General features: G+C 69.6%; 51 protein-coding genes, 1 tRNA gene and 2 pseudogenes (2 of these 54 only partly in view). 30 read left to right on the top strand and 24 right to left on the bottom strand.

The genetic code is table 11. From position 1 onward, the window contains the following. The 3 genes from ACYCO6_RS10215 to ACYCO6_RS10205 form a co-directional block, all read left to right on the top strand. On the top strand, positions 1–986 hold the 3' portion of the coding sequence (locus ACYCO6_RS10215; protein ID WP_459771662.1) for a hemolysin family protein. The gene continues 148 nt to the left of window position 1, outside the view; the window shows 986 of its 1,134 coding nt (coding positions 149–1,134); the start codon falls outside the window, past its left edge; its stop codon occupies positions 984–986. Between the two features lie 64 nt (positions 987–1,050). Continuing rightward, entirely contained in the window at positions 1,051–2,670 is a 1,620-nt protein-coding gene (gene lnt, locus ACYCO6_RS10210) for an apolipoprotein N-acyltransferase (RefSeq protein ID WP_459773505.1), read from the top strand. Beyond that, the gene (locus ACYCO6_RS10205; RefSeq protein ID WP_459771661.1) at positions 2,667–3,911 is read left to right on the top strand and encodes an MFS transporter; all 1,245 of its coding nucleotides are present in this window, start codon (positions 2,667–2,669) and stop codon (positions 3,909–3,911) included. The genes lnt and ACYCO6_RS10205 overlap by 4 nt, the downstream gene beginning before the upstream one ends. On the opposite strand, the gene ACYCO6_RS10200 is transcribed toward ACYCO6_RS10205, so the two are convergent. Both ACYCO6_RS10200 and ACYCO6_RS10195 read right to left on the bottom strand, forming a co-directional pair. Continuing rightward, on the bottom strand, positions 3,863–4,339 hold the full coding sequence (locus ACYCO6_RS10200; RefSeq protein WP_459771660.1) for a cupin domain-containing protein: 477 nt from the start codon (positions 4,337–4,339) through the stop codon (positions 3,863–3,865). The genes ACYCO6_RS10205 and ACYCO6_RS10200 overlap by 49 nt on opposite strands. A gap of 89 nt (positions 4,340–4,428) precedes the next feature. Further along, complete coding sequence (locus ACYCO6_RS10195) at positions 4,429–6,015, bottom strand: catalase (protein WP_459771659.1); 1,587 nt, start codon at positions 6,013–6,015, stop codon at positions 4,429–4,431. A 136-nt stretch (positions 6,016–6,151) separates the two neighbouring features. On the opposite strand from ACYCO6_RS10195, the gene ACYCO6_RS10190 reads away from it, so the two are divergent. From ACYCO6_RS10190 to ilvA, 4 genes are all read left to right on the top strand, one after another. Further along, positions 6,152–7,087: a LysR substrate-binding domain-containing protein gene (locus tag ACYCO6_RS10190; protein WP_459771658.1), complete on the top strand. Its 936-nt coding sequence runs from the start codon at positions 6,152–6,154 to the stop codon at positions 7,085–7,087. Positions 7,088–7,231: 144 nt separating this feature from the next. Beyond that, positions 7,232–8,290 carry an AbrB family transcriptional regulator gene (locus tag ACYCO6_RS10185; RefSeq protein ID WP_459773503.1) on the top strand — a complete coding sequence of 353 codons (1,059 nt, stop codon included), beginning with the start codon at positions 7,232–7,234 and terminating at the stop codon, positions 8,288–8,290. Next, positions 8,287–8,634, top strand: a complete 348-nt coding sequence (locus ACYCO6_RS10180) for a diacylglycerol kinase (RefSeq protein WP_459771657.1) — start codon at positions 8,287–8,289, stop codon at positions 8,632–8,634. Before ACYCO6_RS10185 ends, ACYCO6_RS10180 begins: the two co-directional genes overlap by 4 nt. An 88-nt stretch (positions 8,635–8,722) precedes the next feature. Next, the gene (ilvA, locus tag ACYCO6_RS10175) at positions 8,723–10,252 is read left to right on the top strand and encodes a threonine ammonia-lyase, biosynthetic (protein ID WP_459771656.1); all 1,530 of its coding nucleotides are present in this window, start codon (positions 8,723–8,725) and stop codon (positions 10,250–10,252) included. A gap of 13 nt (positions 10,253–10,265) precedes the next feature. Here ilvA and ACYCO6_RS10170 read toward each other — a convergent pair whose 3' ends face one another. The 3 genes from ACYCO6_RS10170 to ACYCO6_RS10160 all read right to left on the bottom strand — a co-directional run bounded on the left by ACYCO6_RS10170 (position 10,266) and on the right by ACYCO6_RS10160 (position 13,359). Continuing rightward, positions 10,266–10,925, bottom strand: coding sequence for an MgtC/SapB family protein (locus ACYCO6_RS10170; protein WP_459771655.1), 660 nt, complete (start codon positions 10,923–10,925; stop codon positions 10,266–10,268). An 83-nt stretch (positions 10,926–11,008) separates the two neighbouring features. Beyond that, positions 11,009–11,947 (bottom strand): EcsC family protein, encoded by a 939-nt coding sequence (locus ACYCO6_RS10165; RefSeq protein WP_459771654.1) that lies wholly within the window; start codon positions 11,945–11,947, stop codon positions 11,009–11,011. Between the two features lie 26 nt (positions 11,948–11,973). Continuing rightward, on the bottom strand, positions 11,974–13,359 hold the full coding sequence (locus tag ACYCO6_RS10160) for an AmpG family muropeptide MFS transporter (RefSeq protein WP_459771653.1): 1,386 nt from the start codon (positions 13,357–13,359) through the stop codon (positions 11,974–11,976). Positions 13,360–13,564: 205 nt separating this feature from the next. Here ACYCO6_RS10160 and ACYCO6_RS10155 point away from each other — a divergent pair, with 205 nt between their 5' ends. Next, on the top strand, positions 13,565–14,641 hold the full coding sequence (locus tag ACYCO6_RS10155; protein WP_459771652.1) for a histidine kinase dimerization/phosphoacceptor domain -containing protein: 1,077 nt from the start codon (positions 13,565–13,567) through the stop codon (positions 14,639–14,641). Positions 14,642–14,709: 68 nt separating this feature from the next. Continuing rightward, positions 14,710–15,147: a response regulator gene (locus ACYCO6_RS10150; RefSeq protein ID WP_459771651.1), complete on the top strand. Its 438-nt coding sequence runs from the start codon at positions 14,710–14,712 to the stop codon at positions 15,145–15,147. Between the two features lie 117 nt (positions 15,148–15,264). Here ACYCO6_RS10150 and mutS read toward each other — a convergent pair whose 3' ends face one another. The 4 genes from mutS to ACYCO6_RS10130 all read right to left on the bottom strand — a co-directional run bounded on the left by mutS (position 15,265) and on the right by ACYCO6_RS10130 (position 21,237). Further along, a complete protein-coding gene (gene mutS / locus ACYCO6_RS10145; protein ID WP_459771650.1) occupies positions 15,265–17,979 on the bottom strand; it encodes a DNA mismatch repair protein MutS in 2,715 nt (904 codons plus the stop codon). 338 nt (positions 17,980–18,317) lie between these two features. Next, positions 18,318–19,175, bottom strand: a complete 858-nt coding sequence (locus tag ACYCO6_RS10140; protein ID WP_459771649.1) for an alpha/beta fold hydrolase — start codon at positions 19,173–19,175, stop codon at positions 18,318–18,320. 59 nt (positions 19,176–19,234) lie between these two features. Next, positions 19,235–19,402, bottom strand: a complete 168-nt coding sequence (locus ACYCO6_RS10135) for a hypothetical protein (RefSeq protein WP_459771648.1) — start codon at positions 19,400–19,402, stop codon at positions 19,235–19,237. Positions 19,403–19,503: 101 nt separating this feature from the next. Next, complete coding sequence (locus ACYCO6_RS10130; protein ID WP_459771647.1) at positions 19,504–21,237, bottom strand: patatin-like phospholipase family protein; 1,734 nt, start codon at positions 21,235–21,237, stop codon at positions 19,504–19,506. Positions 21,238–21,435: 198 nt separating this feature from the next. Here ACYCO6_RS10130 and ACYCO6_RS10125 point away from each other — a divergent pair, with 198 nt between their 5' ends. From ACYCO6_RS10125 to mmsB, 4 genes and pseudogenes are all read left to right on the top strand, one after another. Further along, positions 21,436–22,188 carry an SDR family oxidoreductase gene (locus ACYCO6_RS10125; RefSeq protein WP_459771646.1) on the top strand — a complete coding sequence of 251 codons (753 nt, stop codon included), beginning with the start codon at positions 21,436–21,438 and terminating at the stop codon, positions 22,186–22,188. A gap of 902 nt (positions 22,189–23,090) precedes the next feature. Further along, positions 23,091–24,164 (top strand): multiple monosaccharide ABC transporter substrate-binding protein, encoded by a 1,074-nt coding sequence (chvE, locus tag ACYCO6_RS10120; RefSeq protein ID WP_459771645.1) that lies wholly within the window; start codon positions 23,091–23,093, stop codon positions 24,162–24,164. 99 nt (positions 24,165–24,263) lie between these two features. Then, positions 24,264–25,798 (top strand): annotated as a pseudogene (gene mmsA / locus ACYCO6_RS10115) (multiple monosaccharide ABC transporter ATP-binding protein). A 23-nt stretch (positions 25,799–25,821) separates the two neighbouring features. Then, on the top strand, positions 25,822–27,024 hold the full coding sequence (gene mmsB / locus ACYCO6_RS10110) for a multiple monosaccharide ABC transporter permease (protein WP_459771644.1): 1,203 nt from the start codon (positions 25,822–25,824) through the stop codon (positions 27,022–27,024). Positions 27,025–27,077: 53 nt separating this feature from the next. Here mmsB and ACYCO6_RS10105 read toward each other — a convergent pair whose 3' ends face one another. Then, positions 27,078–27,377 (bottom strand): hypothetical protein, encoded by a 300-nt coding sequence (locus tag ACYCO6_RS10105; protein ID WP_459771643.1) that lies wholly within the window; start codon positions 27,375–27,377, stop codon positions 27,078–27,080. Positions 27,378–27,522: 145 nt separating this feature from the next. After that, on the bottom strand, positions 27,523–28,494 hold the full coding sequence (locus ACYCO6_RS10100; RefSeq protein ID WP_459771642.1) for a polyprenyl synthetase family protein: 972 nt from the start codon (positions 28,492–28,494) through the stop codon (positions 27,523–27,525). Between the two features lie 18 nt (positions 28,495–28,512). On the opposite strand from ACYCO6_RS10100, the gene mtgA reads away from it, so the two are divergent. Together mtgA and ACYCO6_RS10090 are read left to right on the top strand one after the other, a co-directional pair. Further along, complete coding sequence (gene mtgA, locus ACYCO6_RS10095) at positions 28,513–29,301, top strand: monofunctional biosynthetic peptidoglycan transglycosylase (RefSeq protein WP_459773501.1); 789 nt, start codon at positions 28,513–28,515, stop codon at positions 29,299–29,301. A gap of 61 nt (positions 29,302–29,362) precedes the next feature. After that, positions 29,363–30,013 (top strand): hypothetical protein, encoded by a 651-nt coding sequence (locus ACYCO6_RS10090; protein ID WP_459771641.1) that lies wholly within the window; start codon positions 29,363–29,365, stop codon positions 30,011–30,013. A 19-nt stretch (positions 30,014–30,032) separates the two neighbouring features. On the opposite strand, the gene ACYCO6_RS10085 is transcribed toward ACYCO6_RS10090, so the two are convergent. Further along, on the bottom strand, positions 30,033–31,271 hold the full coding sequence (locus tag ACYCO6_RS10085; protein ID WP_459771640.1) for an argininosuccinate synthase: 1,239 nt from the start codon (positions 31,269–31,271) through the stop codon (positions 30,033–30,035). 201 nt (positions 31,272–31,472) lie between these two features. Between ACYCO6_RS10085 and ACYCO6_RS10080 the strand changes: the two genes are divergently transcribed. The 7 genes from ACYCO6_RS10080 to ACYCO6_RS10050 all read left to right on the top strand — a co-directional run bounded on the left by ACYCO6_RS10080 (position 31,473) and on the right by ACYCO6_RS10050 (position 38,336). Further along, positions 31,473–32,099 (top strand): DsbA family protein, encoded by a 627-nt coding sequence (locus ACYCO6_RS10080; protein ID WP_459771639.1) that lies wholly within the window; start codon positions 31,473–31,475, stop codon positions 32,097–32,099. A gap of 107 nt (positions 32,100–32,206) precedes the next feature. Beyond that, entirely contained in the window at positions 32,207–32,893 is a 687-nt protein-coding gene (locus ACYCO6_RS10075) for a DsbA family protein (protein WP_459771638.1), read from the top strand. 216 nt (positions 32,894–33,109) lie between these two features. Next, positions 33,110–33,682: a F0F1 ATP synthase subunit delta gene (locus ACYCO6_RS10070; RefSeq protein ID WP_459773499.1), complete on the top strand. Its 573-nt coding sequence runs from the start codon at positions 33,110–33,112 to the stop codon at positions 33,680–33,682. A gap of 54 nt (positions 33,683–33,736) precedes the next feature. Then, the gene (gene atpA, locus ACYCO6_RS10065; protein WP_459771637.1) at positions 33,737–35,266 is read left to right on the top strand and encodes a F0F1 ATP synthase subunit alpha; all 1,530 of its coding nucleotides are present in this window, start codon (positions 33,737–33,739) and stop codon (positions 35,264–35,266) included. A gap of 139 nt (positions 35,267–35,405) precedes the next feature. After that, positions 35,406–36,296, top strand: coding sequence for a F0F1 ATP synthase subunit gamma (locus ACYCO6_RS10060; protein WP_459771636.1), 891 nt, complete (start codon positions 35,406–35,408; stop codon positions 36,294–36,296). Between the two features lie 42 nt (positions 36,297–36,338). Continuing rightward, the gene (gene atpD, locus ACYCO6_RS10055; protein ID WP_459771634.1) at positions 36,339–37,793 is read left to right on the top strand and encodes a F0F1 ATP synthase subunit beta; all 1,455 of its coding nucleotides are present in this window, start codon (positions 36,339–36,341) and stop codon (positions 37,791–37,793) included. Positions 37,794–37,934: 141 nt separating this feature from the next. Further along, a complete protein-coding gene (locus ACYCO6_RS10050) occupies positions 37,935–38,336 on the top strand; it encodes a F0F1 ATP synthase subunit epsilon (RefSeq protein ID WP_459771632.1) in 402 nt (133 codons plus the stop codon). Position 38,337: 1 nt separating this feature from the next. Here the strand turns inward: ACYCO6_RS10050 and ACYCO6_RS10045 are convergent, their stop codons facing one another. The 7 genes from ACYCO6_RS10045 to hrpB form a co-directional block, all read right to left on the bottom strand. Further along, positions 38,338–39,582 carry a CCA tRNA nucleotidyltransferase gene (locus tag ACYCO6_RS10045; protein WP_459771630.1) on the bottom strand — a complete coding sequence of 415 codons (1,245 nt, stop codon included), beginning with the start codon at positions 39,580–39,582 and terminating at the stop codon, positions 38,338–38,340. Then, entirely contained in the window at positions 39,579–39,836 is a 258-nt protein-coding gene (locus tag ACYCO6_RS10040) for a DUF6111 family protein (RefSeq protein ID WP_459771628.1), read from the bottom strand. Before ACYCO6_RS10040 ends, ACYCO6_RS10045 begins: the two co-directional genes overlap by 4 nt. Before the next feature lie 13 nt (positions 39,837–39,849). Beyond that, positions 39,850–40,521 carry a CoA pyrophosphatase gene (locus ACYCO6_RS10035; RefSeq protein ID WP_459771626.1) on the bottom strand — a complete coding sequence of 224 codons (672 nt, stop codon included), beginning with the start codon at positions 40,519–40,521 and terminating at the stop codon, positions 39,850–39,852. Next, a complete protein-coding gene (locus ACYCO6_RS10030; RefSeq protein ID WP_459771624.1) occupies positions 40,518–41,102 on the bottom strand; it encodes a DUF1285 domain-containing protein in 585 nt (194 codons plus the stop codon). Before ACYCO6_RS10030 ends, ACYCO6_RS10035 begins: the two co-directional genes overlap by 4 nt. A gap of 98 nt (positions 41,103–41,200) precedes the next feature. After that, entirely contained in the window at positions 41,201–42,421 is a 1,221-nt protein-coding gene (locus ACYCO6_RS10025) for an SMP-30/gluconolactonase/LRE family protein (protein ID WP_459771622.1), read from the bottom strand. A 75-nt stretch (positions 42,422–42,496) separates the two neighbouring features. After that, entirely contained in the window at positions 42,497–42,922 is a 426-nt protein-coding gene (locus ACYCO6_RS10020; RefSeq protein ID WP_459771620.1) for a PaaI family thioesterase, read from the bottom strand. Between the two features lie 47 nt (positions 42,923–42,969). Then, positions 42,970–45,423 (bottom strand): ATP-dependent helicase HrpB, encoded by a 2,454-nt coding sequence (gene hrpB, locus ACYCO6_RS10015; protein ID WP_459771618.1) that lies wholly within the window; start codon positions 45,421–45,423, stop codon positions 42,970–42,972. Between the two features lie 162 nt (positions 45,424–45,585). Between hrpB and ACYCO6_RS10010 the strand changes: the two genes are divergently transcribed. The 5 genes and pseudogenes from ACYCO6_RS10010 to ACYCO6_RS09990 all read left to right on the top strand — a co-directional run bounded on the left by ACYCO6_RS10010 (position 45,586) and on the right by ACYCO6_RS09990 (position 48,438). Then, positions 45,586–46,215, top strand: a complete 630-nt coding sequence (locus tag ACYCO6_RS10010; RefSeq protein WP_459771616.1) for a carboxymuconolactone decarboxylase family protein — start codon at positions 45,586–45,588, stop codon at positions 46,213–46,215. Positions 46,216–46,365: 150 nt separating this feature from the next. Next, on the top strand, positions 46,366–46,599 hold the full coding sequence (locus ACYCO6_RS10005) for a hypothetical protein (protein ID WP_459773498.1): 234 nt from the start codon (positions 46,366–46,368) through the stop codon (positions 46,597–46,599). Between the two features lie 107 nt (positions 46,600–46,706). Continuing rightward, positions 46,707–47,084: a hypothetical protein gene (locus ACYCO6_RS10000; protein WP_459771614.1), complete on the top strand. Its 378-nt coding sequence runs from the start codon at positions 46,707–46,709 to the stop codon at positions 47,082–47,084. Positions 47,085–47,198: 114 nt separating this feature from the next. Continuing rightward, positions 47,199–47,519 (top strand): annotated as a pseudogene (locus ACYCO6_RS09995) (hypothetical protein); the annotation flags it as partial. A 220-nt stretch (positions 47,520–47,739) separates the two neighbouring features. Continuing rightward, positions 47,740–48,438: a YoaK family protein gene (locus ACYCO6_RS09990; protein ID WP_459771612.1), complete on the top strand. Its 699-nt coding sequence runs from the start codon at positions 47,740–47,742 to the stop codon at positions 48,436–48,438. On the opposite strand, the gene ACYCO6_RS09985 is transcribed toward ACYCO6_RS09990, so the two are convergent. After that, positions 48,428–48,676, bottom strand: a complete 249-nt coding sequence (locus ACYCO6_RS09985) for a flagellar protein (protein WP_459771609.1) — start codon at positions 48,674–48,676, stop codon at positions 48,428–48,430. The two genes, ACYCO6_RS09990 and ACYCO6_RS09985, sit on opposite strands and share 11 nt — an antisense overlap. A gap of 276 nt (positions 48,677–48,952) precedes the next feature. On the opposite strand from ACYCO6_RS09985, the gene ACYCO6_RS09980 reads away from it, so the two are divergent. Then, positions 48,953–49,636: a PAS domain-containing protein gene (locus tag ACYCO6_RS09980; RefSeq protein ID WP_459771608.1), complete on the top strand. Its 684-nt coding sequence runs from the start codon at positions 48,953–48,955 to the stop codon at positions 49,634–49,636. A gap of 93 nt (positions 49,637–49,729) precedes the next feature. On the opposite strand, the gene ACYCO6_RS09975 is transcribed toward ACYCO6_RS09980, so the two are convergent. Next, entirely contained in the window at positions 49,730–51,178 is a 1,449-nt protein-coding gene (locus ACYCO6_RS09975; protein ID WP_459771605.1) for a methyl-accepting chemotaxis protein, read from the bottom strand. Between ACYCO6_RS09975 and ACYCO6_RS09970 the strand changes: the two genes are divergently transcribed. Further along, positions 51,167–51,520: a hypothetical protein gene (locus tag ACYCO6_RS09970; protein ID WP_459771603.1), complete on the top strand. Its 354-nt coding sequence runs from the start codon at positions 51,167–51,169 to the stop codon at positions 51,518–51,520. The two genes, ACYCO6_RS09975 and ACYCO6_RS09970, sit on opposite strands and share 12 nt — an antisense overlap. A 268-nt stretch (positions 51,521–51,788) precedes the next feature. Further along, positions 51,789–54,254, top strand: a complete 2,466-nt coding sequence (locus ACYCO6_RS09965; protein ID WP_459771601.1) for a sensor domain-containing phosphodiesterase — start codon at positions 51,789–51,791, stop codon at positions 54,252–54,254. Positions 54,255–54,303: 49 nt separating this feature from the next. Here the strand turns inward: ACYCO6_RS09965 and ACYCO6_RS09960 are convergent. The 3 genes from ACYCO6_RS09960 to ACYCO6_RS09950 all read right to left on the bottom strand — a co-directional run. After that, positions 54,304–54,390, bottom strand: a tRNA-Leu gene (locus ACYCO6_RS09960). A 34-nt stretch (positions 54,391–54,424) separates the two neighbouring features. Next, a complete protein-coding gene (locus ACYCO6_RS09955) occupies positions 54,425–55,618 on the bottom strand; it encodes an FAD-dependent monooxygenase (RefSeq protein ID WP_459771598.1) in 1,194 nt (397 codons plus the stop codon). A 13-nt stretch (positions 55,619–55,631) separates the two neighbouring features. Beyond that, on the bottom strand, positions 55,632–55,834 hold the 3' portion of the coding sequence (locus ACYCO6_RS09950; RefSeq protein WP_459771596.1) for a zinc-finger domain-containing protein. Its footprint extends 55 nt past the window's final position; only the last 203 of its 258 coding nucleotides appear in the window; the start codon falls outside the window, past its right edge; the stop codon is at positions 55,632–55,634.

Raw genomic sequence — 55,834 nt, 5'->3', positions numbered from 1 at the left:
CGCTGGCCGAGCCGGATGCCGGTGAGAGCGGTCTCACACCGCTCGAGCGCGTGATGCTCAAGAACGTCCTCGGCCTGCACAAGGTGCGGGTCGACGACGTTATGGTCCCCCGGGCCGACATCGTCGCCGTGTCCAACGACACGAGCCTCGGCGATCTGCTGAAGCTGTTCCGCACGGCGGGCCATTCCCGCCTGCCGGTTTACGGCGAAACCCTCGACGATCCCCGCGGCATGGTCCACATCCGCGACCTCGTCGATCACATCGCCGCGAAGGCCGAGCCGGCCCGCCGCAGCTCCCCCGTTGCAGTCAAGCCCGCGGCGCCCGCCGTCGACGGTGAGGCGGAGGCCTCCGCCGCCCCGCGGGTGCGTCGCCCGGCCGCTCGCGTCCCGCGTGGACTGGACCTCGGCAAGGTGGATCTCACCACGACGCTGGCGGCCGCGCGAATCCAGCGGCCCGTCCTGTTCGTGCCGCCCTCCATGCCGGCGATCGACCTGCTCGTGCGGATGCAGGCGACCCGTACCCACATGGCGCTGGTCATCGACGAGTATGGCGGCACCGACGGGCTGATCTCCATCGAGGATCTGATCGAGGTGGTGGTCGGCGATATCGAGGACGAGCACGACGTTGCCGAGGACAAGCACGTCCAGCGGGTCGACGGCGAGGGCGAGGTCTTCGTGGCCGACGCACGCACGCCCCTGGCCGAGGTCTCCGAGGCGACCGGCGTCGATCTGGCTGCCGCGGTCGGCGAGATGGCCGAGGAGATCGACACGCTGGGCGGCATGATCGTGACGCTGGCCGGGCGCGTGCCTTCCCGCGGCGAGCTGATCGCCGGCCCAGGCGACCTCGAATTCGAGGTTCTCGACGCCGATCCACGCCGCCTGAAGCGGCTGCGCTTCCACAAGGGCGCGGCGCGGATCGGCGCGGTCGTCCCGCTCGCTCTGCCCCCTCCCCCCAACCCGCCGGTCGCCGAGACGCCACGCCCGTGACGGTCCCGGCGTGACGAACTTGGTCCAGGGTTACGCCCGGGAAGCCGCGGCGCCGGGCACACCGATGCGCGGCCCGTCGCCCGGTGTCGTGCTGACGATCGCCCGCTTGGCGGGTTGGCGCCGGCTCGGGCTGGCTTGGCTCGCGGGCGCGGTGGGCGCGCTGGCGATGCCTCCCTACGGCGCCCTGCCGGCCCTGGCCGTTTCTCTGACGGCCGCGGTCTGGCTCCTCGACGGTGCGGCGGCGGGCCGGACGACGCTGAGGCGGCTCTGGCCCTGTTTCCTCGTCGGCTGGGCCTGGGGCTTCGGCTATCTCACCGCCGGCCTCTGGTGGCTCGGACAGGCCTTCCTGGTGGAGGCCGACGAATTCCTCTGGGCGCTGCCGCTGGGGGTGATCGGCCTGCCTTTCGCCCTCGGCCTGTTCTACGGTGCGGGCTTCAGTGCCGCGGGCCTCCTGTGGGGGCGCAGTCCCGCGCGGATCGCCGCCCTCGCCTTCGGAGTCGGCGCCGCCGAGTGGCTGCGCGGCCACCTGTTTACGGGCTTCCCCTGGAACACCCTCGGGATGGCGCTGGCGCAGAACCTCTGGCTGATGCAGGGCGCCGCGGTGATCGGCCTCTACGGACTCACCGTGCTGGCGGTTCTCATCTGCGCCGCCCCCGCGACGCTCGCCACCGGCCCCCATCCGCGCGCCCGGTTCGGTCCGAGCGCCGCCGCCGTCATCGTGCTGATCGGCATGGCGTTCTTCGGATCCGAGCGCCTCGGCTCCTCGGATCCGGTGGTGACCGGCGTGCGCCTGCGCCTCGTCCAGCCGAACCTGCCGCAGGACGCCAAGTTCAGGCCCGAGAACCGCGCCGACATCGTCGACCGCTATATCGAGCTGAGCCAGCGCCCCGTGGCGGCCGGCGCACCCGAGCCGACCCACATCGTCTGGCCGGAATCCGCCTTCCCGTTCCTGATCCAGCGCGATCCCGACGCCCTGGCCAAGGTGGCGGCCGGTCTGAAGCCCGGCCAGCACCTGATCACCGGTGCGGCCCGCGCCGAGGAGCCGCTGCCCGGCGAGCGCCTGCGGTTCTTCAACGCCATCATGGTGATCGGGCCCGACGGCAGGATCACCGACACCTACGACAAGGTCCACCTCGTCCCGTTCGGCGAGTACCTGCCGGCGCCGCTGGACGCCGCCCTGCGGGCGCTGGGCCTGCGCCAGTTCGTAGCGATTCCGGGCGGGTTCTCCGCCGGCACCCTCGCCGCGCAGCGGATCCTGGCGGTCCCCGGCCTGCCCCCCGTGGCGGCGACGATCTGTTACGAGGCGATCTTCCCGCACGCCATCCTGCCCGCCGGCCATGCCGCACCGTCGCCGCAGCCGCCCGGGCTGATCCTGAACGTGACCAACGATGCGTGGTTCGGCGACACCCCGGGCCCGCGTCAGCACCTCGCCCAGGCGCGGCTGCGGGCCGTCGAGGATGGTCTTCCGCTGGTCCGCGACGCCAATACCGGGATCTCGGCGGTGATCGACCCGCACGGGCGCATCGTCGCCCGCACGCCGCTGGACCAGGAGACCTGGCTCGATGCCGACCTGCCCGAACGCATCGTGGGCGGCACGCTGTACGGTCGCTTCGGCGACGCGGCCTTCGCGCTGATGCTCGCCGCCTGCCTCGGAGCCGCCGTGATCGCCGGGCCCCGGCGATGAAGCCTGACCGCACCGCTCAGAGCCGGGTTCTCCTCGGGCTCGCGCTGATGCTGGTCGCGTTCAACCTGCGCCCGGCGCTCAGCACGGTCGGCCCGCTGCTGGCAACCATCCGCGACGGCACCGGCCTCGGCGCGGGCGGGGCCGCCGTTCTCACCACCCTGCCGGTCCTCTGCCTGGGGATCGCCTGCTCGCTGGCGGCGCCGCTGATCCGGCGGATCGGGCCCGACCTCGCAGTTCTCGCCGGCTCCACGATTCTGGCGGCGGGCCTGACGCTGCGCGGTCTTGGCGGCCTCGTGCCACTCTTTGCCGGGACGGCGCTCGCCGCCATCGGCATCGGGCTCGACAACGTCCTCCTGCCCGCCCTGGTCAAGCGCGACTTCGCCGGCAGCAGCGGCCTGATGACCGGCCTCTACACCATGACCCTTTGCCTCGGAGCCGCCGCGGGCGCCGGGGCCGCGGTTCCGGTGGAGCACGCCCTCGGGGGCGGATGGCCCTCGGCCCTGGCGATCTGGTCACTGCCGGCGCTGGCTGCCGCTTTCGTGTGGATCCCGTTCGCCCGCAGGACGGCTTCGACCGCTGCGCCCTCCGCCGGGCGGCTGCTGCGCACCCCGCTGGCTTGGTGGGTCACCGGCTTCATGGGCCTGCAATCGTCGCTCGCCTACATCCTGTTCGGCTGGCTGCCGCTGCTGCTGCAGGGACGCGGCCTCACGCCGCTGAATGCCGGCCTCTACGCCTCGCTGGCGACGCTGGTTCAGGCGCCCGGAGCGCTCTTGGTCGCCATGCTGGCCGCCCGGGCGCGTGATCAGCGGGCCTGGATCGTCGCGATCCCGGGGCTGACCGCGGCCGCCTTCCTGGTCCTGGCCTTCGGGGCGGATTCCCTGCGCATCCCCGCCGCCTGCGTGCTGGGCTTCGGCATCGGCGGCTGCTTCGGGCTGGGGCTCACACTGATCGTGCTTCGCGCGGCCGATGCGGCCAGCGCCGCCGGCCTCTCGGCCATGGCGCAGGGTATCGGCTACACGGGTGCCTGCCTGGGGCCTCTGGCTTTCGGCCTCGCCCATGAGGCGACGGGCGGATGGGGGATGCCCGGTGCCCTGTTTGTGAGCATCGCGACTGTGGCAATCCTGATCGGTCTCGCCGCCGGCCGTGACCGCAAGGTCAGCGCAGCCGAGCCGGAGCCGCGGAGCGCGCCGGCTCAGCCGCTGACGGTGCTCCAGCCCGCGAGCCCGGCAAGCGGCTCCTGATCGTGGCGCGCCATCAGGTCGGTCATCGCGACCTGATCCGAGAGGCGGCCTTCTGCGGCGAGCCGTGCCAAGCCCTCGAAGAAGCCTTCGCGACCGAGGGCCGGCGCGAAGCTCAGCGTGAAGCGCACCGGCCGGTCGCCCAGATTGGCGAAGGCATGCGCGATGCCGGGTGGGATCAGTGCGAAATCGCCGGGGCCGAGGTCGTGGTCGGTCCCGTCAACGTGAAGCGAGAGCCGGCCGGACTCGATCGCGAACGTCTCGGTCAGTCGGGCGTGGCGGTGCAGCCCGGCGCCGGGCGTCCGCGGATCCATGTCGACCCGGTAGATGCCGAGGGCATCGGCTGTCTCGTCGCTGCGCGCGAGATAGGTCACACGCATGCCGCCGATCACGGCGTCCGGGCTGAGACCATGGTGGACGAGAGCCGTCATCGCCTTCCTCGCAGCAGGCCCAACGAAGAGCCCCGCGCGGCTCAGTGACCACGCGGGGCGCATCCTTCCGATCAAGGAGGCCGAGCGGATTACTCCGCGGCGACCTTGTGGGCCTGCGAGCCGTCCGCGAAGGTCTCGGGCTTCAGGCGCTTGCCCGGGGCGGCGCGGCCCGGCAGCGGAGGCAGCGCCTTGGCCTTCTCCAGATCAATCCCCGCACCCTCGGCGACGCGGCGGCCGTAATCCTCGTCGGCATGCCAGAAGTGCCAGACCATCCGCAGCTGGATCGGCTCAGGGCACTGCTTCATGTCGGCCACGAGGTTGGCAATCAGGTCCTCACGCTCCCAATCCTGGAACGAGCGGTAGCGCTCGCCCGCCTGCGTGTAGTCGTCCTCGGTGCGAGTGGTCTGGTACCGGCCGAGACGGCCCTCGACAGGCTGGTGATACTCGGTGGTCTTCGGCGCCTCGGCAAGACCCTCGCCGAGCGTCGACGGCTCGTAGTTGATGTGCTTGCTCTTGCCCGTGCCGTCGACCGTGTAGGTCATCTGGCCGTCCCGCTGGTTCGAGTAGACCTTCACGCCGGGCTGCGGCGCGTTGATCGGGAGCTGCAGGTAGTTGGCGCCGACGCGGTAGCGCTGCGTGTCCGAGTAGGACAGCGTCCGGCCCTGCAGCATCTTGTCGTCCGAGAAGTCGATGCCGTCGACCAGCACGCCGGTGCCGAAGGCGGACTGCTCGACCTCGGCGAAGAAGTTGTCCGGCACACGGTCGAGCACCATACGGCCGCACTTCAGCAGCGGGAACTGGTCCTCGGGCCAGCGCTTCGTGTCGTCCAGCGGGTCGAACGACAGGTGATCGTTCGGGCCGTCCGGCATGATCTGCACGGCGAACTCCCACTCGGGGAAGTTGCCGGCCTGGATGTTGTCGTACAGGTCGCGGGTCGCGTGGCCGACATCCTTGGCCTGGATCTCCGACGCCTGCTGCGAGGTCAGGTTGCGGACGCCCTGCTTGGGTATCCAGTGGAACTTGCAGAGATGCGCGACGCCCTGGTCGTTGACCAGCTTGTAGGTGTTCACGCCCGAGCCTTCCATCTCGCGGTAGTTGGCCGGGATGCCCCAAGGCGACTTCAGCCAGGTCACCATGTGGATCGACTCGGGGTGCTGTGCCACGAAGTCGAAGAAGCGCCACGCCTCCTGGCGGTTCGTCACCGGATCCGGCTTGAACGCGTGGATCATGTCGGGGAACTTGATCGCGTCGCGGATGAAGAAGACCTTGAGGTTGTTGCCCACGAGGTCCCAGTTGCCGTCGAGGGTCTTGAACTTCACCGCGAAGCCGCGCGGGTCGCGCTCGGTCTCCGGGCTCTCCTTGGCGCCGGCGACGGTGGAGAAGCGCACGAACATCGGCGTCTTGACGCCGGTCTCGTTCAGCACGCGGGCACGGGTGTACTTGGAGGCCGGCTCGTCGCCGATCTTGCCGTACGCCTCGAACCAGCCGTGGGCGCCGGCGCCACGCGCGTGGACGACGCGCTCCGGGATGCGCTCGCGATCGAAGTGCGTGATCTTCTCGATGAACTGGTAGTTCTCGAGCGTCGCCGGGCCGCGCTCACCGACCGTGCGGATGCTCTGGTTGTCGCGGACCGGATGGCCCTGGCGGGTGGTCAGGATCGGGCGTTGATCGCTCATGCGTACCGTCTCTCCGTTTCGCGAAGGGTCTCGGCCGACAGCTCTGCCAACCTGGAACCGTTCTGGTGAAAGGTTATGACCCCGGCATGACCCCGAGGCAAATGCATCGTCGCAAAGATCGTGATAGACGCAGCCTATGAACCTGTCCGGGCTGTCGCTGCGCGACCTCGAATATGTCGTCGCCGTCGCGGACGAGGGCCATTTCGGTCGGGCGGCCGAGCGCTGCAACGTCAGCCAGCCGACGCTGAGCGTACAGGTCCGCAAACTGGAAACCGCCCTCGGCCTCACTTTGTTCGAGCGCTCGAACCGCCGGATTCTCCTGACCGAGGCGGGACAGGCCATCGTGCGGCAGGCGCGCGTCGTCCTGGCCGAGGCCCAGCGTTTGCTGGGGCTCGCCAGCGAGGGGCGTGGCTCTCCGCTGACCGGGCGGCTCGTCCTGGCGGCGATCCAGACCCTGGGCCCATACTTCTTCCCGCTGGTGCTCCGCCCCCTGCGTGAGCAGTACCCGCTTCTGACACTCTCCCTGTCGGAATCGCGCACCGCCGAGATCATCGACGGCCTGCGCGACGGCCGCATCGACGCGGCCCTGGTCTCGCTCCCGGTTCCGCAGCAGGGGCTCGCGGTCTCGCCGCTCTTCGTCGAGCCGTTCTGGCTCGCCTGCCCGGCTGAGCACGCCCTGGCCCGCGGTGGCGCGCTGTCGGCCACCGAGATCGCCGGGCCCGACCTGCTGCTGCTGGACGAAGGCAATTGCCTGCGTGACCAAGCCATCGCGGCCTGCGGCGCCGGCTCGTCGGTGGGACGCCACGCCACGAGCCTGGAGACCCTGCGCTCGATGGTGGCGGCCGGTGCCGGTTACACCCTGCTCCCGGCCCTCGCCGTGCCCGCCAGTCCCGACCCGAGCGGGCTGACCGTGACCCGAGCCTTCGACGTCGATGGGCCCGGTCGCACCATCGCGCTGGTCTGGCGTGCGAGCGACCCCCGCGCCCCCGGCTTGGCGAACCTCGCTGCCTTCTTCCGGGCTCACGCGCCCCCCGGCACGGCCGCCTGCCGGGACGGGGACGCACAGGCCTGAGCGCCCGCCCGATCTCGACCTCCCGCAAGCCCTGAGATCCGCGCGGGGCCGCCGTGCTGAACTTTGCCGTGACAGGGCCAATATTGCGGTGTAGCGCGCGCCGCACGCCCGATGTCGATGCGGGCCCGTTTCCCTCCGGTCGCCTTGCCCTCCCTCCGCACCCTCGGCCTCTGGGCCGCCCTCGTCGCAGCGTCCGCGGCCATCTCGTACGGCCTGATGTGCGCGCAGTTTCCGGCCGCGCTTCTGCTCGGGCCGATGATCGGGGCGATCGCGTTCGGGGTCGGGGGCTCGCGGCTCCGCGTGCCGCGCTCCGCCTTCCAGGCGGCGCAGGCGATCATCGGCTGCCTGGTGGCGCATGCCGTCACCGGCCAGATCGCCCAGACCCTGCTGAAAGACGGGCCGCTCATCGTCGCGGTCGTGCTGGTGACGGTGGCGGTCAGCGGCGTCGTAGGCTGGGTCCTGACCCGGCTGCGGGTGCTCCCCGGTACCACCGCCGCCTGGGGGTCCTCGCCGGGGGGAGCCTCGGCCATGGTGGCGATGGCTGAGGATTTCGGCGCGGACCCGCGCCTCGTGGCCTTCATGCAGTACGTCCGCGTCGCCGCGGTGGTGTTCTCGGCCTCGCTCGCCGCCCGTCTGCTGATGGAGACCCCGGTTCCGGGTGCCGGTGCGAGCGCGGGCGAGGTCGCCGGGCCATGGTCGCTGCTCGCGACCCTTGCGGTCGCCGTAGCAGGCGCCGGTGCGGCCCTGGCTCTGCGGGTCCCGGCGGGGGCGCAGGTCGGCCCGATGGTGCTCGGCAGCCTGCTCCACGCCAGCGGGCTCGTGCGCATGGCCCTGCCGGTGCCGATCCTGGAACTCGCCTATGCATGCATCGGCATCTATGTCGGTCTGCGCTTCACCCGGGAGACCCTGCGGCTGACCGTCACGGCGCTGCCCGGGATCCTGGTGGCGACCTTCTCGGTGATCGCCCTCTGTGCGGCCTGGGGCTGGGGCCTGACCCTGCTTCTGCCGATCGACCTGCTCACCGCCGTGCTGGCCACCAGTCCCGGCGGCCTGGATTCGGTGGCCATCATCGCGGTCGGCTCGAAGGCCGACGTCTCCTTCGTCCTGGCGGTCCAGACGCTGCGCCTGTTCGTGGTGCTGCTCACCGGCCCGCTGCTCGCGAAGTGGATCAGCCGCTCCGTGCCCGAGGGAGCGGTTCGATGAACGCGCTGATCCTCGCCTTCCTGAATTCCTGGCGCGGATTGCGGCACGGGGCCCGCACCGAGCGGGCGGTGCGGCAGGAATTGATGCTGCTGGCGCTCGGCGTACCCGTCGCGTTCATCCTCGGCGTGACGCTCTGGGTGCGCGTCGCCCTGATGGTGAGCCTGCTGCTCATGCTGGCCGCCGAGTTCCTCAACACGGCGGTGGAGAAGCTCTGCGACCACGTCCATCCCGGCCATCATCCGATGATCGGCACCGTGAAGGACCTCGCCTCGGCCGGGACCTTTATGGCGCAGGTGGCGGCGCTGCTCGTGTGGGTCGCGGCGCTGGTGGAGCGGCTGAGCTGAACAGTCTGCCTGGCCCGGCGCTCGCATCGGCGGGCCGGAGGGTCTATCTGCCGGTCAACGCCCAGCGCTTTGGCCGAGACCCCTGACCGTGACGGACTACATCCGGAAGATCCTCACCGCCCGCGTCTACGACGTGGCGATCGAGAGCCCTCTCGACCCGATGCCGCGGCTCACCCAGCGCCTCGGCCGACCGGTTCTGCTGAAGCGCGAGGACCTGCAGCCGGTCTTCTCGTTCAAGCTGCGCGGTGCCTACAACAAGATGTCGGGGCTGAGCCCGGAGCAGATTGCCCGCGGCGTCGTCTGCGCCTCGGCGGGCAATCATGCGCAGGGTGTGGCGCTCGCCGCCGCCAAGCTCGGGGCCCGGGCGGTGATCGTGATGCCGCGCACCACGCCGTCCATCAAGGTCGATGCCTGCCGGGCGCGCGGGGCCGAAGTGGTGCTGCACGGCGACGCGTTCGACGAGGCGCTGGCCCAGGCCAAGACCCTCGAAGCCGAGCAGGGCCTGACCTTCCTGCATCCCTTCGACGACCCGGAGGTGATCGCCGGCCAGGGGACCATTGGCAAGGAGATCCTGGAGCAGCACACCGGCCCGATCGAGGCGATCTTCGTGCCCGTGGGCGGCGGGGGGCTTGCGGCCGGTATCGCCACCTTCGTGAAGTACCTGCGCCCGGGCACCAAGGTGATTGGCGTCGAGCCGGAGGATGCCGCCTGCATGGCCGCGGCCCTGGCGGCCGACACCCGCGTCAGCCTGCCGTCGGTCGGCCTGTTCGCCGACGGCGTCGCCGTGCGTCAGGCCGGCGCGGAGACCTTCCGTCTCTGCCGCGAGCATCTCGACGAGGTCATCACCGTCGACACCGACGCCATGTGCGCCGCGGTCAAGGACATCTTCGACGACACCCGCGCGATCTCGGAGCCCTCCGGTGCTCTCAGCCTCGCCGGAGCCAAGCTCTATGCCGAGCGGGAGGGGGGCGACGGCACACTGATCGCCATCTCGTCTGGCGCCAACCTGAACTTCGATCGCCTGCGTCACATCGCCGAGCGGGCCGAGATCGGCGAGCAGCGCGAGGTCCTCCTCGGCGTCACCATCCCGGAGCGGCCCGGGGCCTACCGGGCCTTCATCAACGCCCTCGGGCCGCGTGCCATCACGGAGTTCAACTACCGCCACGCGCTGGGCGCGGAGGCACAGATCTTCGTCGGCATCAACGTCACCGGCGGGAAGCGCGAGAAGCAGGCTCTGATCGTCTCCCTGCGCGAGGCAGGCTACCGGGTCCTCGACATGAGCGACAACGAGATGGCCAAGGTTCATGTCCGCTACATGGTCGGTGGGCGTGCCGTGGGTGTGGCGCATGAGCGGCTGTTCCGCTTCCAGTTCCCGGAGCGGCCGGGTGCGTTGATGAAGTTCCTCGATGCGCTGGGCCCGGATTTCGACATCACGCTCTTCCACTACCGCAACCACGGCGCGGATTATGGGCGCGTGCTCGCCGGCATCGCGGTTCCGCCTGCGGAGCGGGTCCGGTTCGACGCGGTGATCGAGGCCCTCGGTTATCCGGCGACGGACGAGACCGAAAACCCGGCCTATCGCCTCTTCCTTGACGGTGAGGGTGTCGGGGTGGCCTGAGCCGGCGCCTCGGTCACTCCTCCACCTCCTCCACCGCGGTGACGTCGGGCATCGCTCGCAGCTTCGCGGCGATCGCCTCGACGCTCGTCCGCGACAGTCGGACGAAGGTCACGGTGACCTCGTCGAAATCCGGGTCGGCGCTCGGGCGGACCGTGAAGCTCCGCACCCGCGAGGCATGCTCGCCGATCGCCGCCTGGAGGGTGTCGATCGACATTGCACCCCTGCGTGCGGTCAGCCGCAGGGTCTGGGCGCGCATCCGCTCGCGCCAGCGCTCCTCGAACGGCTTGACCCCGGCCAGGATGCCCACGATGAGCGCCGTCGCCGCCAGGGCCGGCACGTAGAGGCCGCTGCCGATCGCGAGCCCGATCGCGGCCACGCCCCAGAGGCTCGCCGCGGTCGTGAGACCCTTCACCACCTCGCCGCGCAGCAGGATCGTGCCTGCGCCGAGAAATCCGATGCCCGATACCACCTGCGCGGCGATTCGGGATGGATCGAGCACCACATGGTCCGTGCCCAGCACGTCGGCGAAGCCGAAGGCCGACACCAGCATAATCAGACAGGAGCCGACGCACACCAGCATGTGCGTTCGCAGGCCCGCAGCCCAGAGAAGGCGCTCGCGCTCCAGCCCGATGACGCTGCCGAACAGGGCCGCCAGCGCCAGCCGGGCCACCATCTCCGCGTTGCCGATCAGGATCGCCTCCGCTCGCCCGCCTCATGCCGAACTGCGGGAAACCTTGCGGATTTTAAGCCGGCTCATCAAGCGACGCCGAGGGTCGCCTTCTCCACCTCGTAGGCGGCCCGCACGGCGGCGGATCCGTATTTCCGTTCCAGGCGTCGGACTGTGAAATGAGCCCGCGCGGTCGCCTGGAAGTGGTTCATGAAGGCGGTGTTGACCGCGGCGCCGCCGAACGCGCCGAGGATCGGCACGGCCTGGGCGGCGACCTTCTGCGAGACCACGAGGCCGAAACGCGCCGCGATCTGCGCGGTGAACCGGATCAGCGCGGGGGCTGACTGATCCAACAGCGTCTTGCTGCCGGCGTAGCGCGCGGCCTCCGACAGGGTCTTGGCGAGGGCGGCGCGGACGGCGAAGTAGCCGCTCTCCGTCAGTGCGGACCCCGCCTCGGTGACGGCAGCCGCCCGGCCACCCAGCGCGAAGACCTGAACGCAGGCGAGCGCGCCCTCGGGTGTTTCCAGATCCTCACCCTCCTCGCGGGCGATCTCGGCGATCGAGCGCAGCATTAACGTGGTGGAGACCGGAAGCTCGACCGCGAGCGTCGCGAGCCCGAACGCGCCGCCTACGGCGCCGGACAGGGCCGCCATCGCCTTGTGCTTTCCCTCGCCCGAGCCGAGCAGGCGCGTGATCCGGCTCTCGGCCTTCGACGCCGGGCTACCGATGGTCTCGCCCTCGGCGGGGAGGATCTCCTTGCGTGGAAGCGTCGCCAGGGCCACCCGCATCGCGCCGCGCATGGCCGCCTCCGTGCTGCGGCCGACGGCCTCGGTCACGGGCGCGGGCAGCGAGCGGCCGATGATGTCGAGAGGGGCGCCGGCCGCCGCGGAGAGGCGCGCCGCGAGACTCGGCCGCTCGAGGACCAGAACGGCCCGGCGCAGGGCGGCCAGATCCTCGTCGCTCAGCACCGTCTCTGGGGTCGCCGCCGGCAGCGTCTCGCCGGCGCGGGTGAGGTCGCTCGTGCTCAATCCGTGGATCCCTGGATCTGTCGTGGTCACGCGGCCCCCGGGGCCCGCGCCGTGGAAGGAAGCTCGGGCCCCGGGATGCGGTTCCCCGCCTCGGCCGCCTCCCGGGACGGCGCCGGCGCTGCCGGCTGGCCGCTGCGCCGCCCGACGGCGAGGCAGAGCGCGAGAACCGGGATCCCGACGAGCGAGGTCATCACGAAGAAGGCCGGATAGCCGATCGCCGCGACCACGAAGCCCGACGAGCCCGCGATCAGCTTGCCCGGAAGCGCGTAGAGTGAGGAGAACAGCGCGTACTGCGTGGCCGCGTAGGCCGGGCTGGTGAGGCTCGACATGTAGGCGATCAGCACGATGCCGGCGAAGGAGCCGCAGAAATTCTCGACCGAGATCGCCACGGTGAGGCGCCAGATCTCCGGCGCGCCGGCCGAGAGCCACGCGAAGGCAAGGTGCGAGGAGGCCGCCAGGAAGGCGCCGAGCAGCAGGGTCGGGAACAGGCCCAGGCGCGCCAGCGCCCAGCCGCCCGCGAAGCCGCCCGCAATCCCGACCCAGATTCCGTAGAGCTTCGTGACGGTGGCGATCTCCTTCAGGTCAAAACCCAGGGTCCGGTACAGCGGGCTCGCCATAACCCCGGACAGGAAGTCCGGCAGGCGATAGAGGGCCACCAGCAGCAGGATGCCCCAGAGCGCGCCGCCGAATCGTCCGTGGAGTTCCGTCAGCGGTTCCAGAACGGCGCGGCGCATCGACCAGAGCCGCGAGTGGCCGGCCGTCTCCTCTGGGGCTCGCCGTGCGGCATCGAAGGCCGGAGCCAGCAGGGCGGCGGTCATCCCGACCAGCATCAGGGCGGCCATGATCAGGTAGGCCAGCGTCCAGCCGCCGGACGAGGCGATGAACAGCGCGCCCGCGCCGGCCGCGATCAGCCCGAGGCGGTAGCCGAGATTCGAGGTCGCCGCCAGGATGCCCTGAAAGTCGCTGCCCGCCGCGTCGATGCGCCACCCGTCGATGACCACGTCCTGGCTCGCCGCGCAGAACGCCACCAGGAAGGCGCCGAGGCCTAGGAGTGCGAGATGTGTTTTCGGGTCTGAGAACGCCATCAGGACGAGACACAGAGCGACCGCAGCCTGCGTCGTCACCATCCAGGCCCGGCGGCGTCCGAGCCGGGCTGTCAGGACCGGAACGTTGAGACGGTCGATAGCCGGCGCCCAGAGGAACTTCAGCGAGTACGGCAGTGCCACATAGCTGAACAGGCCGATGGCGCGCACGTCGATGTCCGAGAAGGCGAGCCGCAGCGTGAAGGTCCCGAGGACCAGCAGCAGCGGCAGCCCGGACGAGAATCCGAGCGCGAGCATCAACGCGATGCGCCGGTCCTCGACGATGTCGCGGAGCCGGAAACGGCGCATCGCCTGTGGCTGGTTCGCCATGGCATGGAACTCCTGAGCCTTCTTGGCCTTGATCCCGCGAAATCGTGGCAGCCTTACGCCGCAGGAGTTTTCGCTGGATCGTGATGCTGTGCGTCCCAATCTTGATTGAAGCTTGCTTAACGCGAGATCCATGTTCCGCAGCATGCGGCGTATGGTAGAGGCCAATACACGTAAGGGTTGCACAACTTCACGACGGAATGATGCGTTGAGTGCCCGATCCGAGCCCGGTCCGCCTCTTGCGACGCTGGTCGACGCCTTCGCGCGCAGCCCTTCGCCGATGGTGATCACAGACGCCCGCGCGCCCGACAACCCGATTGCCTGGGCCAACGAGGCGTTTCTGCAGGCGACCGGCTACGCCGCCGACGAGATCGTCGGGCGCAACTGCCGCATGCTGCAGGGGCCTGCCACGGACCGGGCGGCCGTCGAGCGGATCCGCAATGCCGTCCAGGCCGCCGAGCCGATCTCGGTGGAGCTTCTCAATTACCGGAAGGACGGCACGGCCTTCTGGAACGCGATGACGATCACCCCGGTGTCCGACGAGCAGGGTGTCGCATTCTTCTACGCGGCCCAGGCGGACATGACCCATATCCACCAGCTCCAAGTCTCCATGCGCGGCACCAACGACCAGCTGGAGCGGTTGGTCGACGCGCGGACCCGGGATCTGAGCGCGGCGCTGGAGCAGAAGACCGCGCTGCTCCACGAGGTCGATCACCGGGTGAAGAACAACCTCCAGGTGATCTCCTCGCTGATGCTGCTGAAGGCGCGCCGTACCCCGGAGGGCGAGGCCCGCGATGCGCTCCACAGCATGGCGGAGCGCATCAGCGCGCTGTCGACCGCGCACCGCATGCTCTATTCGGAGGGCAACTGTACGCATTTCAACCTCGGCGACTTCACGGCCGAGTTCCTGGCGGACATGAATGCCGGGCTCGATCCGGACCGGCGCCGGGTGGAGGCCGATGTCGAGCCGATTGCGGTGGCGGCCGCGATGGCGGCGCCGCTCGCCCTTCTGATCCATGAACTGACCGCCAACGCCCTGCGCCACGCCTTCCCCGACGAGCGGGAGGGACGTGTGTCGATCGTGGCCCGCCGCACCGCGAGCGGGATGCACCTGACGATCCGGGATGACGGGATCGGCCTGGGGGCGGCTCAGCCGAATCCGGCGGGTTTCGGGCGCAATCTGGCGGAGATGGTGGTGCGGCAATTGCGGGGCACCATCGCGTGGACGGATGCCGGCCAAGGCACGACCGTCGAGATCGACGTCCCGCTCCGGCCGCCGGCTTGAGAATCCGGCGCCAACGCTTCAAGTTCCTGGCAAGCTCACCGGCGACGAAGCCGAAGAACGGAGACTCCATGGGGACCGGGAACGCCGCCGCAGACGCCGCGCTCCGCATCCTCGTGGTCGAGGACGAAGCGTTGATCGCACTGGAACTCGAATGCTTGCTGGATGATCTCGGGCACGTCACGGTTGGCGTCGCGGGAACTTCGGCCGAGGCCATCGCGATGGGCCGATCCACTGCTCCCGACGTCGCCCTTGTCGATATTCACCTCATCGACGGCCCGACCGGTATCGAGGTCGCCCGGGCCCTCTCGGCCGACCGGCGGATCACCGTCGTGTTCATGACCGCCAACGCCAAGCGCATCCCGGCGGACTTCGCGGGCGCAATCGGGGCGATCGCCAAGCCGTATTCCGAGCGGGTCGTGGCCAGCACCCTCGACTATGTGGCCGATCGCCGGGCCGGGCGCGACGCGTCCGCCTGTCCGGACGGGTTCAGCCCCGCCCCGGTCTGAGGTTTCGGCGGCGCGGAGAGAAGGGCCGTGGTTGCTGTCGCGCGGGTGAGGTGCGCCGCGGACGATCGGACCGGCATGCAGGCGCCGCGACCCGAAGGGTGCGATCGCCCGCCTTATTCAGCTCCGCGCTGTTCGCTCGCGCTTCAGGCGATAGAGGGCATCCAGCGCCTCCCGGGGCGTGAGCGCGTCCGGGTCGATGGCGTCGAGGAGTGCACCGAGCGGATCCTCGGGCGGGGGTTCCGGCGGCGGCGGTGGCGCCAGGGCGGCAAAGAGAGGAAGATCGTCGATCCGCGCGCGGGCCGGGCGGCCGCGCTCTGCCTTTTCCAGGCTCTTGAGGATGGCCCCTGCCCGCGTGACGACGCTGCCGGGCAGCCCGGCGAGGCGTGCCACCTGCAGGCCGTAGCTGCGCTCGGCGACCCCCGGCACGACCTCGTGCAGGAACACGACGCCGTCGCGATGCTCGGCCACCTTCAGGGTCGCGTTTTCCAGCCGCGCCAGCCGGTCACCCAGCGCGGTCAGCTCGTGGAAATGGGTCGCGAAGAGCGCCCGGCAGGCGTTCACCTCGTGCAGGTGCTCCAGGCAAGCCCAGGCGATCGACAGGCCGTCGAAGGTCGCGGTGCCGCGGCCGATCTCGTCGAGGATCACCAGGGAGCGCCGGGTCGCCTGATTGAGGATTGCGGCGGTCTCGACCATCTCGACCATGAAGGTCGATTGACCCCGGGCGAGGTCGTCGGCGGCGCCGACGCGGGAGAACAGGCGGTCGACACGCCCGATCCGCGCCTCCGCGGCCGGCACGAAGGCGCCCATCTGGGCGAGCACCGCGATCAGCGCGTTCTGGCGCAGGAAGGTCGACTTGCCGCCCATGTTGGGGCCGGTGATCAGCCGGATCCGGCCGCGGGTATCGCCCGAGAGATCGCAATCGTTGGCGATGAACGGCTCGCCCGCCCGGCGCAGAGCCGCCTCCACCACCGGGTGACGCCCGCCGACCACCACGAAACTGAGGGACTCGTCGACGACGGGCCGCCGCCAGTCGAGTTCCACGGCGAGTTCGGCGTGGCTCGCGGCGACGTCGAGTCCGGCGAGCGCCTCGGCCACGACGGCGATCGGCTCGGCCTGGGCCAGCACGCGGGCGGCGAGATCCTCGAAGACCGCGCCCTCCAGGGCGAGCGCCCGGTCGGAGGCGCCGGAGATCTTGGATTCGAGCTCGCCCAGTTCGACGCTGGTGAAGCGCATGGCGTCCACCATGGTCTGCCGATGGACGAACTCGCTCTGCAGGCCCTTCAGGCAGGCCTCGCCGACGGATTGCGGGACCTCGATGAAGTAGCCCAGCAGGTTGTTGTGCTTGATGCGCAGGGTCCGGCAGCCGGTCTGCTCGGCATAGCGGGTCTGCAGGGCGGCGATCACCTTGCGGGAATCCTGGCCGAGGGTCCGCGCCTCGTCGATCTCGAGGTGGTAACCCGTCCGCACGAAGCCGCCGTCGCGCCGGTTCAGGGGCAGATCGTCGGCAAGGGCTGCGGCCAGCGTCGCGATCAGGTCCGGATCGGCCTCGGTGAGATGCTCGGCCAAGCGGGCGAGATCCTCCGGCAGGTGCGGGATCGCCGACAGCCGCGCGCCGAGTTCCGCCGCCACCGCCAGACCGTCCCGGATGGCGGCGAGATCGCGCGGTCCCGCCCGGCCGAGGCCGGTGCGTGCCAGGGCGCGGGCGAGATCCGGCGCGCGGGCCAGGGCGTCGCGCAGGCCCCCGCGCAAGAGGCCGTCCTCCACGAGATGGGCCACGGTTTCGTGCCGCCGGGCGATCGCGTTCAGGTTGGTGAGCGGGCCGGCGAGGTGCTCGGCCAGCAGCCGCGCGCCGTTGGCCGTCACGGTCCGATCGATGGTCGCCAGCAGGCTCCCCGCCCGCTCGCCCGACAGGGTCCGGGTAAGCTCGAGATTGGCACGGGTCGCGGCGTCGATGGCGAGGGTCGCACCCCCGTCCTCGCGGGTCGGGATCGCCAACGTCGGTCGGGCCGCGAGCTGCGTGCGGGCGATGTAGAGCAGCGCCGCCCCGGCTGCCGCGATCTCGGCCCGGGTGAACTGGCCGAAGCCTTCGAGGGTCGAAACGCCGTACTGCTCGCGCAGGCGCCGCTCCGCCGCGGCCGGCTCAAGCTCGGCCTGCGCCAGAGGAACGATGGCGGCCCGGCTCTCCTGCCAGATCCTGGCAAGCGCCGGATCGGCGTGGATCGCCTCGGAGAGGACGATCTCCCGCGGGTCGTGGCGGGCGATGGCGCCGGCGAGGTCGCCGCCCGCGACCTCGCTCAAGGAGAAGCGGCCGGTGGAGATGTCGACGGCCGCCAGACCGTAGGCGACGGCCCCCTCCCCGATCTTGCGGCGGCCGATCGCCAGGAGGAGGTTGGCCCGGGCGGGATCGAGAAGCCGATCCTCCGTGATGGTCCCAGGGGTGACGAGGCGCACGACCTCCCGGCGGACCACCGATTTCGGGCCGCGCTTCTTGGCCTCGGCCGGATCCTCGGTCTGCTCGCAGACGGCCACCCGGTGCCCGAGGGCGATCAGACGGTTGAGGTAGTCGTCGGAGCGCTCGACGGGCACGCCGCACATCGGGATCTCGGTGCCGGCGTGCTTGCCGCGCTTGGTCAGCACGATGCCCAGCGCCCGGGAGGCGATCTCCGCGTCGTCGAAGAACAGCTCGTAGAAGTCGCCCATCCGGTAGAACAGCAGACAGTCCGGATTGGCGGCCTTGATCTCGATGTACTGCGCCATCATGGGCGTGGCGCCGGCCGGATCGAGACCGGCGGCGGGCATCATGTCGGTGGGGCGGACGGCGGTACGGGCCATGCCGCCTCTTAGCAGAGCGCCGCCCGCGAATCAGGACGCGCGAACCGACGCGCCTGGGGAGAAGCCGCCGCGACGGTGGAGGGCCTTCGGCCCTGGACTGCGGGCTCCAGTACTCAGGAGCGGGGACCGCCCGTGGTCCTGCCGAGCTGCTGCCGGTCGCGGGGTCGCGACGGGTTGCGGATGTTCGGATTACCGTGGCGCACCGTCGCGAGGCGACGCATCCGGCGATCGCGACGCATCGCGAAGGTCTCGAACTATGTCGTTTCCGGTCAGGCCGGGCCGGGGTGCCGTGGGCGCGGCTTGCGCGGATCTCGCCACGGCCCCCGTACGAGGCCGTGTCAGGCAAGAAAGCGCATCAGCTCGGCGTTGACCGCCGCCGGCTCCTCGTGGGCGAGCCAGTGGCTGGCGCGCTCGTACCACTGGATCCGGCCATCGTCGCAGAAGGCGAGGCTCGCCTCCGCGAGACCCGATTGGAGCGCGGTATCCTGCCGCCCCCAGAGAATCAGGGTCGGCACCCGGACCCGGGGCGGCGCCGACCGCGGCAGGCGCACCAGCGCCCGGTACCAGTTCAGCATGGCGGTCATCGCGCCGGGCTGGAGCCAGGCCTCGACATAGCGGTCGAGGTCGGCAGCCACGAAGGCCCCCGACCGGCTCGTGGTGGTCAGCGCCCGCCGCAGGGCGCGGCAGCGATCGGCGGTGAGCAGCCGCTCAGGCAGGCCAGGAAGCTGGAACAACCCGACATAGGCGCTGCGCAGCCACTGGCCGGGATGGTGCCGCATATAGGCGCCAACGATGCCCGGATGTGGCGCGTTGAGGATCGCGAGCCGGTCGATCCGCTCGGGGTGGTGGCTTGCCACCCACCACGCGACCAGGCCGCCCCAGTCGTGGCCGACGAGCCGCACCGTCGGGAAGCCGTACGTATCGGCGAGCGCGAGCACGTCGCCGGCCAGCCGGTCCAAATGATAGGCGGCGACGCCGGATGGCTTGTCGCTGAGGCCGTAGCCCCGCTGGTCCGGCGCGATGAGCCGCAATCCCGCCTCGGCGAGTGGCCCGATCTGGTGGCGCCAGCCGTACCAGAATTCCGGGAAACCGTGGAGCAGGATGGTCGGCGAGCCCGAATCCGGACCCGCCTCGGCCACGTTCAGGCTCACCTCCGGCAAGGCGACCCGGCGGAAGCTCACATCCGCGACGTTCATCGGCTTCCGCGCTCCATCGTGCCCGGCGGAGAACGCCCGCGCTCGGGCGGGCGATCCCCTCAGAACCCGAGCGTGGTGCAGGCACCGGCCCCGGGGGAGAGCTGGTCCCTGAGCTGCTCCGGCGCGGTCCGGGTCCACAGGCAGAGCAGCACGAAGGCCGCGCCCTGCAGCAGGCTTCGCGTGGGGGCGACAGCGGTGTCGGCCTGGATGGCGTCGAACTGAGTCATGGCGTCGGGCTCCGCGTTCCGTCTCTCGCGAGAGATCGGCGGTCGGCGCACAGGGTTACGGGAGGGCGGGACGCCCGCGTGCGCTGCCGCACGCGGACATCTCAGCGCAGCGGGTTCAGCCAGCGCGCGAGCGTGCCGGCCGCGAGGCTCGCGCGGGTCTCGCGGTAGCCGAGCTCGGCCGTTTCCCGGGAGCGTGACCAGGCCCGCAGGTCGATGCCGGAGAGCTGAGGCTTGAGCAAGGCCGTGGCGTGGGCCGCCGCCATCAGGCTCTGGGCGTCGCTCGAGACCGTGGCGGCGCGCAGCAGCAGCGGCGCGAGTCCGGGCATCGCCAGCGGCGAGCCGATCAGCTTGCGCAGGATCCGGCCGCTCCATCCGCGCCGGGGCATGTCCTGAAAGGCCCGGTCGCTGCCGACATCGACGGCTAGTACCGGGCCGCGCTCCAGCCCGGCGGCGACATCGGCCGGGAGGTTGTTCATCATGCCGCCGTCGACCAGCACGCCCTCGTCGCAGAGCACGGGCGGCAGGAGCCCGGGGATCGCGATGCTGGCGCGCAGGGCCTTGGGCAGGTCGCCCGACCGGTGGACCATCGTGCTCCCGGTGGTGAGATTGGAGGAGACGCAGAAGAACGGCAGCCACAGATCCTCGATGCGCACGCCGCCGTAGCGCGCCGCCAAGCCCGCATCGACCTTGGCACCCCGGGTCAGGGCGTGGAGCGGCAGCGTGTAGTCGTTGATCGGGTTGCTGGTGGCGAAGAACGTCTCGATCTGGGCCTGGATCTCGGCGGTGCTCCAGCCCATGGCGAGACTCGCGGCGATGATCGCGCCCATGCTGGTGCCGCCGACGAAATCCGGCGCGCAGGCGACCTCGTCGAGCGCCTTCAGCACCCCGAGATGCGCAAGCCCTCGGGCTCCGCCCCCGCCGAGCACGAGACCTCGCCCCGCACCGCTGGCGAGCCGGGCGAGCCGCTGGAGATCCGGCTCCCGGCCGTCGCGGACCTGGATGCGCATCGCCGCCGGCAGCGCCGCGACCGCGGGGTGGAGCGCTGCGGGACACCGCGCCCCCGGATCCTGCCGGATCACCAGGTCCATGCGGATCCAGTCGGAGCGCACGCGCTCCACATAGTCCGCAGCGCCCGGCCGCGGCGGGACGCCGGGCTCGGCCAGGAGCAGCACGTGGTCGCCCCGGCGCTGGCTCTGTCGGCACCAGGGGCAGTCGATCTCCCGCGCCGCGAAGATCGTGCGCGCATGGCGGCCCTCGAAAGCCTGGAACCACGCCTCGTCGGCACCGTCCGGCCAGTCCGTGAGGCAGCCGGTCTCGCCGGGCAGGAGCGTGTCGAAGGCAGCGGCGAGCTGCCGGGCGAGAATCTCCGGGTCGGGCCCGTCGGTCACCGCCAGAATCGTGAAGATCCGCGGTGCGTGATGCACCGAGTAGCCGTCGTAGACGGCGCGCAGGCGCTCGGCGAGCATACGGGCAAAGTAGAGGAGGGTCCGGGGATGCTCGGCGGTGACGGCCTCGAAGGCGTCGCGGGTCAACTTCAGCAGATGGGAGTCGCGCAACGCCATGACGGTCGCTGCCCTGGGGGCATCCGACAGCAGAGCCATCTCCCCGAAGGTCTCGGGTGGCCGCAGCCGCGCGATTCGGGTCGGGCTCCCGTTGTGGTCGCGGTTCGAGACGCCGACCGCGCCGGAGACGAGCGTGTAGAGCGCATCCCCCGTCTCCCCCTTCTCGAACAGCGTCCGGCCGCCCGGCACCGCGACCGGGACCATGCGGGCCCGCACGGCCTCGATGGCCGGCGCATCGAGCCCGGCCAGGAACGGGATCTCGGGTGCGCTCACGCCTTTAACACCTCATCCAAGCTCAACGCCCATAGCCGCCGCATCGTCCCGGTCCCCGCGCCAGGGACCGCGCGCCAACATAGGGCGCCGGCTGCCGCCGACGTGTTCGTGACCGCGCGCCGCGTCTGAAACACCGATCCCTTCGCGCCGCGACGGCCATCGGCTACAGGCGGACAGCATCAATGCCGGGAGGAACGCATGGCGGAGGCGGGTCGGATCGCGATCGTGACCGGGGCGGGAACGGGAGTCGGCAGAGCTGCGGCCCTGGCGCTTGGTGGCGCGGGGTGGCGGGTCGTGCTCTCCGGACGCCGGCAGGCGCTCCTCGACGAGGTTGCGGCGCAGATCGGCGGCGACCGGGCGCTCGTGGTGCCCACCGACGTGACCGCCCCCGACTCGATCGCCAACCTGTTTGCCCGCACGCAGGCGCAGTTCGGCCGCCTCGACCTGCTGTTCAACAATGCCGGGATCGGCGCGCCACCGGTGCCCCTCGAGGATCTGCCCCTGGAGACATGGCGCCAAGTGGTCGACACCAATCTGACGGCGCTGTTCCTGTGCACCCAGCATGCCTTCCGGATCATGCGCGACCAAGAACCCCGCGGCGGACGGATCATCAACAACGGCTCGATCTCGGCCCATGCGCCCCGGCCGAACTCCATCGCCTACACGGCGACCAAGCACGCCGTGACGGGCCTGACCAAGGTGACCTCGCTGGACGGCCGTGCCTACGACATCGCCTGCGGGCAGATTGACATCGGCAATGCCGACACGCCCATGGGCGGCAAGATGAAGGCGGGGGTCCCCCAGGCGGATGGCTCCCTGCGGGCCGAAGCGGTGATGGACCCGGACCATGTCGGCCAGGCGGTCCTCACGATGGCGAGCCTGCCGCTCGAAGCCAACGTGCAGTTCATGACCATCATGGCCACCAAGATGCCGTTCGTGGGACGCGGCTGAGTGGATTTGGGGAACGACCCCGGAGTGCGTTCTCTGCCCTTGCGGACTGCCGGATTCACGCACCTTCCGCCGACGCCGGCAGCTTGAAGCACAGGCACGATTCCCGTTCCCCTCGTGGGGAGCGGTCAGGGATGGCGCGGGCTTGCGCGTACCGGTGCCTCCTGAACCACCGCCACATCCCTGCAAGGGGAAGGAGCGCGCGCGGCGATCGGCAATCTGTGAATACCGTAGCCTCTCCGGGGGCGTAGCCCTATGTCGGCAAGGGGCGGGCGAGGGGAGCCCGGTTCCCGGAAGGGGCGGCACTGGTTTGAAGGCCGAGCCGTTATCCCGCACCATCGCATCCTCCTTGCGGGGCTGCGTCCCGGCCCAATGACCTACGAAGGTCATCGTGCCACGAAAGCGTCCCTGACGGTGCGACAGGCAAATCTGGGCTCACGGTCAGGTCTCGGCGCTCGCGAACACGCGCAACCGACATCACCGCGGCGTAAGTGCGGACCCCTTCCGTCTGGGCTCGTCCACAGGCGATGACTTCGCGGCCGGCCGCCGCCATGCGCGATTGACGGTCGGTTTGATAACTCATACAAATCAGGCAACGAAGAGCGGCCGGGGTGCAACCCGGTCTCCTGCAGGGAGAAGAAAAGCGCCGCCTGCGCGTCGCCTTCCGCGGCCCTGCCGCAAAGTATCGTGGTGCGCGCTCGGACCGATCGAAGTGCCCGCGGGTATGAATTGAGCTCACAGATTCATCCGGATCTGCAACATATGTCGCGCGTCAATCTCACTCGGTGAGAAAATGCACTGTTGTCATAAGATTTTAACCGCGGGCGCGAGAAGACATGAAAAGGAACGGATGTTTCGGGATCTTTCCGTCGATCCGGAGAAGCTACAACAAAAACGGGGGAGTCATGTTCGCCAAGCAGAAGTTCCTCAGGTTCGTCCTCGGCGCCGCGTTCCTGGGCGGTCTGGCCATCCCGGCGGCACAGGCCGCCAGCGGTGACGCAATCGGGGTCGCGATGCCGACCAAGTCGTCCCAGCGCTGGATCGATGACGGCAACAACATCGTGAAGCTGCTCAAGGCCAAGGGCTACAAGCCGGACCTGCAATACGCCGACGACGACATCCCGAACCAGCTCGCCCAGATCGAGAACATGCTCACCAAGGGCGTGAAGGTCTTGGTGATCGCCTCCATCGATGGGACGACGCTCAGCGATGTGCTCGCGAAGGCGAAGGAGCGCGGCGTCCAGGTCATCGCCTACGATCGTCTGATCAAGGGAACACCCAACGTCGACTATTACGCGACGTTCGACAATTTCAGGGTCGGTGTTCAGCAGGCCAGCTCGATCGTCGACGCCCTCGGCCTGAAGGACGGCAAGGGCCCATTCAACATCGAACTGTTCGGCGGCTCGCCCGACGACAATAACGCCTACTTTTTCTACGATGGCGCCCTGTCGGTGCTGAAGCCCTACCTGGACGCGAAGAAGCTCGTGGTGCGCTCCGGTCAGATGGGCATGGACAAGGTCTCCACCCTCCGATGGGACCCGGCCACGGCCCAGGCGCGCATGGATAACCTGCTCTCGGCCTATTACGGCAGCGCGCGGCTCGACGCGGTGCTGTCGCCCTACGATGGCATCTCCATCGGCATCATCTCGTCCCTGAAGGGTGTCGGCTACGGCTCGGGCAGCATGACGATGCCGGTGGTCAGCGGCCAGGATGCCGAGCTGCAGTCGATCAAGTCGATCATCGCGGGCGAGCAGACGGCGACCGTCTTCAAGGACACCCGCGAGCTGGCCAAGGTGACGGTGGCCATGATCGACGCCATTGAGGCCGGCCGGAAGCCCGAGATCAACGATGCCAAGACCTACAACAACGGCGCGAAGGTCGTCCCCTCATATCTCCTGACGCCCGTCATCGTCACCAAGGCCAACTGGAAGCCGATCCTGGTCGAATCGGGCTACTACACGCTCGACCAGCTCAAGTAGGCGCCCGCGCTCCCGAGGGTCTGCCCGAAAGCCATCCCGCGCGGCCGGCGCCCGCGCGGGACACGTGATGTGCAGCTAAGACCGAGCTGGAAGGGTCGCATGCAGGCCGTCCTCGAAATGCGGGGCATCTCAAAGGCGTTCCCCGGCGTCAGGGCGCTCAATGACGTCAACCTGACCGTCGCGCCGGCCGAGATTCACGCCCTTGTGGGCGAGAACGGTGCCGGAAAATCGACCCTGATGAAGGTGCTGAGCGGCGTCTATCCTCACGGTTCCTACGAGGGAAAGATCGTCTACGAGGGGCGCCTCAGCCAGTTCCGGGACATCTCCGACAGCGAGCGCCTCGGGATCGTCATCATCCATCAGGAGCTGGCTCTGGTGCCGTTCCTGTCGATTGCCGAGAACATCTTCCTCGGCAACGAGCCCGCCCGCTTCGGAGTCATCGATCGGGGACGCGTCTACAAGCGGGCCCGCGAGCTGATGGCGACCGTCGGGCTCGACGAGAATCCCGATACGCTCGTCACCCACCTCGGCGTCGGCAAGCAGCAGCTCGTAGAGATCGCCAAGGCGCTCTCCAAGGAAGTCAGGCTGCTCATCCTCGATGAGCCGACCGCGAGCCTGAGCGAGAAGGACAGCGAGGCGCTGCTGAGCCTGCTGCTCGCCTTCAAGGAGCAGGGTATCGCGTCGATCCTGATCTCCCACAAGCTCAACGAGATCTCGAAGGTCGCCGACCGGATCACTGTCCTGCGTGATGGCACCACCGTCGAGACGCTCGATTGCCGGACCGGGGCCATCGAGGAGACCGCATCATACGCGGCATGGTCGGGCGGACGATGGCGAACCGCTATCCGGTCCGGGAGCCGCGCATCGGCGACGTGCTGATGGAGGTGCGCGACTGGACCGTCCACCATCCCATCCACGCCGAACGTGCCGTCGTGCGCAACGTCAACCTGACCCTGCGCAAAGGCGAGATCGTCGGGATCGCCGGGCTGATGGGCTCGGGCCGGACCGAACTCGCCATGAGCTTGTTCGGCAGGTCCTACGGTCAGGGCATCAGCGGCAGCGTTCGGATCGCCGGCGAGGCGGTGGATGTCTCCACGATCGACAGGGCGATCGCGGCGGGCATCGCCTACGTCACCGAGGACCGGAAGCAGCTCGGCCTCGTCCTCGGCGAGGACATCACCAAGAACACGACGCTCGCGAATCTGCCGGGCATCTCCACCGCCACGGTGATCGATGAGGACGCCGAGCGCCGGGTCGCCAGCGGCTACCGCACCAAGATGCGGATCCGCTCCTTCGGCGTTTCGCAGCAGACCGTGAACCTTTCGGGCGGGAACCAGCAGAAGGTCGTGCTGAGCAAGTGGCTGTTCACCCAGCCCAGGGTGCTGATCCTCGACGAGCCGACGCGCGGGATCGATGTCGGCGCCAAATACGAGATCTACAGCATCATCAACGAGCTGGCCGACGACGGGCAGGGCGTCCTGATGATCTCGTCCGAGATGCCGGAGCTGCTCGGCCTCTGTGACCGCATCTACGTCATGAACGAGGGGCGCTTCGTGGGCGAATTCCAGCGGGCGGAAGCCAGTCAGGAAGCGATCATGCGCGCGATCATGCGCTCCAAGGACCTGAACGGATGACCGATATCTCTGCGAGCAAGTCCATGATCCCTGCCACAGACGCCGTGCCGGGCGCCAAAGCCGCGGGCGAGACCCGATCCCGCAGCGGCATGGTCCAGATGGCACAGATGCGCGACTACGGTCTGGTGTTCGCGCTGGCGCTGATCACCCTGTTCTTCGAGTACGCGACCGGCGGCGTGCTGTTCCAGCCGCTCAATCTCACCAACCTCATCCTGCAGAACAGCTACGTCGTCGTGATGGCGCTGGGAATGCTGCTGGTCATCGTGGCGGGGCATATCGACCTGTCGATCGGCTCCGTCGTCGGCTTCGTGGGTGCGCTGGCGGCTCTGCTGATGGTCCGCTTCGGGGTCGACCCTTTGACGGCCACCATCCTGTGCCTCGCGGTCGGCGCCGCCATCGGCGGTCTTCAGGGCTATTTCGTCGCCTATCTCGGCATCCCGAGCTTCATCGTCACGCTGGCCGGGATGCTGGTGTTCCGCGGACTGACGCTCGCGCTTCTCCAGGGTGCCTCCATCGGGCCGTTTCCGGAGGTGTTCCAGCTTCTCGCCAAGGGCTTCCTGGCGAATTTCGCTGGCCCCTGGACCTCCCTGCTGATCGGGCTCGCCCTATCGCTGGCGCTCGTGGGGATGAACTGGCGCCGTCGGGCGGCGCGCATCAGCCACGGCGGCCAGGCAGAGACGCTAGCGACGTTCATCTTCCGCAACGGCATCACCACGGTGGTGATCCTCGCCTTCGCGTATCAGATGAGCGCGTATCGCGGCCTGCCGAACGTGCTGCTCGTGATGTTCGGGCTGGTGATGCTCTACCGCTTCGTCACCAACCGGACGACGATCGGGCGGCGGATCTACGCGCTCGGGGGCAACATCAAGGCCGCCCGCCTCTCCGGGATCAAGACCGAGCGGCTCACCTTCCTGACCTTCGCCAACATGGGCGCGCTGGCCGGCCTCGCTGGGATGATCTTCGCCGCCCGGCTCAATACGGCGACGCCGAAGGCCGGTGCGGGCTTCGAACTCGACGTGATCGCGGCCTGCTTCATCGGCGGCGCCTCGGCGGCCGGCGGCATCGGCAAGGTCTCGGGTGTGGTGATCGGCGCGTTCATCATCGGGATCATGAACAACGGCATGTCGATCCTGGGAATCGGCGTCGACTACCAGCAGGTCATCAAGGGGATCGTGCTGCTCGCCGCGGTCTGCCTCGACGTCTACAACAAGAACAGCCGGCTCTGATCGGGCGCGTGAAGTTCGAAGTTTCGGGGCCGATGCTCCCTTGCCGCGGGCGGTCAGCCGCTCGGATCCGACATGTTCAGGGTTGCCGCGACGGCTGCCGGCCGCCGCGGCGCGTCGCCGCTTCCGGTAGCCGTGAGGCGCCCCTCTGAAACCTCCATCAGCAGGAGCCGATGGGGCTGCGCACCGGTCACCAGGGGCGTATCCGGCGCCTCAGGCGGCGGACCCTGACCCTGGGCCGGTGCCGGTGGGGCGGCCGACTGCGCGCCCGGCATCGCCGAGAAGCCGTCACACAGGATCAGGCACGCCAGACCGATCAGGATGCCATCCGGCGAGGGCTCCGGACGGGTCATCATGGAGGAGAGCGCCGAGCCCGAAGCCGGCGGCCAAGAGGCGGGGTGTGGGGTCGCGGCGGGCGCGCCCCTCCATCGGGGCTTTGCCCTTACCGTCCGGTCGCATCGATTCGCTCAAGGCTCGACTTTGAGCCCGGCGGCGGCTGCGTCAGGTCTTGCGCGCGACGGTGAAGCGGGCAGCGTCCCGCAGGATCCGCGCGCCCTCCCCCCAGGATGCCAGCGCATCCTCGCAGACGCCGACGAGGCGGTCGCACTCGGCCCGGGCGCCGTCGATCCCGAGACGGTCGACGAGGGTGGCCTTGCCGGCATCCTTGTCCTTGCCGGTCGCCTTGCCCATCGCCTCTGGGGAGGCCTCCCGGTCGAGGATGTCGTCGGCGATCTGGAACGCCTGACCCAGGGCGAGCCCGTAGCGCAGCAGGGCGGCCCGCTGTGCCTCGTCGGCGCCACCCACGATCGCGCCGGCCTCCACCGAGAAGGCCAGGATCGCGCCGGTCTTCATCGCCTGCATGCGCAGGGTGTCGTCCACGTCCATGTTGGCCGTGCCGAACCGGCCCTCCGCAGTGAGGTCGAGGAGCTGGCCGCCGACCATGCCGCCGAGGCCCGAGGCCCGGGCGAGGCCGAGCACGAGGTCGGCCCGGACCCGTGAATCCGGCTGCCAAGTCGGGTCGGCGACGATCTCGAAGGCCAGCGTCTGAAGGGCGTCGCCGACCAGGATCGCGGTCGCCTCGTCGTAGGCTTTGTGCACCGTCGGCTTGCCGCGGCGCATGTCGTCGTCATCCATGGCGGGCAGGTCGTCGTGGACGAGGCTGTAGCAATGCACCAGCTCGACCCCGGCCCCGGCCGCCAGCGCGGCGGCTTCGGAGCCGCCGAGCATCCGGGCGGTCTCGATGGCCAGAAACGGGCGCAGGCGCTTTCCGCCGCCCAGCACCGCGTGGCGCATGGCCTCCATCAGGCGCGCCGGTCGGGCGATTTCGCCGGGGCCGACATCCGGTCCGAGGCGCTCGACCAAGAAGGTCTCGACCGTCCCGGCGACTTCCGCCAGCCTGTGGGAAAACTCGACGGCTTGCATGCCAGTCTTGACCGAACCGGTCGGTGCCTGCGTTGAGGGGGTCGGGGTCATCGGGCGCTACGTCCGGTCCTGGCCTTGCGAAAACCAATCGCGTGTCATTTGCACGGGAATGAACTCACGGTGGACGGGTTGAGACGCAGGCGAAATGCGGCGGAGCGCGATCTTCCGTCCGCGCGCCCGCGGCGCTCCCGCCGTGTCCGCAACATCATAGGGGCGCTGCTCCTGCTCCCCGCCATCGGTTTCGTTCTCGTGCTGTCGCTGGCGCTCGTCTATAGCGCGGTGATGCCGCCGTCGACCCTGATGCTGGGGCGGTGGTTGACGCTTCAGCCCGTGAGCCGGGATCCGGTCCAGCTCTCGGCCATCGCGCCGGTGCTGCCGCAGGCCGTGATCGCCTCGGAGGACCAGCGCTTCTGCCTGGACCACGGCGTCGATTTCGGAGCGATTCGCGACGTGGTCGAGGACGAGGATTCGCCGAGCCGCGGCGCCTCGACCATCGCGATGCAGACGGTCAAGAACGTCTTCCTGTGGCCGGGGCGGTCCTACATCCGCAAGGCGGTCGAGATCCCGCTGGCGCTGGCGCTGGATGCGCTCTGGGGCAAGCGGCGGATGATGGAGATCTACCTGAACGTCGCCGAATGGGGCGACGGCATCTACGGCGCGCAGGCGGCGAGCCGCCACTGGTTCGGCAAGGATGCGATCCGGCTGACACGGAACGAGGCGGCCCTCCTCGCCGCGGTCCTGCCGAACCCGATCACCCGGAGCGCCGGCCGCCCCTCCCCCGGCGTGCGCCGCCGCGCCGCGCGGATCCAAACCCTTATGGGCCAGATCGAGGGGCTCACGGGCTGCGTGCGGCGGTAGCAGCCGCCGACCTGCCTCTGTAAGACGGGCGCCCGAACCCGAGATCCAGGACCACGATCCGATGAGCGACGCCGTCTACGACCTGACCCTGGAGCGTATCGCTTTGATCCGCCGGATGGTCGTCGCCTGGGGCGGCCGGGATCCGGGTGCACCGACCATCCATCCGGAGGCGCCCTACGGCAGCCTCGACAGGGACGGCGACATCGCAAACGTGACCGGTGACGATGAGGGGGCCGACGAGGAGCACCGGGCTCTGGAGGACGGGCTCGCGGTTTTCGCGCAGAACGCGCAGCTGAAGCCGGGCCGGTACCAATACCACAACACGCTGGCCAAGCTCGACTGCGCCGCGGTGACCGACGTCTTTCGGGATGCGGAGACCGGCGAGACGCCCGAGCACATCACCTTTGCGGTCACCGGGGCGCATCTCGCGCTGATCCGGCAGCTCCGGCACGGCTGGGACGCGACCTACGAGGTCCCGTGCGTTGACCCGGAGCGGCCCTATGGCGGGAGCGGGGCGTATACCGCGGACATGGCCCTCCACCTCGCGGGCGTTCCCGAGGCGGCCGCCAATGACGACGCTGACGAGACCGGCCGGCTCGTCCGCCTCCACCGCGAGATGCAGCCGGCCCTGCAGATCTTCCTGCGCTACGCCGATCTCGGGCCCGGCACGTTCCGGCGCCCGGCCTCCTCGTCGGTCTGGGAGCCCGCCTGAGCGGCGGGCTCGGGGGCGCTCAGCCCTCGCGCTTCTTGCGCTGCGCCAGCGTGCGCAGCCGCAGCGCGTTGAGCTTGATGAAGCCCGCCGCGTCGCGGTGGTCGTAGGCCACGGCGCCTTCCTCGAATGTGACGAGATCCTGGTCGTAGAGGGAGTGCGGGCTCTCGCGGCCGATCACGTGGACGCCACCCTTGTAGAGCTTCAGCCGCACCGTCCCGGTCACCTTCTCCTGGCTCTTGTCGATCAGCGCCTGGAGCATCTCGCGCTCCGGCGAGAACCAGAAGCCGTTATAGATCAGCTCCGCGTATTGCGGCATGAGCTGGTCCTTCAGGTGCGCGGCGCCGCGGTCCAGGGTGATCGACTCGATGGCCCGGTGGGCCGGCAGCAGGATCGTGCCGCCGGGCGTCTCGTACATGCCGCGGCTCTTCATGCCGACGAACCGATTCTCGACAAGATCGAGGCGGCCAATGCCATTGGCGCGGCCGAGCTCGTTGAGCTTCGCCAGCAGGCTCGCGGGCGACAGCTTCTCTCCGTTGATGGAGACGGGGTCGCCCCGCTCGAAGCTGATCGTGATGATGGTCGGCTGGTCGGGCGCCTCCTCGGGGGAGAGCGTGCGCGAATAGACATAGTCCGGCACCTCGACGGCCGGATCCTCCAGCACCTTGCCCTCCGAGGAGGCGTGCAGGAGGTTGGCGTCCACCGAGAACGGGCTCTCGCCGCGCTTATCCTTGGCGATCGGGATCTGGTGCTGCTCGGCGAAGGCTATGAGCTGCTCGCGGGAGCGCAGGTCCCACTCGCGCCACGGGGCGATCACCGTGACGTCGGGCTTGAGCGCGTAGTATCCGAGCTCGAAGCGGACCTGGTCATTCCCCTTGCCGGTGGCGCCGTGGCACACAGCGTCGGCCCCGACCTTCTCGGCGATCTCGATCTGCTTCTTGGCGATCAGCGGCCGGGCGATCGAGGTGCCGAGCAGGTAGACGCCCTCGTAGACGGCGTTAGCCCGGAACATCGGGAAGACGTAGTCGCGGACGAATTCCTCGCGCAGGTCCTCGATGAAGATGTTCTCGGGCTTGATGCCGAGCAGCTCCGCCTTGCGGCGGGCCGGCTCCAGCTCCTCGCCCTGGCCGAGATCGGCCGTGAAGGTCACGACCTCGCAGCCGTAGGTGGTCTGCAGCCACTTCAGGATGATCGATGTGTCGAGGCCGCCGGAATAGGCCAGCACGACCTTCTTCACGGGGCTCTTCGCGGGGACGGACATGCGGCTTCCGGAACTGGGACGGGGCCTCTGCCGCTTATCGCGGGCGGCATTGGCCTGCAACCGGCGTGTCGCCTCGCGCGTAGCCCTGTCGGCGGACGATGGACCGCGTTTTGCCTCACGGCGGCCTTGCCGTCATGGCAACAATGGTGCGGGCGTTGCCTGTCGTCAGCGCCGTAAGCGTGTATCGGAGAAGCGAAGTCTATGGCGCGCCAGCCGATTCTGGAGTTCTGGTACGAATTCGCCTCCACGTATTCGTACCTCGCGGCGATGCGCGTCGAAGCGGCGGCCGCGGAAGCGGGCGTGGCGGTGCGCTGGCGGCCGTTCCTGCTCGGCCCGCTCTTCGCCTCCCAAGGCTGGACGACCTCGCCGTTCAATCTCTATCCGGCCAAGGGCAAGAACATGTGGCGGGACGTGGAGCGCGAGGCCGCGCGCCTCGGCCTGCCGCCACTGACCCGTCCCGCCCAATTTCCGCAGAACAGCCTCAGCGCCGTGCGGGTCGCCGTGTACGGCCAGGATCAGGACTGGCTCGTGCCGTTCTCGAAGGCGGTGTTCACGGCGAGCTTCGCCGAGGGGCGCTCCATCGCGGAGCCGGCGGCGGTGGCCGAGATCCTCGATTCGCTCGGGCTCGACGGGACGCAGATGGTGCGCGCCGCCGCCGCGGAGGCCAACAAGACCAAGCTGCGGGTGACGGTCGAGGAGGCCCGCTCCCGGGGCATCTACGGGGCGCCGACCTTCCTGACCGATGACGGCGAGCTGTTCTGGGGCAATGACCGCCTGGAACAGGCGCTGGCCTGGGCCACCGGCGATCGGCCGAAGGGACTTCGCTAGGATCGCGTTCACGCCGCTCGGCCATCAAACCGACTCGACCCCCTGGTTCTGGTCCGGCTCCGCTTCGGCGCGGCCGGAGCGGGACAGCGATCGCCCGGACGAGTCTCATGCCTGTTTCCCGACGCCTCCTCCTCGCCGCAGCCGCCACCTTGGGGGGCGGACTCGGCCGCGCCTCCGCGCAGTCCTACGGCCAGCGCGTCGCGGTCACCGGCGATGACGGCAAGGCGGTGGCGAACTCGGTCCTGCCGGGCGAGATCACCGGGCAGATCCCGGCGCTGCGCGGCGTCACCTATGTCGGTCCGCGGGAGGCTGGAGCCACCCTGTACGAGTTCTTCGATTTTAACTGCCCGTACTGCCGGAAGGCCGCCGCCGACGTGGTCGCCCTGCACGACACCGATCCGGAATTGCGGATCGGGCTTGTCCACAACCCGATCCTGTCGCCCCAATCGGCCCAGGCCGCCAAGGTGATGCTGGCGGTTCAGCGTAAGCTCGGTTCGGAAGCGGCGTGGCGCTTCTATCAGACGCTGCTCGGGAAGCCGGGCCGCATCGATGGGCCCGGCGCATTGAGCGCGGCGGCCGCTCTCGGGATCCCACAGGCGGAGGTGGAGGAGATTGCCGACAGCGAGGAGGTCCGCGCGGCGCTCAAGAGCCAGATGCGCATGGCCGCGGATCTTGGGCTCTACGCTACGCCGTCCTATGTTCTCGGCAACAGCGGCATCCTCGGCCATCCGGGCGCCCGCGCCATGGCGAGGATGATCGCCAGCGTCCGACGCTGCGACCGGCTCGCCTGCTGAAGCGCGTCCCGCGTCACACTTCCGCCGTCGTGACGCGCAGCGAGGCGCGCGTCCGTGTTGCGCGCGGCCATGCTGGCATGCTAGGCGGTCGCCGCGCCGCGAGGACAGTTCTTGATCCTGTCCGGTGCCGGCGTGATCCCACGTCCCGAACGGTCTCGCACCGCGCTCCTGCCGGAGCGCGCGGAGCGGGCGGGCAACCAGAGAAGAGAGCGACGGGTGGCGCAGAACGGTTCCGAGGCTGGTCCCCTGGTCGCAGGCGTGGCGGGCCGGTACGCTTCCGCCCTGTTCGAGCTCGCGCGCGATGAGCGCCAGGTCGACGCGGTCGCCGAATCCCTCGCTCGATTCGACACGCTGCTGAAGGAGAGCGCGGATCTCCGCCGGCTCGTCCGCAGCCCGGTCTTCAGCGCCGAGGAGCAGGAGGCTGCCATCGGCGCCGTGCTCGACAAGGCGGGGATCGGCGGTCTCGCCGGCAACTTCATCCGGCTCGCGGCCTCGAACCGCCGGCTCTTCGCCCTCCCCGACATGATCGACGCGTTCCGGACCCTGGTCCAGGACTCGAAGGGCATCGTCCGCGCCCAGGTCCGGGTTGCCGAGAAGCCCTCCGACTCGGTGATCGAGGAAATCAAGGCGTCGCTGCGCGATATCGCCAGGGCCGACATCGATCTCGACCTCGTCGTCGACCCGAGCATGATCGGCGGTCTCGTCGTGAAGATGGGCTCGCGCATGGTCGACGCCTCCCTCAAGACCAAGCTCAACGGTATCCGCCTCGCGATGCGGGCCGCGCGCTAAGCGCCCCCATCCGACCCGAACACGCATAGACGCATCAGCGACAGAGGCCCGAGTATGGACATCCGCGCCGCCGAGATCTCCGCGATCCTGAAAGAGCAGATCAAGAACTTCGGCGAGGAGGCCGAGGTCTCCGAGGTCGGACAGGTCCTGTCCGTCGGTGACGGCATCGCCCGCGCCTACGGCCTCGACAACGTCCAGGCCGGTGAGATGGTCGAGTTCGAATCGGGCGTGCGCGGCATGGCCCTGAACCTCGAGCAGGACAACGTCGGCATCGTGGTCTTCGGCTCCGACCGTGAGATCAAGGAAGGCCAGACCGTCAAGCGCACCGGCGCCATCGTGGACGTGCCGGTGGGCAAGGGCCTGCTCGGCCGCGTCGTCGACGCGCTCGGCAACCCGATCGACGGCAAGGGCCCGATCGTCTCCACCGAGCGCCGCCGCGTCGACGTGAAGGCCCCGGGCATCATCCCGCGCAAGTCGGTGCACGAGCCGATGGCCACGGGCCTCAAGGCGATCGACGCCCTGATCCCGGTGGGCCGCGGCCAGCGCGAGCTGATCATCGGCGACCGCCAGACCGGCAAGACCGCGATCGCCCTCGACACGATCCTGAACCAGAAGCCGGCCCATGCCGGTACGGACGAGAAGGCGAAGCTCTACTGCATCTACGTCGCTGTGGGTCAGAAGCGCTCCACCGTCGCGCAGTTCGTGAAGGTGCTGGAGGACCAGGGCGCCCTGGAGTACTCCATCGTCATCGCCGCCACCGCCTCCGATGCCGCGCCGATGCAGTTCATCGCGCCGTTCGCCGGCTGCGCCATGGGCGAGTACTTCCGCGACAACGGCATGCACGCCGTGATCGTGTATGACGATCTGTCCAAGCAGGCCGTCGCCTACCGTCAGATGTCGCTGCTGCTGCGCCGCCCGCCGGGCCGCGAGGCCTATCCGGGCGACGTGTTCTACCTCCACAGCCGCCTGCTGGAGCGCGCCGCCAAGATGGGCGATGCCGCCGGTGCCGGCTCGCTGACCGCCCTGCCGGTCATCGAGACCCAGGCCAACGACGTGTCGGCCTACATCCCGACCAACGTGATCTCGATCACCGACGGCCAGATCTTCCTCGAGACCGACCTGTTCTACCAGGGCATCCGCCCGGCGGTGAACGTGGGCCTCTCGGTGTCGCGGGTGGGCTCCTCGGCCCAGACCAAGGCGATGAAAAAGGTCGCCGGCAAGATCAAGGGCGAGCTCGCGCAGTATCGCGAGATGGCGGCCTTCGCGCAGTTCGGCTCTGACCTCGACGCCTCCACCCAGGCGCTCCTGAATCGCGGCTCGCGGCTCACCGAGCTTCTGAAGCAGCCGCAGTTCTCGCCGCTGAAGATGGAGGAGCAGGTGGCGGTGATCTACGCCGGCGTGAACGGCTACTTGGACAAGCTCCCGGTCAGCAAGGTCCGCGCCTTCGAGGACTCGCTGCTGAGCACCCTGCGCTCCAAGCACAAGGACCTGCTCGACTCGATCGCCGCCTCCAAGGATCTGTCGGACGAGAACGCCGGCAAGCTGAAGAGCGTGGTCGAGGGCGTGGCCAAGACCATCAGCTGACGTGAAGCTCCTCCCCGTCCGGGGAGAGCTCAGGGGCGGTGCTGCGGGGATCATGGACCCCGTCCGGCACCGCTCGAACTTCCGGCTCCTTCCCGCAGGGGGGAGGAGAGGCCCATAGAACGGACCTGGACCTCGCCCGATGCCGAGCTTGAAGGACCTGCGCAACCGCATCACCTCGGTGAAGGCGACGCAGAAGATCACCAAGGCCATGCAGATGGTCGCCGCCGCCAAGCTGCGCCGGGCGCAGCTGGCCGCCGAAGCCGGCCGTCCCTATGCCGAGAAGATGGCCGCGGTGCTGGGCAACCTCGCCGGCAACCTCGTCGGCGGCGTCGGCGCCCCGAAGCTGCTCTCCGGCACCGGCTCTGATCAGACGCACCTGCTGATCGTCTGCACGGGCGACCGCGGCCTCGCCGGGGCGTTCAACTCCTCGATCGCCCGCCTCGCGGTGCGTGAATACGCCCAGCGCCTCACCGCAGAGGGCAAGACCGTCAAGATCATGACGGTCGGCAAGAAGGGCTACGACCTGCTCCGTCGCCAGTACCGCGACCAGATCGTCGAGAGCATGGACATCCGCGGCAACCGGCCGGTGGATTACGAATTCGCCGCCGAGATCGCCGACAAGATCCTCACCCGCTTCGAGGCCGGCGAATTCGACGTCGCGACCCTGTTCTATGCCGAGTTCCGCTCGGTCATCTCGCAGATCCCCACCGCACAGCGGCTGATCCCGGCCGAGCTGCCCGAGGCCGACACGACCGCCAAGGCGGCTGCCGGCAACGCCGCCCTGGAATTCGAGCCCTCCGAGGAAGCGATCCTCGAGACGCTGCTGCCGAAGAACCTCACGGTGCAGATCTACCGGGCGCTCCTGGAGAATGCGGCCTCCGAACAGGGCGCGCGCATGAGCGCCATGGATTCGGCCACCCGCAACGCGGGCGAGATGATCAAGAAGCAGACGCTGGTCTACAACCGCACGCGTCAGGCCATGATCACCAAGGAACTCATCGAGATCATCTCGGGTGCGGAAGCCCTCTGAGGCGCCGCGACCTGAACGCACAGCTTGAAGGGTAGGTTAACGATGGCGAACACCGCACTCCCCGGCACCGGCTCCAACAAGGTCGGCAAGATCACCCAGGTCATCGGCCCCGTGGTCGACGTGCAGTTCGAGGGCCACCTGCCCGAGATCCTGAACGCCCTTGAGACCAAGAACAACGGCGCGCGCCTCGTTCTCGAGGTTGCCCAGCAGCTCGGCGAGAACACCGTCCGCTGCATCGCCATGGACACGTCCGAGGGCCTGACCCGCGGCCAGGAGTGCACCGACACCGGCGAGCCGATCAAGGTTCCGGTGGGCATGAACACGCTGGGCCGCATCATGAACGTCATCGGCGAGCCGATCGACGAGGCCGGCCCGGTCCAGACCGACACGTACCGCGCCATCCACCAGCCGGCCCCCTCCTACGCCGAGCAGTCGACCGAGGCGCAGATCCTCGTCACCGGCATCAAGGTGGTGGACCTGCTCGCTCCCTACGCGAAGGGCGGTAAGATCGGCCTGTTCGGCGGCGCCGGCGTCGGCAAGACCGTGCTGATCATGGAGCTGATCAACAACATCGCGAAGGTGCACTCGGGCTACTCGGTCTTCGCCGGCGTGGGTGAGCGCACCCGCGAGGGTAACGACCTCTACCACGAGATGATCGAGTCCAAGGTGAACGTCGACCCGAAGGAGCACGGCTCCGCCGAGGGTTCGAAGTGCGCCCTGGTCTACGGCCAGATGAACGAGTCGCCCGGCGCCCGCTCGCGCGTCGCCCTGACCGGCCTGACCATCGCCGAGCAGTTCCGCGACGACGGCCAGGACGTGCTGTTCTTCGTCGACAACATCTTCCGCTTCACGCAGGCGGGCTCCGAGGTGTCGGCGCTCCTCGGCCGCATCCCGTCGGCGGTGGGCTACCAGCCGACGCTCGCCACCGACATGGGCGCCCTCCAGGAGCGCATCACCACCACGACCAAGGGCTCGATCACCTCAGTGCAGGCCATCTACGTGCCGGCCGACGACCTGACCGACCCGGCCCCGGCCGCCTCCTTCGCCCACCTCGACGCCACGACCGTGCTGTCACGCTCAATCGCCGAGAAGGGTATCTACCCGGCGGTGGATCCGCTGGACTCGACCTCGCGTATGCTGTCGCCGACGATCCTCGGTGAGGAGCATTACGACGTCGCCCGCCGCGTCCAGCAGACCCTGCAGCGCTACAAGGCGCTCCAGGACATCATCGCGATCCTGGGCATGGACGAGCTGTCCGAGGAGGACAAGCTGACCGTGGCCCGCGCCCGCAAGATCGAGCGCTTCTTCTCGCAGCCCTTCTCGGTGGCCGAGGTGTTCACCGGCTCGCCCGGCAAGCAGGTCGCCCTCGAGGACACCATCAAGGGCTTCAAGGGCCTGGTGAACGGCGACTACGACGATCTCCCGGAGGCCGCCTTCTACATGGTCGGCACCATCGAGGAGGCCCAGGAGAAGGCCAAGAAGCTGAAGGCGGCGTAAGACGACACGTCCCCTTCCCGCGCGGGAAGGGGACAGGGGCCGCGCGGACGAACCTCACCGGTGCCGTCCGCGCGGCCTTTTCCTCCAACCCCCTCCCCGCAAGGCGGAGAGCGCGTCGCGGATCCGGGAACACGTCAGGCCATGGCCACCTTTCACTTCGATTTCGTCGGCCCCGAGCGGACGCTGTATTCCGGCGAGGTGACCGCCGTTCAGCTGCCCGGCACCGAGGGCGAGATGACCGTGATGCCGGGCCACGCGCCCGTGCTGACCTCTCTGCGGGTCGGCGTCATCGTGGTCACCGAGAGCCAGGGCAGCGGCAAGCGGATCTACGTCCGCGGCGGCTTCGCCGATATCGGCCCGACCGCCGTCACCGTGCTGGCGGAGCGCGCCGCGCCGATCGAGGAACTGACCCCTGAGTCGCTCGACCGGGATATCGAGGCTGTCGAGATGCAGCGCGACGCCACCGAAGACCTGCAGAAGCGCGAGGAGCTGAACGGGCAGATCGTCCAGCTCCAGGAGACGAAGGCGCTCCTGAAGCTCTGAGCTAGGATCCGCGGGCGCTCTCCAGCGCCCGCGCCAGCAATTCGGCCCGTGCCTCCTCTCCGGCGGGACAACCGAGCGCCAACCAGATTTTCCGGGCCGCCGCCAAGCCGCGGCCGAGCGCCGGACCGGGCTTCACGCCCGCGGCGACGAGATCCGCGCCAGCCAGCGGAAAGATCGGCGCACCCCCCTCCCCGCCCAGATCCTGCAGCGCCTTGCGCGCGTCCTCCGTCATCGCGGGTCTCGGCTCGCCCGACAGGATCAGGAGCGTCTCCGTCAAGAGCGCGGTGCCGTGCTCGGCCGCGAGCGCCCGCGCAGCGGTGCCGTCGATCGCTGCGCGACCGTGCAATGCCGCCAGCGCGTCCGCGTAGCCGGTGAGCTGCCCGTGCTCCTGGTTCGAGAGGCGCAGCCGCTCGCGCAGGCGGTCCGCGTCGTGCCGGCCTCCGACGGCGAGTGCCGCGAGGCGCATCACCGGTGACAGCGACGCGGCCGCGGCGCGCTCCAGTCGGCCGAGTTCGCCGACGCCGCCGGTGATCCGCTGGAGCAGCCCGGTCGCGCTCAGTGTCGCGACCATGGCCGGACCGCCCGCGGCGGCCAGCAGCTTCAGGAACTCCGTCCGCACCCGCTCGCGGGAGAGGCGGTCCAGGGCGTCCCGCCCGGCCACGCAGGCGGCGAGCGCCGCGGCGTCGGGCGCCCCGGTGCCAAAGCGCGCGTGAAAGCGGAAGAAGCGCAGGACTCGCAGTGCGTCTTCGCGGATCCGTGTCGCGGGATCGCCGATGAAGCGGACCCGCCCGGCCTCCAGGTCGGAGAGGCCGCCAACCGTGTCGTGCAGCACGCCGTCGGCGCCGAGCGACAGCGCGTTGACGGTGAAGTCGCGCCGCTCCGCGTCTCGGGCGAAATCGCTGCCGAACCGGACGACCGCGCGGCGTCCATCCGTTTCAACATCCTCCCGCAGGGTGGTGACCTCGATCGGGCCGTCCTCGGTGACCAGGGTGATCGTGCCGTGTTCGATCCCGGTCGGCACTGCCTTGAGGCCGCGCATCTGCCCGGCGGACGCCATGACTGCATCCGGCGGCAAGGTGGTCGCGAGGTCGATATCGGCCGCGGGGGCTCCGAGGAGCGCGTCACGCACGCAGCCTCCGACCAGACGGGTCTCGGCGCCGTGTTGGTCGAGGGCTGCGAGCGCCCGCCGGACTCCCGGACGCTCGAGCAGAGCCGAGAGAGCCGCGCGGTCGAGGGTGCGCCTCATCGGAAGCCCCCCGGAACCAGGCGGCCGTTCTCCATATGCGTGGGCACGTATCCGCCGGTCCGACGCTCCGAGAACAGGCCTTCGTAGACGAGCGTCCCGATCACCACCGCTAGGCCGGCAAGCACGAGACGCCAGAGATGCGGGTCCCAGTGCACCCGGCGCAGCGGATTGCGGCCGGCCAGCACGAGGTAGATCACGAACAGCGCGAAGGGGATGAGGAAGAGGCCGAACTCTTCGAGGACGCGACGCAGCATGGCTTTTCGTAGCCTATCCCGCCGAGCGGCGGACCTCACCGGGTTCGGATTCCGGGTAGAGTCGCTCCCGGAGATTGTTCAGGATCCCGGCGGTCACGCCCCAGATCAGCCGCTCGCCGAAGGTCAGGGCGTAGAACCAGCGGGTGCGGCCCTGCCAGGCCCGGGAACGCAGCCTGTAGCGCTCCCGATCCATCAACACCGACAGCGGCACCTCGAAGACGTCCGCAACCTCCGCGGGGTTCGGCCGGAAGGTCGCTTCCGGGGCGACGAGACCGATCACCGGGGTGACCAAGAAGCCGGTCCCCGACAGGTAGGGATCGAGATAGCCGAGCAGGCGCACGGAGGCGGGCGACAGCCCGATCTCCTCGTGAGCCTCCCGCAAGGCCGCATCTGCGGGTCCCGGATCGGACGGGTCGATCTTTCCGCCAGGCAAAGCGACCTGGCCGGAATGGTCGCGCAGGTTCGCGGCGCGCTCCGTCAGGACCAGGCTCGGGCCGTCCGCGCGCAGGATCACGGGGGCGAGCACTGCGGCCCGCCGATGCGGCGGTGGCGGGAGGACGGCCGACCCATCCGGGTCGAGGCTGTGATCGCCCCGGGGATTTGACGTGGGGTCGTCCGGCCCCGGCGGTTCCGCGGACAGGCCGGAGGCCGCGCGGGCGAGGAAGTCGGCGAGCGGGTCTCTCACGCGACGACGGCCGGCGCGATGGTGTGGAAGACGCCGCCGGCCCAGAGGCCGAGCCAGGGTTGGCCGTCGATGCTGCACTCCTCGGCGAGATCCACGAGATCGTAGGTGAGCGCCCGGGTCACCCGTGCCCAGAGACCGCGGCGGACATGGAGATAGGGCTTGAGTGCCCCGTCCGGCGCCTCCTCGAAGCGCAGGGCGTGCTCGGCATCGACGCTGACCAGATCGTCGACGTTGGTCCGGAAGGACATGCGCCTCCCCTCCCCGGCTCCGTCCACCGCCATCTCGACCGCCACGAAGGCCGCGTCCTCGACGGTGATCCCGACGCTCTCCACCGGTGTGACCAGCACGGTGCGCCCGTCCGGCTCCCGCCGCAGGATGGTGGCGAACAGCTTGACGAGCTTGTCCCGCCGGATCGGCGAACCGTTGTGGTGCCAGGTCCCGTCCGACGCGATCCGGATATCGATCTCCCCGCAATAGGGCGGGTTCCAGCGCTCGACCGGCGGCAGCCCGCGCTTCGGCAGGTCCCCCAGGGCCGCGCTGAGGCGGCTCAAGGTGGGGTCGGGGACGGATTCCTCGCTCATGCCCACGACAGATAGCGTGCCGGCAGGCCGGCAGCCATGGCTGTCGAGCCCGTGCCGATGGCAGGGATGCGCCGGACCGCTGCCTCCGCGGCGGCCGGTCAGGCTGGCCCGGCGCCCTGGGTGTTCACCGTGAGGGCGTAGATCGACTGACTGGCGGCCATGAACAGGCGATTCCGCTTCGGGCCGCCGAAGGTGATGTTGCCGCAGACCTCGGGCAGGCGGATGCGGCCCATGAGCTTGCCCTGTGGCGTCCACACCGTGACGCCGTTGTAGCCGGTCGCCCGGCCCGCATTGCTCGACGCCCAGAGATTGCCGTCGACATCGGCTCGCACGCCGTCGGGCCCGCATTTCACGCCGTCTACAACGCAATCCGCGAAGAGCCGCTTGTTGGACAGCGCTGCGTTGCTCCCGACATCGAATGCGTAGATCTCGCCCTTGCCGCCGGGACCCGTCTCGCCCGGCCCCTTGCCGGTTGAGCAGACGTAGAGGATCCGATGGTCGGGCGAGAAGCACAACCCGTTCGGGTCGGGAACCTGATCGTCGGTGAGCACCCGGTCGATCCGGCCAGACGGATCGATCCGGTAGACCGCGTTGGGTAGCACCCGCCGCTTCGTGGCGATCCCCGCAGGCTGCCCCAGCCGCGGATTGAGATGACCGTGCGGGTTCGACGGGCCGCCCGCCTCGTCCGGCACGCCCTCGTACAGCAGCGCGCCGTAGGGCGGATCGGTGAACCAGTACGACCCGTCCGCATGCTGGACCACGTCGTTGGGCGCGTTGAGCGGCTTGCCCTCGAAGCTGTCCGCCAGCACCGTAGCCGAGCCGTCGAGTTCGTAGCGCACCACGCGCCGGCCGGCGTGCTCGCAGGAGAGCTGGCGGCCCTGGCGGTCGAAGCTGTTGCCATTGGAGTTGTTGCTCGGTGCGCGGAATACCGAGACGTGCCCGTCCTCCTCCAGCCAGCGCATCTGTCGATTGTTGGGGATGTCGCTCCAGACGAGGAACCGTCCCACGCTGTTCCAGGCCGGCCCCTCCGCCCAGAGCGCCCCAGTCCAGAGGCGACGGATGGCGCTGTTGGGAACGATGTAGGGCTCGAAGGCCGGATCGACCGCGATCACGTCAGGATCTGTGAAATAGGTGGTCGGAGGGGCGCCGGGCCGGAAGTCGCGCGGCGGGGTCGTCACAGTGCTGGCCGGTTCCGGCTGGGCCGCGGCGCCACCGGCTACTGCGACGGCCGCGCTGGCTCCGACAAGGAGCGCACGACGGGATGGCGCCGCGAGGCCGCTGCCGCCGACCTTCGGCGTCTCGTTCTCCCACGGCTTCATCCGGTTTCCCCCGATAGGCAGGGCTGTACGTTAAGGCGCCAAGCTTGCCTCAGAATGATGTGCTCGGCGGTGGGGTCAACTTGGCCGGCGCCGCAGGATCTTCCAGACGCCGTCCGCCGAAGCCAACAGGCGCGTGCCCTCGCGGACCTCGCCGCGCATGAACACGAGGGAGCCCGTGCGCTTGACCACCTGCGGGCGGATCTCGATCCAGTCGCCCAGGCGGCCGACGTCGATGAACTTCATCTCGAGCTGGATGGTCACGCAATTTGCACCATCGGCTGCGCGCATGGCGGTCTCGCCGAGGGCACGGTCGGCGAAGCTCATGAGCATGCCGCCGTGGACGACGCCGATCAGGTTGGCGTGCTTCTGCTCTGCCCAGAACGCGTAGGCGCCGTCCGCTTCGCGCAGGTGAAGCGGCCCGACATGGGCGATGAAGCCTTTGTCCTCCACCAGTGACCAGCCCTCGGCAGCGGGATCGAAAGGGTTCGTTTTGGTGGTCATCGGGTTTCGTCCGTGAATGTCGAGGTTCGGGAAATGGCAGCGGCCGGTCAGGTGCCCCGCGGCTTCGCCCGGCGGGTAGGAGCCTCGCTGAGCGGATCCTCCGGCCAGGGATGGCGGGGGTAGCGCCCGCGCATCTCCGCCCGCACAGCCGCCCAGGAGCCGCGCCAGAAACCCGGCAGGTCGCGGGTGATCTGGATCGGGCGCTGGGCCGGCGACAGCAGATGCAGGATCAGCGGCCGTCCCCCGGCCTGCGGGTGATGGTCGAGGCCGAAGAGCTCCTGCACCCGCACGGCGAGCACCGGTTCCTCGGCATCGTAATCCACCGGGACGCGCGAGCCGGTCGGCACCTCGACATGGGTCGGCGCCTCGGCGTCGAGCCGGCCGCGGAGCTGCCAGGGCAGCAGGCCCTGCAGGGCACCCGCGAGGTCGTCCGCCGTGACGGCGGACAGGGAGGTCCGCCCGATCAGCGCCGGCGCGAGCCAGGCCGACGCGGTCGCCGCGAGCGCTTCGTCGGAGAGGTCGGGCCAAGGATCGCTCTCAGCGGCGTGCAGGAACCGGATCCGGGCACGCCACTGCGACAAGGCAGGTGTCCAGGGCAGGCGGTCGAGTCCGAGACCGGCGATGCCTGTTGCCAGGATTTCCGCGCTCTCCGGGGTAGCCGGCACCGGCAACGGCCGCTCACCGAGATTGACCGCGCCCAGGCGCCGGACGGCCCGGGCCCGCAGGGCGGCGGCTTGCGGGTCGAAGGTGATCTCCGTGCGCGCTTCGATCCTGTCGGCGAACAGCCGCTCGATCGCGTCGGCCTCGATCGCCGCCGCGGCCAGGATGCGGGCATTGCCGGCCGACCCGGCGAGATCGGCGACCACCAGGAACGTCCCCCGCGCGAGCGGGCTGGCCGGGTCGAGGCGGCCTGCCCGGCCGCTCGCCATCACGAATTCACCCTCGCGGCCCCGGGACCGGGCGACCCGGTCCGGATAGGCGAGCGCCAGGAGCGGGCCGGCCGGGGCCGGTGTGCCCTGCTGGCCTCCGCCCGCGCTCCGCGCCCAGCCTTCCGCGAGCCGACGCATGTCGGCGGCCCGGCCACCCCGGTCGCGGCGGAACCGCTCGACCCGTTCGTCGAGATCGAGGCTCTCACCCCCGAGCCCGCGCTCGACCAAGACCGCCGCGAGGTCCGCGGCGGCGCGGGCCTCACCCTGTCCGGCCGCCGCCGTCACCATCCGGGCGAGCCGCGGCGGCAGCGGCAAGGCCCGGAGGCGCGCGCCGACTTCCGTCAGGCGCCCGTCCGCGTCGAGCGCTCCGAGTTCGGCCAGCAGAGCGCGGGCCTCGGCCAGGGCCGGGGTCGGCGGCGGGTCGAGGAAGGCCAAACTCCGCGGGTCGGCCACCCCCCAGGCGGCGCAGTCGAGGAGCAGCCCGGCGAGGTCCGCCGACAGGATCTCGGGCCGCGTGAAGGGCTCCAGGGCGTTGGTGCCAGCCTCCGACCAGAGCCGCCAGCACAGGCCCGGCTCGGTGCGGCCTGCGCGACCCCGGCGCTGGTCCACGGAGGCGCGCGAGGCCCGCGCGGTCACGAGCCGCGTCAGGCCGAGGCCCGGTTCGTAGACCGGAACCCGCGCCAACCCGGAATCGACGACGATCCGGACGCCCTCGATGGTCAGCGAGGTCTCGGCGATGCTGGTGGCGAGCACCACCTTCCGGGTGCCGGCGGGTGCCGGGGCGACGGCCCTGTCCTGCTCGGCCGGGGTGAGCGCGCCGTAGAGCGGCGCGAGCTGCACCTCGGGGCCGACCCGTTCGGCCAGGAGATCGACTGTCCTGCGGATCTCCGCCTGCCCGGGCAGGAAGACCAGGATCGAGCCCGGATCCGCCCGCAGGGCGCGGAGCGTGAGGTCGGCCACAGAATCCTCGATGCGCCGGTTGGGGTCGCGCTCGACGTAGCGTGTCTCCACCGGGAAGGCCCGCCCCTCGGAGGCGACAACCGGGGCATCGCCCATGAGCTGCGCGACCCGCGCGCCGTCGAGCGTCGCCGACATGACTAGGATCCGCAGGTCCTCGCGCAGGCCCCCCTGCGCGTCGAGCGCCAGCGCCAGGCCGAGATCCGCGTCGAGGGAGCGCTCGTGGAACTCGTCGAACAGGACCGCGCCGATGCCGGAGAGTTCCGGATCGTCGAGGATCATGCGGGTGAAGACACCCTCGGTGACCACCTCGATGCGGGTGCGGGCAGAGATCTTCGAACCGAGCCGGACGCGCAGACCCACCGTGCCGCCGACCGGCTCGCCGAGCGTCTGCGCCATGCGGGCCGCGGCGGCCCGGGCCGCGAGCCGCCGCGGCTCCAGCAGGATGATCTTGCGCCCCTCGAGCCAGGGCGCCTCGAGCAGGTCGAGGGGCACCCGCGTCGTCTTGCCGGCGCCCGGCGGCGCCACCAGCACGGCGGCGTTCCGCCCGGAGAGCGCGCGACGCAGATCGGGGAGCGCTGCCTCGATCGGCAGCGCGGTTGAGGGGCCGGCCATCGCGGTGGCTGATGGCGCGGCGCGGCGGCGAGCGCAACCACCTTGGCCGCTGCGTGACGCTGCGCGGAAATCGATACCGTACAGGCCACGGGAGCCCTGGCCGGGGACGCGCCCGGCCGCGATGGTGCGGCGTGACTGCAAAAAACAACCGGGAGTGACCCCATGAGACGCCTCCGCCTCGCGCGTGCCCTCGCGCTGGCCGCCTTGCCCCTTTCGCTCACCGCCGCGCGGGCGCAGGACCGGCTTCCGACCATTCCGCCGCAGGATTACACACCCGAGCAGAGGCAGGCGGCCGAGGCCTTCCAGCAGGCGCGCGGGAAGCCGCCCTTCGGGCCGTTCGAGCCCCTGATGCACTCTCCCGAGGTCATGACGCTGGCTCGGTCGATGGGCGACTACCTCCGATTCAAGCCTAAGATCGGCACCACGCTGTCGGAGCTGGTGATCCTGATGACCGCCCGTCGCTGGACGCAGGATTACGAGTGGTACGTTCACGCGCCGATCGCCGAGAAGGCGGGGATCGCGCCCGAGATCATCGCGGCGATCCGCGATGGCCGCCGGCCGGCGAAGATGAACGACGACGAGACGATCGTGTACGATTTCACGTCGGAATTGCAGGACACCAAGCGCGTCTCGGACGCGACCTTTGCCCGCGCGGAGGCCCGGTTCGGCAAGGCGGCCGTCGTCGATCTCGCCGCCATCTCGGGCTACTACACCTTCCTGGCCATGGAGCTGAACGCGGCGCGTTACGCGATTCCCGAGGACGGCAAGCCGCTGCCGCGCATGCCCGAATGAACTGGCTTATCCACAGGGGCTAGGCGGCTAAATCCCCGTTTTCCACAGGGTTCGGCCGGGCCGGCCGGGCTGATGGGGGGCGCATTGACCGAACGTTAACCAGTGTGGCTTGTTCTCTTTTCGTTCACGGGCGCAACGAAGGAGGCCATGATGCTGACCCAGGCCGCTGCCACGCGAGACGACCATGCCTGCCCCGTCGAGGCGATCAGTGCCGCGTATCTCGGTTTCGCCGGCGGCGATGCCGGGATCGCGCTGCGCTGCGCCATCGCCGACGCTCTCTCCGACCTTATGGAGGCGGAGCGACGCACCCGCGAGCGCAGCCGCTTGATCTCCCGCGGCTACATCCGGGAGGCGCCCGGCCAAGCATGCGAGCGCGCAAGCTGAACAGCGGCTGCAGGCACGTTTCAGGCGCGGTGCAGCGCGACCGTGGGATCGTGTCTTCCGTGATCCGGGACGGCTCAGGCCGCCCGCGCGTCATTCGGAGACAGGTCATGACTCGCATCGCTCTGCTCTCGGCCGCCGCGCTGGTCGGCGCTGGCACCCTGGCCTCGTCGACAGCCGAGGCGCGCGGCGGCGGAGCCATCGCGGCGGGCATCATCGGCGGCCTCGCGGCCGGCGCGCTGATCGGCGCCGCGGCCCAGGCCCACGCCGCCCCCGCCTACGGCTACGGCTACGGTTATTCTGACTACGGCTACGCACCCGCGCCCGTCGTGGTGCGGCCGGCCCCAGCCTATCGCGTCTACGAAGAAGACGCTCCGGCCTATGCCACGCGGCGGACCGTGACCTACGAGCGGGTGCCGGTCGGCTACGGCCCCGCCCGCCACTGGCACGGGGATTGGGACGGCGGCTACGGCTATCGCGGATGGTAAGCTGGACGGCGGCCCGTCACATCCGGGGTCCACGCGTTCGGGCGCGACAGGCATGAACCGGGTGTTCATGCCTGTCGTCGTAAGGTCCCGCGGATGCGTCGGGATCGGCCCGCGATGTCATTGCCCCTGCTCGGTGCAGATTCCGGGGCTGCGAACGACGTCTGTCTCTCGGACGTCCTGGCGGCCCTGAGCCACGCCCTCGATCTCACCGAGGGGCAGCCGGCCGGCCACTGCGTGCGCGCGACCTATATCGGCATGTATGTCGGGCGCGCGATGGGTCTTCCGACCCGCGAGCTCTGGGAGCTCTACTACACGATCATGCTGAAGGACCTGGGCTGCTCCAGCAACGCGGCCCGGATCTGCGCGCTCGAGCTGTCGGACGACATCGGCTTCAAGCGCGACTTCAAGACGGTCAGCGACGGCCTGCCGAAGGTTCGACGCGCTCACCGCGGATCGCCCTTGTCGGGCAGCAATGCCGCTTGAGGAGGCGCTCGGGATCGTGCGCGCCGATCTCGGCAAGGCCTTCGACCCGGTCTGTTTCGCTGCGCTGGAGTGGGCACTCGCGGCGGTCGAGGGCGATCTCGCGCAGGCCGCTTGATGCCGACCATGCGGTTGGGCTGAAATCCGGCTCCCTCCCACCATCACCGATGATTCCATGCTGGTCCACGAAGGCGAGGCGCGCACCCGCGAGGCCGACAGGAATCTGGCCCTGTCGCTGGCGGCGGTGGCCGGCGCGCTGAACACCGCGGGCTTCTACGCGGTCGGCCTCTACGCCTCGAACATGACCGGCAACGTCTCGGCGATCTCCGACCGGGCCGGCACGGGGAACCTCGCCCTGGCCGGGCAGGCACTGCTGCTTATCCTCCTGTTCGTCCTGGGCTCCGCGAGCTCGACGCTCCTGATCCGCCGCCGGCTGCGGCGCGCGCGCGCCGGTGCCTACGCCTACAGCGTCTGCGCCGAGGCGTTCCTCCTCGTCGCTATCGGCCTGTTCGTACTGCCGCTCCACGACCCGGCCCGGAGCCGCGCCCTCGTGCTCGGCCTGAGCTTCGCCCTCGGCCTGCAGAATGCCGCGGTGACGAAGATCTCGGAGGCCCGCGTGCGGACCACGCATGTCACGGGCATGATCACCGATATCGGCATCGAACTCGCGCGCTGGCTCGATGGCGGCAGTCGCGATTCTGGCGTGCTGAAGCCGCACGACCCCGCGAGGTTGCACCTCCATCTGCTGACGGTCGGCGCCTTCCTGGCCGGCGGCCTTGCGGGCGTCTTGATCTATCGCGTCGTCGGCGTGGCCCTGCTGTTTGCGGCCGGTGCTGTCCTGGCGTGGCTCGCGGTGCCGGCGCTCAGGCGCTGATGTCGAGGAGCCTCCCGGTCATGCGATCGGCGGTGCGCGCCACCGCGGCGTTCAGCGCGAAGGCCGCCTCCGACCCGATCAGGTCGGCGGCCGCGCTGGACAAATCGACCTGTGCAGCCGGAGGCAGGGCCGTGTCGCCGAGCGGCGCGCCGCTGGCCGCAATGGTCTTCGCGGCCGTGCCGAGCCGGTCGGTCGCCCGGGCCATGCCGGCGGTGGCGGTCTGAAGGGCGTCGATCATGGTCGGATCTCCCGCCTGAGACGGTGACAGGATTCCGCTGAGCGGCGGTTGCGCGGATCGCGCGAATTTGAGCGGTCGGGGCTCGCCTGTCCCGCCGCTCTACCCGGAAACAGAGGTTCGCGAGACATCGACCGCGTATCGGATCGACCGGCCTCCCATGCCGGCCCCGGAGAGCCGATCCCCGGTGGGAGGGTGACGCGTCCAGGCGCGTTGGGGTTTATGAAGCCAGGAAAATCGGTCAGTTGAGGCGCAGTGACGAAGCCGCCGATGGAGCCGATGCAACAGCCGACAAGCGTGTCCGTCGCGGACCCTACACGCCTCGGGCACGAGCGTTACACCGCCCTGGTGCGCGCCGTGGCGACCGTCGTCTGGACCGCGACCCCGGATGGCTCAACGCGGGTGGGTGCCGACTGGACGCGCCTGACGGGTCAGAGCGCCGAACAGATGGTCGGCTACGGCTGGCTCGATGCCATCCACCCCGAGGACCGCGAGCGCACACAGGAGGCTTGGCGCACGGCAGTGCTGCATCAGGGCGTCTTCGACACGGATTACCGCATCCTCTGCGAGGATGGCATCTACCGCTGGTTCAATGCCCGCGGTGCGCCCGTGCTGAACCGTGACGGCACGATTCGCGAGTGGGTGGGGATCTGCCTCGCGATCACCGGCAGCAAGCGCTTCCAGGTGGACGGAGCGTCGGCTCTTCATCAGCGGGAGCGGATCACTGCCGGGCAGGTCAGGGCGGCGCGCGCGATCCTCGGCTGGAGCATCGCGGATCTCTCCGCCAAATCGGATTTGTCGCCCTCGACGATCGCCCGGATCGAAGACGAGACGCGCTGGCAGACCATCCGCCTCTCGAACCTGAACGCCGCCCGTTCGGCCTTCGAGGCCAGCGGCGTCACGTTCACGTGGACGGCCGGCGGCGAGGCCGGGCTCCACCTCCGGCAGCCCCCCGAGTCGTGATGCCCGCCGGGGCGAATCCGGGTTGCTCGGGAGAAGGCGCACGCGCGGCGCGCCTCCCCAGCATGGTCGAAGCCCGCGATGCGGGCTTGGTCCTCAGGCCGCTTTGACGCTGGACAGGAAGGTGCCGACCTCCTGCGTCAGGCTCTCCGTGTGACGCGCCAGTTCCTGGGCCGCCCCGAGTACCTGGGTGGCGGCGGCACTGGTCTGGCCGGCCCCCTCGCGCACGCCCGCGATGTTCCGAGTCACCTGCTCCGTGCCGCGTGCTGCCTGCTGGACGTTGCGGGTGATCTCCTGCGTGGCCGCGCCCTGCTCCTCCATCGCGGCCGCGATGCTGGCCGCGTAGGTGGACATATCGGCGATCACGCGGCTGATCTCGCGGATGTCGGCCACCGCCTCCTCGGTCGCGGTCTGGATTTCGGCGATACGCTCGCCGATCTCGCCGGTCGCCCGCGCCGTCTGCCCCGCAAGCTCCTTCACTTCCGTGGCGACCACCGCAAAGCCCCGGCCCGCCTCACCGGCTCGTGCCGCTTCGATGGTGGCGTTCAGCGCCAGCAGGTTCGTCTGCGCCGCGATGGTGGAGATGATCGACACGGCACTGCTGATCCGCTCGGCTGTGCCGGCCAGACGCTGCACGGTCGCGTCCGTATGCTGGGCTTTCTCCACCGCCATGTTGGCGATCTGAGCCGACTGACTGACCTGATGCACGATCTCCTGCACCGAGGCCGCCATCTCCTCGGAGGCGGCGGCGACGGTCTGGACGTTGGCCGAAGTCTGCTGAGACGCGCCGGCCACTGCCATCGTCTGCTGCGTCGTCTCATCGGCGGTTTCCGTCATGGACCGGGCAGTAGCCTCCATTTCGGTCGCGGCGCCGGCGAGGCCCTGTGTCAGGACGGAGACGCTGCGCTCGAAACGCTTCGTGAGGTCGTCGAGCACGTTCGCGCGGCGCATCTTCGCCTCGTTCTCCATCTCGCGAGCCGCCGCGAGGTGACGCGCCTCGATCGCGTTCTCCTTGAAGATCTGGAGCGAGCGCGCCAGCGAGCCGACCTCGTCCTTGCGCTCCGTGCCGAGCACCGCAACATCGAGGTCACCCGAGGCGAGGCGGTCCATCGCCCCTGTCATCGCCACGAGCGGCCTTGTGATACCCAGCACCGCAATGGCCGCGAGCACGCCGACCGCTCCGATCAGGCCCAGCACCGCGACGAGGGTGAGCGTCTGGGTTGCCGATGCCGCGACCGCGGAGGCGTTCGCCTTGGCCGTTGCCAGATCGCGCTGATTGCTGGCGACGCGCTCGGTGACGGCTTCGACAAGCTTGCCGCGCGCTGCCCGGCCCGCGGTGTTCGAGATGCGAGTGGCTGCGTCGTTGTCGTTCTTGAGCCCGAGCGCGACCGCCTTCTCCGAGGCCGTGAAGAACTCGTCGATGAGGCGCTTGATCCCCTCGTTGGCGGCACGGCGCTCGGGTGTGTCAGCCATCGCGATCAGCCGATCTATGTCCGCGTAGGCGGTCTGACGTGCCTCGTTGTAGCCCTCGCTTTGAGCGGCCATGCGGGCGTCATCGGTCTCGATGATAATGTTCTTCTCGCGGATGGTAGCCTCATCGATAGTTTTCGCGAGTCCGAGTGCTGTGACCAAGCGGTTCGCACTCACGTCCACAATGTGCTGCGTGTTCTGATCCAACATCGTGAGATTGGATCGCGCCAACATGATGAGGCCTGCTGTAACAGCAACCAGCAGCAAGGTTGGTATCGCAAGCTTGATGATCAACTTGAGATCGTTGAGGCGCTTCATGGCGGAACGTCGTGGGACAGTAATACCGATCCGAGCACCGCCCAGAGCGCTCAGGCTGTCTCATTGCCCCACAGCCGCTTTAACGAACCCTTTCCGTGACTGGTATTTGGTCAAAATTCGCTGAAATGAATGATATTGTACTTTTATATCCGGCTTCTGCGGTTGGCGAGGACGAAAATAGATCGAAGTTGTTAATCTATGTTCGACAAGGTGGCGGCGGGTCGGGTGAGATCGGTGACGTGCGTCCGGCCCGGTGAGGCCATGCATGTATCCGCTGCACCCGAACGAGCCTGATCGCCTCAGTGCGCTTGAGGATCTGGACGTGATCGGCTCAGGTCACGAGCCGCGATACGATGCGATCTGCCGCTTGGCTCAAGCCCTTTTCCAGGTGCCAATTGCCGTCGTGTCCCTGGTGGGCGAGTCCGAGCAGCGGTTCAAGGGTCGCTGCGGACTCGATATCGAGGGGACGCCGCGCGAGGCTTCCTTCTGCACGCACACCATTCTCTCGGACGAGATCATGGTCGTCGAGGATGCGACGCGGGATGTGCGGTTCGCCGCGCTTCCACTCGTCGCCGGCGAACCGCACATCCGCTTCTATGCCGGCGCGCCGCTGGTGCTCGCCCCCGGCATTCACCTCGGTGCGCTGTGCATCAGCGACCGCGTGCCGCGCACGCTCTCGCAGGACCAGCGTGACCAGCTTCGCGACTTGGCGCAGGTCGTCGTCGCGCAGCTTCGTCTCGCCCGGGCCGAGCGGAGCGCCCGGGAGAGTGCTGCCGGCTACCGGCTCCTGGCCGACAACACGACCGACCTGATCGTGCGCTGCGATCTGGACGGAACCCGCCGGTACGTATCGCCGGCGGCCAGGGGGCTGCTCGGCTACGAACCGGACGAACTCGTCGGCACGGAACCGTTCGCCTTCCTGCATCCGGACGACGCCGGCGGTTTTGCCGCTCTGCTGGAGAAGCTGAACAGGGGGGACGTTCTCCAGGCTGTCCGTCAACAGCGCTACCGACGCAGAGACGGATCATGGGTCTGGATCGAGGCCACGATCAGCCTCACGCGCTGCCCCGAGACGGGCAAGCCCGACGGCTACGTCGCCGCGTTGCGCGATATCAGCAGCCGGAAGGCGGCCGAGGACGCGCTGCGCCAGAGCGAGGAGCGGCTGGCCCTCGCGGTCGAGAGCGGGAATGACGGGCTCTGGGACTGGAGCGCCGATGCGCAGACACTCTGGTTCTCTGACCGCGTGCTGACGATGCTCGGCTACGATGCGGACGAGATTGAACCGGGCGTGAAGACCTGGGAGAATCTGATCCACCCGGAAGACTTCGAACTGGCGACCCGTGCCTTCTTCAATCATCTGAAGGGCAACACCCCCGTCTACGAGTGTGAGCATCGCCTCCGGCGCAAGGACGGCACCTATGGCTGGGTTCTGGCGCGCGGGCGCGTGGTCAGCCGCGATGCACGCGGACGCGCGCAGCGCGTGATCGGCACGCATATGGACATCACGGAGCGGAAGGAGGCCGAGCAGCGGGTCGCCCACATCGCGCGTCACGACGCCTTGACCGGGCTGCTCAACCGGACGCGGTTCCGGGAGTGCTTCGACGAGATCCTCGCCGGTCTGGACTCGTGCGGACGGCACTGTGCGCTGCTCTACCTCGACCTAGACCGCTTCAAGACCGTCAACGACACGCTGGGTCACCTCGCTGGTGACGCGCTGTTGCGTGAGGTCGCAGGCCGGTTCCGATCCGTGATCAGCGACCATGACATGGTCGGGCGTCTGGGCGGAGACGAGTTCGTCGTCCTGCAGGTGAGCGGCGCCGGTCAGTCGGCGGAGGCCGCGGCTCTGGCGGAGAGGTTGGTCGGGATCCTCAATCGGCCGATTACGATCGAGGGCGACAGTATCGAGATCGGCGTCAGCATCGGGATCGCCCTGGCACCCCAGGACGGGCTGGACGCCGACACGCTGACCAAGCGTGCCGATCGCGCGCTCTACCGGGCCAAGGCCGAGGGCCGGAACACGCACCGCTTCTACGAAGCCGTGATGGACGAGACCGCGGAAGAGAAGCGCAGGCTGGAACTCGACCTGCGCGGGGCCCTGGGGCGCGGCGAGTTTGAGGTGCATTACCAGCCCATCGTCGGTGCCGCAGACGGGCGCGCATCCGGCGCCGAGGCTCTCGTCCGCTGGCGTCATCCCAAGCGCGGTCTCGTCTCCCCGGCGGATTTTATCCCCCTCGCCGAGGAAACCGGCCTGATCGTCCCGCTCGGTGAATGGGTTCTGCGCACCGCCTGCGCAGAGGCGGTCGGCTGGCCCGACGAGATGCGCGTCGCCGTGAACGTCTCGGCGGTGCAGTTCCGGCATGCACAGGTCGCGGAAATGGTGTGCAGCGCCCTGGTCAGTTCCGGCTTGCCGGCGAGGCGCCTGGAAATCGAGATCACCGAATCCGTGCTGATGCAGGACGGAGCGGACGTGACCGACGCTCTGCACCGCCTGCGTGCTATCGGTGTCCGGACGTCGCTCGATGATTTCGGCACAGGCTATTCGAGCCTGAGCTATCTCCGGCGATTCCCATTCCACAAGCTCAAGGTCGATCGCAGCTTCATCCAGGCACTGGCCGATCCCGGCACGCGCTCGATCGTTCGGGCCATCGTGAGCCTCGGCCATGGTTTGGGCATGACGGTCACGGCCGAGGGGGTCGAGACGGTCGATCAGCTCGAACGCGTGCGGAAGGAAGGCTGCAACGAGGTGCAGGGCTACCTCTACAGCAGACCGCTCCCAGCCTCGCAGTTTCGGGCCTTGATCGCCGCGGGTCGGGGATCCGAGCTGGCCGCTTAGTCGTCCGGATCGGACGTCCTGCCAGTTGGTCGAGGGATGCTGCTCGGGTTGGTGCGGACGGCGGGACTCGAACCCGCACGGCCTTGCGGCCGCAAGATTTTAAGTCTCGTGCGTCTACCGGTTCCGCCACGTCCGCATGGCTCTCTCGGTAACGGGGGCCGGGAGCGCGATCAAGCGGGGGGCTTCCAACCGTAGAGCCAGGCGTAACGGTCGCGCATCCCGTCGGGGCCGAGGCGCGCCATCACGGCGTTGCGGATGAAGGCCACCAAGCCGCCGGCATGGTAGGTGCGGCCATTGTCGCGGGCGGCCCTCTGCACGCGCCGGACGCGGCCCGTCCGGGCGGCCGCGAAGGCGGCCAGGGCCGCGGGCACCTCCGCATGGTCCGCCAGCGCGCGCGTCAGGACCGCGGCATCCTCGATCGCCAGCGCGGCACCCTGGGCGAGGTAGGGCAGGACCGGGTGCGCCGCGTCCCCGATCAGCGCGACCCGGCCGCGGGCGATCGGGCGGGCGACGGCCCGGTCGGCGAGCGACCAGACCAACCAGGAATCCGGGAGATTCAGGAGGTCGCGCAGGGGGCCCGCACAGCCGCGGAAATGGGCGCGCAGTACGGCGGGTTCTCCGAGCCGGCCCCAATCCTCGTCACCCACCGCTTCGGGAACCACCGCCACGACGTTGAGGAACTGGCCGTCCCGCACCGGATAATGCACCACGTGTCGTCCACGGCCGAGCCAGAGGCCGGTCGCGGCGCCCCGCAGCGCCTCCGGCGCCGCGTCGATCGGCACCAGCGCCCGCCATGCGGCGGCACGGCTGGGTCGGAGCGGTGCCGCGTCGAGATGGGCGCGCAGGCGCGACCGCAGGCCATCCGCGCCGATCACGAGGTCGAAGCTCAGCTCCTGCGGGCCGCTGGCACTCTCGGCGGTGAGAATCGCCTCGGAGGCCGTCTCGGCGAAGCCCGTGACGGTGCGGCCCATCATCAGGCGGATCGCCGGCCGGCTGCGCAGGGCGTCGAGGAGAAGCGTCTGCAGGTCGGCGCGGTGGATCACGTAGTAGGGCGCGCCGAAGCGCTGCTGCGCCTTGGCGCCGAGCGCCACCGCGCCGATCCGGCGGCCGCTGTCGAGGGCGCGAACCTCGACCCCCGGCGGCTCGCTCGCGGCCCGGCGCAGGGCTGCCGAGAGACCCAGTCCGGCGAGGATCCGGCTGGCATTGGGCGAGATCTGGATCCCGGCCCCGACTTCGCTGAACCCGGTCCGGCGCTCGATCACCGTGACGGCGTGGCCGGCATCCGAGAGCGCCAAAGCCGCCGTGAGTCCGCCGATCCCGGCCCCGACGATCCCGATACGCAGAGGTCGACTGTCCGAGGACACCGGGCGGGCGCGCCTACTCCGCCGCGAGCTTGGCGTCGTCCTGCCAGACGCAGGCCTGCGGGTCCGCCTCGTCCGCCTTCAGGCCGGGCCGGTAGCGGTAGAGGGTCGAGCAGTACTGGCAGATGATCTCGGTATCGGCGCCCATGTCGAGGAAGACGTGCGGGTGGTCGAACGGCGGCAGCGCGCCGATGCACATGAATTCCTTCACCCCCACGG

This window comes from Methylobacterium sp. CM6257, from assembly GCF_054611515.1.
The sequence above is the reverse complement of the archived record's forward strand: the minus strand, read 5'-3'. Positions and strand labels throughout refer to the sequence as shown.

Bases quoted from the DNA above. Each gene is read 5' to 3' on its own strand.
- ACYCO6_RS09985 (WP_459771609.1), bottom strand. From the start codon at position 48,676: ATGATCGACGCCCTTCAGACCGCCACCGCCGGCATGGCCCGGGCGACC.
- ACYCO6_RS10200 (WP_459771660.1), bottom strand. From the start codon at position 4,339: ATGACGGCTCTCGTCCACCATGGTCTCAGCCCGGACGCCGTGATCGGC.
- atpD (WP_459771634.1), top strand. From the start codon at position 36,339: ATGGCGAACACCGCACTCCCCGGCACCGGCTCCAACAAGGTCGGCAAG.
- ACYCO6_RS10075 (WP_459771638.1), top strand. From the start codon at position 32,207: ATGCCTGTTTCCCGACGCCTCCTCCTCGCCGCAGCCGCCACCTTGGGG.
- ACYCO6_RS09990 (WP_459771612.1), top strand. From the start codon at position 47,740: ATGCTGGTCCACGAAGGCGAGGCGCGCACCCGCGAGGCCGACAGGAAT.
- ACYCO6_RS10195 (WP_459771659.1), bottom strand. From the start codon at position 6,015: ATGAGCGATCAACGCCCGATCCTGACCACCCGCCAGGGCCATCCGGTC.
- ACYCO6_RS10000 (WP_459771614.1), top strand. From the start codon at position 46,707: ATGACTCGCATCGCTCTGCTCTCGGCCGCCGCGCTGGTCGGCGCTGGC.
- ACYCO6_RS10030 (WP_459771624.1), bottom strand. From the start codon at position 41,102: ATGAGCGAGGAATCCGTCCCCGACCCCACCTTGAGCCGCCTCAGCGCG.
- ACYCO6_RS10100 (WP_459771642.1), bottom strand. From the start codon at position 28,494: ATGACCCCGACCCCCTCAACGCAGGCACCGACCGGTTCGGTCAAGACT.
- ACYCO6_RS10020 (WP_459771620.1), bottom strand. From the start codon at position 42,922: ATGACCACCAAAACGAACCCTTTCGATCCCGCTGCCGAGGGCTGGTCA.
- ACYCO6_RS10150 (WP_459771651.1), top strand. From the start codon at position 14,710: ATGGGGACCGGGAACGCCGCCGCAGACGCCGCGCTCCGCATCCTCGTG.
- ACYCO6_RS10040 (WP_459771628.1), bottom strand. From the start codon at position 39,836: ATGCTGCGTCGCGTCCTCGAAGAGTTCGGCCTCTTCCTCATCCCCTTC.
- ACYCO6_RS10010 (WP_459771616.1), top strand. From the start codon at position 45,586: ATGAGACGCCTCCGCCTCGCGCGTGCCCTCGCGCTGGCCGCCTTGCCC.
- ACYCO6_RS10140 (WP_459771649.1), bottom strand. From the start codon at position 19,175: ATGAACGTCGCGGATGTGAGCTTCCGCCGGGTCGCCTTGCCGGAGGTG.
- mutS (WP_459771650.1), bottom strand. From the start codon at position 17,979: ATGGCCCGTACCGCCGTCCGCCCCACCGACATGATGCCCGCCGCCGGT.
- mmsB (WP_459771644.1), top strand. From the start codon at position 25,822: ATGATCCCTGCCACAGACGCCGTGCCGGGCGCCAAAGCCGCGGGCGAG.
- ACYCO6_RS10025 (WP_459771622.1), bottom strand. From the start codon at position 42,421: ATGAAGCCGTGGGAGAACGAGACGCCGAAGGTCGGCGGCAGCGGCCTC.
- ACYCO6_RS10160 (WP_459771653.1), bottom strand. From the start codon at position 13,359: ATGGCGAACCAGCCACAGGCGATGCGCCGTTTCCGGCTCCGCGACATC.
- hrpB (WP_459771618.1), bottom strand. From the start codon at position 45,423: ATGGCCGGCCCCTCAACCGCGCTGCCGATCGAGGCAGCGCTCCCCGAT.
- ACYCO6_RS10125 (WP_459771646.1), top strand. From the start codon at position 21,436: ATGGCGGAGGCGGGTCGGATCGCGATCGTGACCGGGGCGGGAACGGGA.
- lnt (WP_459773505.1), top strand. From the start codon at position 1,051: ATGCGCGGCCCGTCGCCCGGTGTCGTGCTGACGATCGCCCGCTTGGCG.
- ACYCO6_RS10045 (WP_459771630.1), bottom strand. From the start codon at position 39,582: ATGAGGCGCACCCTCGACCGCGCGGCTCTCTCGGCTCTGCTCGAGCGT.
- chvE (WP_459771645.1), top strand. From the start codon at position 23,091: ATGTTCGCCAAGCAGAAGTTCCTCAGGTTCGTCCTCGGCGCCGCGTTC.
- ACYCO6_RS10085 (WP_459771640.1), bottom strand. From the start codon at position 31,271: ATGTCCGTCCCCGCGAAGAGCCCCGTGAAGAAGGTCGTGCTGGCCTAT.
- ACYCO6_RS10170 (WP_459771655.1), bottom strand. From the start codon at position 10,925: ATGGTGGCCCGGCTGGCGCTGGCGGCCCTGTTCGGCAGCGTCATCGGG.
- ACYCO6_RS09980 (WP_459771608.1), top strand. From the start codon at position 48,953: ATGCAACAGCCGACAAGCGTGTCCGTCGCGGACCCTACACGCCTCGGG.
- ACYCO6_RS09975 (WP_459771605.1), bottom strand. From the start codon at position 51,178: ATGGCCGCTCAAAGCGAGGGCTACAACGAGGCACGTCAGACCGCCTAC.
- ACYCO6_RS10090 (WP_459771641.1), top strand. From the start codon at position 29,363: ATGAGCGACGCCGTCTACGACCTGACCCTGGAGCGTATCGCTTTGATC.
- ACYCO6_RS10105 (WP_459771643.1), bottom strand. From the start codon at position 27,377: ATGATGACCCGTCCGGAGCCCTCGCCGGATGGCATCCTGATCGGTCTG.
- atpA (WP_459771637.1), top strand. From the start codon at position 33,737: ATGGACATCCGCGCCGCCGAGATCTCCGCGATCCTGAAAGAGCAGATC.
- ACYCO6_RS10050 (WP_459771632.1), top strand. From the start codon at position 37,935: ATGGCCACCTTTCACTTCGATTTCGTCGGCCCCGAGCGGACGCTGTAT.
- ACYCO6_RS10135 (WP_459771648.1), bottom strand. From the start codon at position 19,402: ATGACTCAGTTCGACGCCATCCAGGCCGACACCGCTGTCGCCCCCACG.
- ACYCO6_RS10005 (WP_459773498.1), top strand. From the start codon at position 46,366: ATGCTGACCCAGGCCGCTGCCACGCGAGACGACCATGCCTGCCCCGTC.
- ACYCO6_RS10190 (WP_459771658.1), top strand. From the start codon at position 6,152: ATGAACCTGTCCGGGCTGTCGCTGCGCGACCTCGAATATGTCGTCGCC.
- ACYCO6_RS10080 (WP_459771639.1), top strand. From the start codon at position 31,473: ATGGCGCGCCAGCCGATTCTGGAGTTCTGGTACGAATTCGCCTCCACG.
- ACYCO6_RS10060 (WP_459771636.1), top strand. From the start codon at position 35,406: ATGCCGAGCTTGAAGGACCTGCGCAACCGCATCACCTCGGTGAAGGCG.
- ACYCO6_RS10180 (WP_459771657.1), top strand. From the start codon at position 8,287: ATGAACGCGCTGATCCTCGCCTTCCTGAATTCCTGGCGCGGATTGCGG.
- ACYCO6_RS10205 (WP_459771661.1), top strand. From the start codon at position 2,667: ATGAAGCCTGACCGCACCGCTCAGAGCCGGGTTCTCCTCGGGCTCGCG.